General features: G+C 65.8%; 57 protein-coding genes (2 of these 57 only partly in view). 12 read left to right on the forward strand and 45 right to left on the reverse strand.

Going from position 1 to position 55,635, the window contains the following annotated elements; translation table 11 throughout:
* The 5 genes from BV908_RS05270 to BV908_RS05290 form a co-directional block, all read left to right on the forward strand.
* Nucleotides 1–765: the final stretch of a DUF4153 domain-containing protein gene (locus tag BV908_RS05270; protein ID WP_246867444.1), read on the forward strand. 924 nt of this gene lie to the left of the window's left edge; 765 of the gene's 1,689 nt are visible here — the last part of the coding sequence; the start codon falls outside the window, past its left edge; it ends in the stop codon at nt 763–765.
* A gap of 139 nt (nt 766–904) precedes the next feature.
* Nucleotides 905–1,684: a pyridoxine 5'-phosphate synthase gene (locus BV908_RS05275; protein WP_103737430.1), complete on the forward strand. Its 780-nt coding sequence runs from the start codon at nt 905–907 to the stop codon at nt 1,682–1,684.
* 51 nt (nt 1,685–1,735) lie between these two features.
* Nucleotides 1,736–2,128 (forward strand): holo-ACP synthase, encoded by a 393-nt coding sequence (gene acpS / locus BV908_RS05280; protein WP_011806383.1) that lies wholly within the window; start codon nt 1,736–1,738, stop codon nt 2,126–2,128.
* A 67-nt stretch (nt 2,129–2,195) separates the two neighbouring features.
* Nucleotides 2,196–3,287, forward strand: coding sequence for a beta-N-acetylhexosaminidase (gene nagZ, locus BV908_RS05285; RefSeq protein ID WP_103737431.1), 1,092 nt, complete (start codon nt 2,196–2,198; stop codon nt 3,285–3,287).
* 181 nt (nt 3,288–3,468) lie between these two features.
* On the forward strand, nt 3,469–4,521 hold the full coding sequence (locus tag BV908_RS05290) for an ATP-dependent 6-phosphofructokinase (protein ID WP_103737509.1): 1,053 nt from the start codon (nt 3,469–3,471) through the stop codon (nt 4,519–4,521).
* A gap of 90 nt (nt 4,522–4,611) precedes the next feature.
* Here the strand turns inward: BV908_RS05290 and BV908_RS05295 are convergent, their stop codons facing one another.
* The 8 genes from BV908_RS05295 to BV908_RS05330 form a co-directional block, all read right to left on the reverse strand.
* Entirely contained in the window at nt 4,612–6,936 is a 2,325-nt protein-coding gene (locus tag BV908_RS05295; protein WP_103737432.1) for a copper-translocating P-type ATPase, read from the reverse strand.
* Nucleotides 6,937–7,041: 105 nt separating this feature from the next.
* Nucleotides 7,042–7,545, reverse strand: a complete 504-nt coding sequence (locus BV908_RS05300; RefSeq protein WP_103737433.1) for a cytochrome c — start codon at nt 7,543–7,545, stop codon at nt 7,042–7,044.
* Between the two features lie 176 nt (nt 7,546–7,721).
* Nucleotides 7,722–8,000, reverse strand: coding sequence for a DUF2933 domain-containing protein (locus BV908_RS05305; RefSeq protein WP_103737434.1), 279 nt, complete (start codon nt 7,998–8,000; stop codon nt 7,722–7,724).
* 10 nt (nt 8,001–8,010) lie between these two features.
* A complete protein-coding gene (locus BV908_RS05310) occupies nt 8,011–8,481 on the reverse strand; it encodes a hypothetical protein (RefSeq protein ID WP_246867445.1) in 471 nt (156 codons plus the stop codon).
* 41 nt (nt 8,482–8,522) lie between these two features.
* Entirely contained in the window at nt 8,523–8,945 is a 423-nt protein-coding gene (locus BV908_RS05315) for a DUF411 domain-containing protein (RefSeq protein ID WP_246867452.1), read from the reverse strand.
* An 89-nt stretch (nt 8,946–9,034) separates the two neighbouring features.
* Nucleotides 9,035–9,541, reverse strand: a complete 507-nt coding sequence (locus BV908_RS05320; protein ID WP_103737436.1) for a cupredoxin family protein — start codon at nt 9,539–9,541, stop codon at nt 9,035–9,037.
* A 33-nt stretch (nt 9,542–9,574) separates the two neighbouring features.
* Entirely contained in the window at nt 9,575–10,585 is a 1,011-nt protein-coding gene (locus tag BV908_RS05325; RefSeq protein WP_246867446.1) for a copper resistance protein B, read from the reverse strand.
* Nucleotides 10,582–12,399 carry a copper resistance system multicopper oxidase gene (locus BV908_RS05330; protein WP_103737437.1) on the reverse strand — a complete coding sequence of 606 codons (1,818 nt, stop codon included), beginning with the start codon at nt 12,397–12,399 and terminating at the stop codon, nt 10,582–10,584. Before BV908_RS05330 ends, BV908_RS05325 begins: the two co-directional genes overlap by 4 nt.
* Nucleotides 12,400–12,517: 118 nt before the next feature.
* Between BV908_RS05330 and BV908_RS05335 the strand changes: the two genes are divergently transcribed.
* From BV908_RS05335 to BV908_RS05350, 4 genes are all read left to right on the forward strand, one after another.
* Nucleotides 12,518–13,216 carry a heavy metal response regulator transcription factor gene (locus BV908_RS05335; protein WP_103737438.1) on the forward strand — a complete coding sequence of 233 codons (699 nt, stop codon included), beginning with the start codon at nt 12,518–12,520 and terminating at the stop codon, nt 13,214–13,216.
* Entirely contained in the window at nt 13,213–14,619 is a 1,407-nt protein-coding gene (locus BV908_RS05340) for a heavy metal sensor histidine kinase (RefSeq protein WP_255580604.1), read from the forward strand. The genes BV908_RS05335 and BV908_RS05340 overlap by 4 nt, the downstream gene beginning before the upstream one ends.
* 181 nt (nt 14,620–14,800) lie before the next feature.
* On the forward strand, nt 14,801–15,133 hold the full coding sequence (locus tag BV908_RS05345) for an antibiotic biosynthesis monooxygenase (RefSeq protein ID WP_103737440.1): 333 nt from the start codon (nt 14,801–14,803) through the stop codon (nt 15,131–15,133).
* 306 nt (nt 15,134–15,439) lie between these two features.
* Complete coding sequence (locus tag BV908_RS05350; protein WP_103737441.1) at nt 15,440–15,790, forward strand: hypothetical protein; 351 nt, start codon at nt 15,440–15,442, stop codon at nt 15,788–15,790.
* On the opposite strand, the gene BV908_RS05355 is transcribed toward BV908_RS05350, so the two are convergent.
* Entirely contained in the window at nt 15,787–15,969 is a 183-nt protein-coding gene (locus tag BV908_RS05355; protein WP_348639061.1) for a hypothetical protein, read from the reverse strand. The two genes, BV908_RS05350 and BV908_RS05355, sit on opposite strands and share 4 nt — an antisense overlap.
* 195 nt (nt 15,970–16,164) lie before the next feature.
* Between BV908_RS05355 and BV908_RS05360 the strand changes: the two genes are divergently transcribed.
* Complete coding sequence (locus BV908_RS05360; RefSeq protein WP_103737442.1) at nt 16,165–17,535, forward strand: cytochrome P450; 1,371 nt, start codon at nt 16,165–16,167, stop codon at nt 17,533–17,535.
* Here the strand turns inward: BV908_RS05360 and BV908_RS05365 are convergent.
* The 12 genes from BV908_RS05365 to BV908_RS05420 form a co-directional block, all read right to left on the reverse strand.
* Nucleotides 17,503–18,240 carry a hypothetical protein gene (locus tag BV908_RS05365; protein WP_103737443.1) on the reverse strand — a complete coding sequence of 246 codons (738 nt, stop codon included), beginning with the start codon at nt 18,238–18,240 and terminating at the stop codon, nt 17,503–17,505. The two genes, BV908_RS05360 and BV908_RS05365, sit on opposite strands and share 33 nt — an antisense overlap.
* Nucleotides 18,241–18,663: 423 nt before the next feature.
* Nucleotides 18,664–19,365: an ABC transporter ATP-binding protein gene (locus tag BV908_RS05370; RefSeq protein ID WP_103737512.1), complete on the reverse strand. Its 702-nt coding sequence runs from the start codon at nt 19,363–19,365 to the stop codon at nt 18,664–18,666.
* A gap of 11 nt (nt 19,366–19,376) precedes the next feature.
* Nucleotides 19,377–20,144 carry a high-affinity branched-chain amino acid ABC transporter ATP-binding protein LivG gene (gene livG, locus BV908_RS05375; RefSeq protein WP_015913961.1) on the reverse strand — a complete coding sequence of 256 codons (768 nt, stop codon included), beginning with the start codon at nt 20,142–20,144 and terminating at the stop codon, nt 19,377–19,379.
* Nucleotides 20,141–21,382, reverse strand: a complete 1,242-nt coding sequence (locus tag BV908_RS05380; protein ID WP_103737444.1) for a high-affinity branched-chain amino acid ABC transporter permease LivM — start codon at nt 21,380–21,382, stop codon at nt 20,141–20,143. The genes livG and BV908_RS05380 overlap by 4 nt, the downstream gene beginning before the upstream one ends.
* Complete coding sequence (gene livH / locus BV908_RS05385) at nt 21,382–22,308, reverse strand: high-affinity branched-chain amino acid ABC transporter permease LivH (protein WP_011806375.1); 927 nt, start codon at nt 22,306–22,308, stop codon at nt 21,382–21,384. The genes BV908_RS05380 and livH overlap by 1 nt, the downstream gene beginning before the upstream one ends.
* A 101-nt stretch (nt 22,309–22,409) precedes the next feature.
* Nucleotides 22,410–23,531, reverse strand: a complete 1,122-nt coding sequence (locus BV908_RS05390; protein ID WP_011806374.1) for a branched-chain amino acid ABC transporter substrate-binding protein — start codon at nt 23,529–23,531, stop codon at nt 22,410–22,412.
* A gap of 362 nt (nt 23,532–23,893) precedes the next feature.
* Nucleotides 23,894–24,562, reverse strand: a complete 669-nt coding sequence (locus tag BV908_RS05395) for a mechanosensitive ion channel family protein (protein WP_103737445.1) — start codon at nt 24,560–24,562, stop codon at nt 23,894–23,896.
* Nucleotides 24,563–24,601: 39 nt separating this feature from the next.
* Nucleotides 24,602–25,627 (reverse strand): diguanylate cyclase, encoded by a 1,026-nt coding sequence (locus tag BV908_RS05400; protein WP_103737446.1) that lies wholly within the window; start codon nt 25,625–25,627, stop codon nt 24,602–24,604.
* Nucleotides 25,628–25,700: 73 nt separating this feature from the next.
* Nucleotides 25,701–27,248, reverse strand: a complete 1,548-nt coding sequence (gene lysS / locus BV908_RS05405; RefSeq protein WP_011806371.1) for a lysine--tRNA ligase — start codon at nt 27,246–27,248, stop codon at nt 25,701–25,703.
* A 35-nt stretch (nt 27,249–27,283) separates the two neighbouring features.
* The gene (locus BV908_RS05410; protein ID WP_246867447.1) at nt 27,284–28,435 is read right to left on the reverse strand and encodes a hypothetical protein; all 1,152 of its coding nucleotides are present in this window, start codon (nt 28,433–28,435) and stop codon (nt 27,284–27,286) included.
* A complete protein-coding gene (locus BV908_RS05415) occupies nt 28,432–29,304 on the reverse strand; it encodes a glycosyltransferase (protein ID WP_103737447.1) in 873 nt (290 codons plus the stop codon). Before BV908_RS05415 ends, BV908_RS05410 begins: the two co-directional genes overlap by 4 nt.
* A complete protein-coding gene (locus BV908_RS05420) occupies nt 29,298–30,293 on the reverse strand; it encodes a glycosyltransferase family 4 protein (RefSeq protein WP_103737448.1) in 996 nt (331 codons plus the stop codon). The genes BV908_RS05415 and BV908_RS05420 overlap by 7 nt, the downstream gene beginning before the upstream one ends.
* Between BV908_RS05420 and BV908_RS05425 the strand changes: the two genes are divergently transcribed.
* Nucleotides 30,264–31,028: a methyltransferase domain-containing protein gene (locus BV908_RS05425; protein WP_246867448.1), complete on the forward strand. Its 765-nt coding sequence runs from the start codon at nt 30,264–30,266 to the stop codon at nt 31,026–31,028. The two genes, BV908_RS05420 and BV908_RS05425, sit on opposite strands and share 30 nt — an antisense overlap.
* 3 nt (nt 31,029–31,031) lie before the next feature.
* On the opposite strand, the gene BV908_RS05430 is transcribed toward BV908_RS05425, so the two are convergent.
* The 3 genes from BV908_RS05430 to BV908_RS05440 are packed head-to-tail and all read right to left on the reverse strand — an operon-like array spanning nt 31,032 to nt 34,099.
* Complete coding sequence (locus BV908_RS05430; protein WP_047350760.1) at nt 31,032–32,345, reverse strand: exopolysaccharide biosynthesis polyprenyl glycosylphosphotransferase; 1,314 nt, start codon at nt 32,343–32,345, stop codon at nt 31,032–31,034.
* A complete protein-coding gene (locus BV908_RS05435; protein ID WP_103737450.1) occupies nt 32,342–33,445 on the reverse strand; it encodes a glycosyltransferase family 4 protein in 1,104 nt (367 codons plus the stop codon). Before BV908_RS05435 ends, BV908_RS05430 begins: the two co-directional genes overlap by 4 nt.
* Nucleotides 33,446–33,451: 6 nt before the next feature.
* A complete protein-coding gene (locus BV908_RS05440; protein WP_103737451.1) occupies nt 33,452–34,099 on the reverse strand; it encodes an LON peptidase substrate-binding domain-containing protein in 648 nt (215 codons plus the stop codon).
* A gap of 85 nt (nt 34,100–34,184) precedes the next feature.
* On the opposite strand from BV908_RS05440, the gene BV908_RS05445 reads away from it, so the two are divergent.
* The gene (locus BV908_RS05445) at nt 34,185–34,733 is read left to right on the forward strand and encodes a YggT family protein (protein WP_011806363.1); all 549 of its coding nucleotides are present in this window, start codon (nt 34,185–34,187) and stop codon (nt 34,731–34,733) included.
* A gap of 78 nt (nt 34,734–34,811) precedes the next feature.
* On the opposite strand, the gene accD is transcribed toward BV908_RS05445, so the two are convergent.
* The 21 genes from accD to BV908_RS05550 form a co-directional block, all read right to left on the reverse strand.
* On the reverse strand, nt 34,812–35,684 hold the full coding sequence (gene accD / locus BV908_RS05450) for an acetyl-CoA carboxylase, carboxyltransferase subunit beta (RefSeq protein ID WP_088886263.1): 873 nt from the start codon (nt 35,682–35,684) through the stop codon (nt 34,812–34,814).
* Between the two features lie 60 nt (nt 35,685–35,744).
* Nucleotides 35,745–36,554, reverse strand: a complete 810-nt coding sequence (gene trpA / locus BV908_RS05455) for a tryptophan synthase subunit alpha (protein ID WP_088886264.1) — start codon at nt 36,552–36,554, stop codon at nt 35,745–35,747.
* A complete protein-coding gene (gene trpB, locus BV908_RS05460; protein WP_103737452.1) occupies nt 36,551–37,819 on the reverse strand; it encodes a tryptophan synthase subunit beta in 1,269 nt (422 codons plus the stop codon). Before trpB ends, trpA begins: the two co-directional genes overlap by 4 nt.
* A complete protein-coding gene (locus tag BV908_RS05465; protein WP_103737453.1) occupies nt 37,820–38,563 on the reverse strand; it encodes a phosphoribosylanthranilate isomerase in 744 nt (247 codons plus the stop codon).
* A complete protein-coding gene (gene truA, locus BV908_RS05470) occupies nt 38,560–39,384 on the reverse strand; it encodes a tRNA pseudouridine(38-40) synthase TruA (RefSeq protein ID WP_103737454.1) in 825 nt (274 codons plus the stop codon). Before truA ends, BV908_RS05465 begins: the two co-directional genes overlap by 4 nt.
* 70 nt (nt 39,385–39,454) lie before the next feature.
* Nucleotides 39,455–42,112 (reverse strand): FimV/HubP family polar landmark protein, encoded by a 2,658-nt coding sequence (locus BV908_RS05475; protein ID WP_103737455.1) that lies wholly within the window; start codon nt 42,110–42,112, stop codon nt 39,455–39,457.
* Nucleotides 42,113–42,380: 268 nt separating this feature from the next.
* Nucleotides 42,381–43,511, reverse strand: a complete 1,131-nt coding sequence (asd, locus tag BV908_RS05480) for an aspartate-semialdehyde dehydrogenase (RefSeq protein WP_011806356.1) — start codon at nt 43,509–43,511, stop codon at nt 42,381–42,383.
* Between the two features lie 279 nt (nt 43,512–43,790).
* On the reverse strand, nt 43,791–44,561 hold the full coding sequence (locus BV908_RS05485) for an SDR family oxidoreductase (protein ID WP_103737456.1): 771 nt from the start codon (nt 44,559–44,561) through the stop codon (nt 43,791–43,793).
* Nucleotides 44,562–44,724: 163 nt separating this feature from the next.
* Complete coding sequence (gene leuB / locus BV908_RS05490; protein WP_011806354.1) at nt 44,725–45,798, reverse strand: 3-isopropylmalate dehydrogenase; 1,074 nt, start codon at nt 45,796–45,798, stop codon at nt 44,725–44,727.
* Between the two features lie 96 nt (nt 45,799–45,894).
* Nucleotides 45,895–46,545 (reverse strand): 3-isopropylmalate dehydratase small subunit, encoded by a 651-nt coding sequence (gene leuD / locus BV908_RS05495; RefSeq protein ID WP_011806353.1) that lies wholly within the window; start codon nt 46,543–46,545, stop codon nt 45,895–45,897.
* A gap of 41 nt (nt 46,546–46,586) precedes the next feature.
* Entirely contained in the window at nt 46,587–46,994 is a 408-nt protein-coding gene (locus BV908_RS05500; RefSeq protein WP_011806352.1) for a hypothetical protein, read from the reverse strand.
* A 32-nt stretch (nt 46,995–47,026) separates the two neighbouring features.
* The gene (locus BV908_RS05505; protein WP_011806351.1) at nt 47,027–47,149 is read right to left on the reverse strand and encodes an entericidin A/B family lipoprotein; all 123 of its coding nucleotides are present in this window, start codon (nt 47,147–47,149) and stop codon (nt 47,027–47,029) included.
* A 13-nt stretch (nt 47,150–47,162) separates the two neighbouring features.
* Nucleotides 47,163–48,584 (reverse strand): 3-isopropylmalate dehydratase large subunit, encoded by a 1,422-nt coding sequence (gene leuC, locus BV908_RS05510; protein WP_103737457.1) that lies wholly within the window; start codon nt 48,582–48,584, stop codon nt 47,163–47,165.
* A gap of 40 nt (nt 48,585–48,624) precedes the next feature.
* Nucleotides 48,625–49,581 (reverse strand): LysR family transcriptional regulator, encoded by a 957-nt coding sequence (locus BV908_RS05515; RefSeq protein ID WP_103737458.1) that lies wholly within the window; start codon nt 49,579–49,581, stop codon nt 48,625–48,627.
* A gap of 188 nt (nt 49,582–49,769) precedes the next feature.
* A complete protein-coding gene (locus BV908_RS05520; protein ID WP_011806348.1) occupies nt 49,770–51,134 on the reverse strand; it encodes an MBL fold metallo-hydrolase in 1,365 nt (454 codons plus the stop codon).
* 44 nt (nt 51,135–51,178) lie between these two features.
* Complete coding sequence (locus BV908_RS05525; RefSeq protein WP_103737459.1) at nt 51,179–52,339, reverse strand: cytochrome P450; 1,161 nt, start codon at nt 52,337–52,339, stop codon at nt 51,179–51,181.
* Nucleotides 52,340–52,402: 63 nt separating this feature from the next.
* The gene (ubiD, locus tag BV908_RS05530; protein WP_103737460.1) at nt 52,403–53,887 is read right to left on the reverse strand and encodes a 4-hydroxy-3-polyprenylbenzoate decarboxylase; all 1,485 of its coding nucleotides are present in this window, start codon (nt 53,885–53,887) and stop codon (nt 52,403–52,405) included.
* Between the two features lie 56 nt (nt 53,888–53,943).
* Nucleotides 53,944–54,531, reverse strand: a complete 588-nt coding sequence (locus tag BV908_RS05535; protein WP_011806345.1) for a UbiX family flavin prenyltransferase — start codon at nt 54,529–54,531, stop codon at nt 53,944–53,946.
* Complete coding sequence (locus tag BV908_RS05540; RefSeq protein WP_015913934.1) at nt 54,528–54,926, reverse strand: putative zinc-binding protein; 399 nt, start codon at nt 54,924–54,926, stop codon at nt 54,528–54,530. Before BV908_RS05540 ends, BV908_RS05535 begins: the two co-directional genes overlap by 4 nt.
* Nucleotides 54,923–55,441 carry an SCP2 sterol-binding domain-containing protein gene (locus BV908_RS05545; RefSeq protein WP_103737461.1) on the reverse strand — a complete coding sequence of 173 codons (519 nt, stop codon included), beginning with the start codon at nt 55,439–55,441 and terminating at the stop codon, nt 54,923–54,925. The genes BV908_RS05540 and BV908_RS05545 overlap by 4 nt, the downstream gene beginning before the upstream one ends.
* Before the next feature lie 25 nt (nt 55,442–55,466).
* Nucleotides 55,467–55,635, reverse strand: partial view of a U32 family peptidase gene (locus BV908_RS05550; protein ID WP_011806342.1) — the final stretch only. It continues 734 nt past the right edge of the window; only the last 169 of its 903 coding nucleotides appear in the window; the start codon falls outside the window, past its right edge; it ends in the stop codon at nt 55,467–55,469.

Raw genomic sequence — 55,635 nt, forward strand, 5'->3', positions numbered from 1 at the left:
GCCCTGATGGCGGTCTACGCCGTCGGGTATGCGGTGGCCGCACTGCGGGGCGGTGCGCCCTGGATGGCGCTGGCGCGCCGGGTGAACGTGGCGGCGGCCTGGCTGGCCGTTGCGCTGGCTTTGTTGACCTGCACGCCCGTGCTGGACCCGGCGCGCATCGCTGTCGCCAGCCAACTGGCGCGCCTGCAAGCGCAGCGCGTGGACGTGCAAGCCTTCGACTTCCGCTACCTGCGCTGGGACGCGGGCCGGGCCGGTCGCGCGGCGTTGGAGCAGTTGGCGCAGGAGCAGAGCCACCCCCAGGCCGCGCAGATCCGGGAACAGGCCCAGGCGGCCCAGCAGGACACGCACCGGTACGCGCGGGGCCGTGGAACGCCTGTTTGGACCGCCGAGACCCTGCGCGCCCGGTTGCAGCCGTTTCCCGCCGAGGCGGCGCCCGATGCCGCATGGCTTGAATTCCTGCTCACCCAGCTGCGGGGGAACCAGCTGTCGCTGACCTGCACCGAGGCCGCGCCCTGTCCCGTCCTGCGCATCGACCTGGACGGTGACGGGCAGGCGGAGCAGGTGCTGCTCAGCGGCTATGCGAGCCAGGTGTTCGCGCGGGACGGTGCGCGGTGGCGGACGGTGGGGCGTCTGCAGGGCAACCTCCGGCATGTGCAGGGCGCGCGGGCCGGGCAGTGGGTGGAGCAGGGCGTCCAGACCCAGCCACCCCGTTGGCGCGACTTGGTGATCGGCGGCGAGCGCTACTCGGTGCGCGAGACGGACTGAGGTGGCCCGGCGGCGTTGTGCAGGCGCCCCGGCGCGGCCGCAACCCGCGCCGCCGCGCGCCGCGGCCTTGCGCAGCGTCGTCCCCGCCCCCGTCGCAGATTGCTATATTGCCTAGCTTCACGCCACCGCTTCGCATCCCATGACCACCTCCCACGCGCGTACCGCCCTCTCCGTGAACGTCAACAAAGTGGCGCTGGTGCGCAACACGCGCCATCTGGGCATTCCCAGCGTGCTGCGCGCCGCGCAGCTGTGCCTGGAGGCGGGGGCGCAGGGCATCACCGTCCATCCGCGCCCCGACGAGCGGCACATCCGTGCGCACGATGTGTACCAACTGGCCGAGCTGCTCAAGCAATGGCCGCAGGCCGAGTACAACATCGAGGGCAACCCCACGCACAACCTGATGGAGTTCATCCGCCAGGTGCGCCCGCACCAGGCCACCTTCGTGCCCGACAGCCAGGACCAGTTCACCAGCGACCACGGCTGGAGCTTTCCGCAAGATGCCGAGCGCCTGGCGCCCCTGATTGCCGAATGCCGGCAGTTGGGCGTGCGCGTGAGCCTGTTCATGGACCCCGTGCCCGAGCAGATGGCCGCCGCGCGCGCCGTGGGGGCCGACCGCGTGGAGCTGTACACCGAGCCTTACGCCGCCGCCTGGGGCACGCCGCAGCAGGCAGCGCAACTGGAGCGCTACCGTGCTGCCGCCCAGGCCGCGCTGGATGTCGGCCTGGGGGTGAACGCGGGCCACGACCTCAGCCGCGACAACCTGGCGGACTTCCTGGCCCACGTGCCCGGCGTGCTGGAGGTGTCCATCGGCCATGCGCTGATCGCCGATGCGCTGGAGTTGGGCTACGGCGACACGGTGCGCGCCTACCAGCGCTGCATCGCCCAGGGCATGACGGAGCGGGGACTCCTGAAACCATAGCTGCTCCCGCTTGTTGGATAAGCGCTAGAGACCTATTTGACTCATAACCCCATGATCTACGGCATCGGTACCGACATCTGCGACGTGCGCCGCATCCGCGCCAGCCTGGCGCGCCATGGCGATCGCTTCGCCGAAAAGGTGCTGGCCGATGGCGAGCTGGCGACCTGGCGCGCACGCTCGGCACGCTGGCCCGAGCGCGGCGTGCGCTACCTGGCCACGCGCTTTTCTGCCAAGGAGGCGTTCAGCAAGGCCATCGGCTTGGGGCTGCACATGCCCATGACCTGGCGGCACTGCGAGGTGGCCAACCTGCCCAGCGGCCAGCCCACAATCGTGCTGCACGGCGCGCTGCAGGACTGGTTTGCCGCGCGCGGCCTGCGCTGCCACCTGAGCGTGACCGACGAGAGCGACTACGCCGCCAGCTTCTGCGTGGTCGAGAAAGATTGAAGCCAAATCAGCCCGCAGCGCTTGTGTGGCAAGCGCTGGTAGCTATCAAAATGAAAGCATGCAACCCATGACAGAACACGCACCCCTCATCATCGACGTGGCCGGCACGCAGCTCACCGCCACCGATCGCCAGCGCTTGGCCCACCCGCTCGTGGGCGGCGTGATCCTGTTCGCGCGCAACTGGGAGCACCGCGCGCAGTTGCTGGAACTCACCGCCGCCATCAAGGCCGTGCGGGGCGACCTGCTGATCTGCGTGGACCATGAGGGCGGTCGCGTGCAGCGCTTCAAGACCGATGGCTTCACGCACATCCCGCCCATGCGTGCCTTCGGCGAGCTGTGGATGGACGACGGCAAGGGCAGCAAGCACCGCGAAGGCAGCGGCGCCCTGCGCGCCATGGACGCCGCCACGGCGGCGGGCTACGTGCTGGGCAGCGAGCTGCGCGCCTGCGGCGTGGACTTCTCCTTCACGCCGGTGCTCGACCTGGACTACGGCGCCAGCGGCGTCATCGGCGACCGCGCCTTTGCCCGCGACCCGCGCGTGGTCGCCATGCTGGCGCGCGCCCTCATGCAGGGGCTGCTGCAGGCGGGCATGGCCAACTGCGGCAAGCATTTCCCCGGCCACGGCTTCGTGGCGGCCGACTCGCACACCGAAATCCCGGTGGATCGGCGCAGCCTCAAGGCCATCCTGCAAGACGACGCCGCGCCCTACCCGTGGCTGTCCACTGTGCTCACCAGCGTCATGCCCGCGCATGTCATCTACCCCCGGGTGGACGCCCGCCCGGCGGGCTTTTCGGCCAAGTGGCTGCAGGACATCCTGCGCAGCCGCCTGCGCTTTGACGGCGCCATCTTCAGCGACGACCTGAGCATGGAGGGCGCGCGCCGCCTGGACGGCCAGGTCGTCAGCTACACCGACGCCGCCGTGGCCGCCCTCAACGCGGGCTGCGACCTGGTGCTGCTGTGCAACCAGAGCCTGGGCGACGGCGCCGCGGTGGATGAGCTGATCGCCGGCCTGGACGCCACCCAGGCCCAGGGCCGCTGGCAGGCCAGCGCCGCCAGCGAGGCCCGCCGCCTGGCCCTGCTGCCCGAGACCCTGCCCCAGCCCTGGGACGACCTGATGGTGCAGCCCGCCTACATGCACGCGCTGGACCTGCTGCCATGAAGGGCGAGTACATCCCCCTGAGCCGCTGCGCGGCTTCCCCCTTCTCTGGCATTGCTGCGCAATGCGGAAGGGGAACGATGCCCTCGCTGCGGGGCGGCCCTTGCTCGGCATCCCTGGCGTGGGCCGCGCCGGTTTCACGCGCTGCGGGCGGTGCGCGGCGCCGGGGAGGGCGGTCATGACGCTGCGCGTAGGTGTGCTCACCGGCGGCGGCGACTGCCCCGGGCTGAACGCGGTGATCCGCGCCGTCACCAAGTCGCTGATCCGCCAGGGCGGCTGCGAGGTGCTGGGCATCGAAGACGGCTTCGAGGGCCTGATGGGCGCCACGCCGCGCACCCGGCCGCTGGTGTGGGACCAGGTGTCGGGCATCCTGCACATGGGCGGCACCATTTTGGGCACCAGCAACAGCGCCAACCCCTTGAGGGACGCCGCCACGCTGGCCCAGGTGGGGCGCAACGTGCAGGCCCTGGGCCTGCAGGTCGTCGTGGCCATCGGCGGCGACGGCACCATGAGCCTGGCCCACGGGCTGGAGCAGGTGGGCCTGCAGTGCGTGGGCGTGCCCAAGACCATCGACAACGACATCGCCAGCTGCGAGCGCAGCTTTGGCTTCGACACCGCCGTCGCCACGGTGGCGGAGGCGCTGCGCCGCGTGGAGAGCACCGGCAACAGCCACCACCGCGTGATGATCGTCGAGACCATGGGCCGCCACGCGGGCTGGCTGGCGCTGGAGAGCGGCATCGCAGGCGCGGCCGACATCATCCTGCTGCCCGAGATCGACTACGACCTGCAAACCGTCATCGCCCACTGCCAGGAGCGCGAGCAGCGCCAGCGCTACAGCATCATCTGCATAGGCGAGGGCGCCAAGCCGCGCGGCGGCAGCCAGACGGTGCGCGAGCGCATCGCCCACAGCCCCGACCCGGTGCGCCTGGGCGGCGTGGGCCACGTGCTGCGCCAGCAGCTGCAGCCGCACCTGAAAAGCGAGGTGCGCGCCACCGTGCTCGGCCACGTGCAGCGCGGCGGAGACCCCACGCCGTTTGACCGCGTGCTGGCCACCCGCTTCGGCCACCACGCGGCGCAACTGGTGCTGAACGGCGCCCTCGGCCGCATGGTCACCCTGCAGGGCGGCCAGATCGGCAGCGTGCCGATTGCCGACGTGGCCAACACCCAGCGCAAGGTGCCGCTGGATCACGAGCTGATCACCACCGCGCGCGACATCGGCGTGTGCCTGGGGGATTGATTTGCTTCGTTTTCAGGAGCTGCTAGCGCTTTATCTGTAAGGGCGTGAACCTGATTTGGTTTGTGCTCTTGTAAGGCTGCTGCTAACGTCTTATGCCCGCAACCTCAGCGCATTGAAAACCACCGACGCCGAGCTCAGGCTCATCGCCAGCGCTGCGATCATGGGCGACAGCAGCCAGCCGGTGAAGGGGTACAGCAGCCCGGCCGCGATCGGCACGCCGATGCCGTTATAGACAAAGGCGAACATCAGGTTCTGGCGCATGTTGCCCACGGTGTCGATGGAGATGTCGCGCGCCGCGGCGATGCCGCGCAGGTCGCCCTTGACCAGCGTGATCTGGCCGCTGTTCATGGCCACGTCGGTGCCGGTGCCCATGGCAATGCCCACGTCGGCCTTCGCCAGCGCCGGCGCGTCGTTGATGCCGTCGCCGGCCATGGCGACGACGTGTCCCTCCTTCTGCAGCCGCTCCACCAGCGCCAGCTTGTCGGCGGGCTTGACTTCGCCATGCACTTCGTCGATGCGCAGCCTGGCGCCAACCGCCTGGGCCGTGGTCAAGCCGTCGCCTGTGGCCATGACGATGCGCAGGCCGCTGTCGTGCAGCGTCTTGATGGCGTCGGCCGTGGTGGCCTTGATCGGGTCGGTGACGGCCAGGATGCCGGCCAGCCGACCGTCCACGGCAAGATGCATCACGCTGCCACCCTCGCCGCGCAGGCGCTCGGCGTCCGCCTTGATCGCGTCGGTGGCCACGTTCTCCTGCTGCATCAAGGCGGTGTTGCCCAGCGCCAGGCGCTTGCCTTCGACCGTGCCGCGCACGCCGATGCCGCTGCCCGACTCGAAGCCGTCGGCCTTGCTCAACTCCAGCCCCTTGTCCCGCGCGGCGCGGACGATGGCATCGGCCAGCGGGTGTTCGCTGCCCTGGTCCAGGCTGGCGGCCAGGCGCAGCACTTCGTCCGGCGTGTAGCCCGGGGCGGCGACGGCAGTGTCGAAGGCCGGCTTGCCTTCGGTCAGGGTGCCGGTTTTGTCGACGATCAGCGTGTCCACCTCGCGCATCTTCTCGATGGCGCCGGCGTCGCGGAACAGAATCCCCTGCGTGGCCGCGCGGCCGGTGGCCACCATCACGGACATCGGGGTCGCCAGGCCCAGCGCGCACGGGCAGGCGATGATCAGCACCGCCACGGCGTTGATCAGGCCGTACACCCAGCTCGGCTCGGGGCCGAGGAAGCCCCAGGCGAAGAAAGTCGCGATCGCGATCAGCACCACCACGACCACGAACTTGCCCGCCACCACGTCGGCCATGCGCTGCATTGGCGCTTTCGAGCGCTGGGCATTGGCCACCATCTGCACGATCTGCGACAGCATGGTGGCGGCGCCGACTTTCTCCGAGCGCATCACGAGTGCGCCGCTGGTGTTCAGCGTGGCGCCGATCAGGCTGTCGCCGGCGCGCTTGGTCACCGGCACGGGCTCGCCGGTCAGCATGGATTCATCGACGGCGCTGCTGCCCTCGGTCACCACCCCATCGACGGGCACTTTCTCGCCGGGCCGCACGCGCAGCAGGTCGCCGACGTGGACATGGTTCAAAGGCACGTCCTCCTCGCTGCCGTCGGCATTGATGCGGCGCGCCGTCTTGGGCGCCAGGCCGAGCAGCGCCTTGATCGCCGCCGAAGTCTGCGAGCGCGCTTTCAGCTCGATGATCTGACCCATCATGGTCAGCGAGATGATGACGACGGCCGCCTCGAAATAGACGGCGACGCGGCCGTGGGCGACAAACGAGTCCGGAAACACCCCCGGCGCCAGCGTGGCGACCACGCTGTAGACAAAGGCGGCGCCGGTGCCCAGGCCGATCAGCGTCCACATGTTGGGGCTGCGGTTGACGATGGACTGCCAGCAGCGCGCGAAGAAGGGCGCACCCGCCCACAGCACCACCGGCAGCGACAGCACCAGTTCGACCCAGGTCTGGGTTCGCATGTCGAACCAGCCGAGCTTGTGGCCGAACATGGCCAGGATGGTGACGATGACGGTGAGCGGCAGCGTCCACCAGAAGCGGCGCTGGAAATCGATGAGTTCGCTGTTGTCCTCCTCGTCCAGCGGAATCACCGGCTCCAGTGTCATGCCGCAGATCGGGCAGTTGCCGGGATGGTCCTGCCGGATCTCGGGATGCATCGGACAGGTGTAGATGGTGCCCGCCGGGGCCTCCTGAGGCGGCGGAGCCGCGGATGCCGGGGCCTGCGCGCCCGCCGCATGGCCGTGGTGATCGTGGCCCGAAACCGGCTGCCCCTCGGGAACCAGGTTCATGTGGCAGATCGGGCAGTTGCCGGGATGATCCTGCCGCACCTCGGGGTGCATGGGGCAGGTGTAGATGGTGCCAGCCGGGGCCTGTTCGCCCGCAGCACGATCGTGGTGATGCAGATGGTCGTTCATGCCAGTTCCTTCGTCGATTTACCTCGATTCTTGACCTTGCCATCATGGAAAGGTCAAGTCCCTCTTACCCCTCTTACTTCTCTCGTCCGCCCTACGTCCGGATGGCTATTGGCGCAAGGACTTGCTGTACTGGACATTGATGTCATCGTGACGCTGCCGCACCTCGGGCGGCCATTGCGACTTGATCCATGACAGCACGGCCACGATCTCATCGTCGCTCAATACGCCATCGTATATGGGCATGGCCGTGCGGTAGTCGGGCTGATTGATCAGCCGGGCCAGTCCCTGCTGGGTGATGGCGAACAGCTGCTCGTCGGGATGGTGCCAGGTGTGGCCGCTCGCGTCGTGCGGCGGAGCCGGCAAAAGGCCATCGGGACCGCGGTCGCGCCAGTCGGGCTGGCCCTCGCCCTTGGCGCCATGGCAGGCCGCACATTGCTGTGCGTAGATGCGGGCGCCGACGCGCAGCACCTGGGGATCATCCGGGCGCAGGCTGTGCAGAGGCAGTGCCGCCTGCCGGGTGCTGGCGCGCAGGGAGAAGTAACCCGCCCCCGCGACCAGCAGCAAGGCCAGCAATCCTGCGGCTCCCAGGGCCAGCGGTTTCAACGTCATGGCAAGCACCCTGTTCTCATTTTTGCGGCCTGGTTCTGGTTATCGGATGCATTGCTCAAGGCTGCGTCGTGCCTTCTCACTGAGAAAGACAACGCGGCACACGGCATGCATGCTCCCAAACGCCATCAGGACTCCCGGATGCCATGCGACGATCCTGTGTGCGCCATGGTCTGGTCTCAGCTCTTGTCCGAGTTTTGCCCAGCACCGTGGCCGGGCGCGCCGACGCCACCGCCGTGCCCGCCATGGCCACCATGGCCCTTGTGCATGAAGACATGCATCAGCGGGCAGGCCAGCAGCAGGGCATAGGGCCACCATTGCTCCAGGTGGGCGCGGTGCTCAGTCCATAAAAAATACCCGGCGACGGCGCCGAGCACGAGCAGGCCCAGGGCATGGCGCGAGCGCCAGAACCCGCCGGGCTGCCCACCCTGCGGATGGGATGCATGGTCATGGGTCATGATCGACTCCTCACTTTGCGGCGGGCCTGGAAGGGGCGGAGGCGGGCGGCATGGGCATTCGATCCATCATCATCTGCATCATCGACTCCATCATGTCCATGCGCTTCTCCATCCATTGGTTGTGGCGCTGCATGTCGGGCATGCTTGCCGGTGCGCCTTCAGCCATCTGGCCGCGCATCATGCCTATCATCTGCATGCCGCCCTGCATGGTCTTCATGTGTTCATCCATCAGCGCCTGCCGGGCCTCCGGCGTCTTCGCCTCGATCATCTTCTGGTGCATGTCTCGCATGGCTTGCATTTGCGCATCCATGTTCTGCATGGTTTCGGCGTTGGGCGGATAGGGCGTCATGCCAGGTGATGGCGCAGCGGCGGCGGCCTGTCCGGGATGGTGAGCGCCGTGGTCGCTGCCCATGGGTGCCTGTGCCTGGGCGCTGGCCAGCGTTGCAAGCGCCAGCAGCAGACCGGCGGAAAACTTGGTCATGGAAGTCATCATCAGCTCCTTCGGATAAAGCATCAAACCGTTCACGTGTGACTCTGGAACACGCGGCTGCTGCCGTCGCGCAGCACCAGCAGCGTGTCGTATCTGTCTCGGCGGCCACCGTAGGCGGCGCCGTCCATTCCCGGCGAGCCGACGGGCATCCCTGGGGCGGCCAGCCCGAGCGCCTGCGGCTTTTCGCGCAGCAGGCGCTGCACGTCGGCGGCTGGAACGTGGCCTTCCACGACGTAGCCGCCCACCAGTGCCGTGTGACACGACCCATACTTGGTAGCAAGGCCAAGGCGGGCGCGCACGGCGTTGTTGCCGGTGTCGTGGACCGTGGCCTTGAAGCCGTTCTGTTCCATGTGGGTGATCCAGTCGCCACAGCAGCCGCAGTTGGCGTCCTTCCAGACTTCGAGTGCCACGCCGGCACGACGCGCCTGAGCGTGGAGCGAACCGGCGACCAGCATGCCCAGGCCTGCTGCGGCCCATTGGCCCAGCTGGCGACGGCGCAAAGCGAAGGTGGTCATGTCATTTCTCCTGTGCTGTGCCCTGGCGTTCAAGGCGTCACCTTGACCTGGCCGACCATGCCTGCTTCGAGGTGCCCCGGCACGGTGCAGGCGAAGTCCACCGTGCCAGCCTGGGTGAACTGCCAAACCATGCCGCCGCGCTGGCCTGGCTTCAGGAAGACCTGGTTCGGCTCCTTGTGCACCATGCCGGGGTTGGCCTGCATTTCCTTGGCGTGCGCCTTCAGCTCGTCCAGCTGGCCGAGCACCATTTCATGATTGACCTGTCCGTTGTTGCGCACGAAGAAGCGGATCGTCTCGCCAGCCTTCACGTCGATGGCGGCGGGCGTGAACCGCATGTCGTCGCCGAGCACCACCTCGACCGTGCGGGTGACTTTCTTCGGATCACCCGGCTGGCCGGACATGGTGGCGTGCTCCTCGGCCGTCATGTTGCCGTGCGAGGCCGGCATGGCGTGGCCGTGGCCGTGGTTGTCGGCAGCCAGCGCGGCCACAGGAAATGCCGCCGCCAACAGCAGCGAAGTCAATGCATGTTTGTTCATCAGGTACTCCTTCGTGAGTCGTTCAAGAGATGTTCAGAACCAGAAACTGAGGCCGGCCACCCAGCGGGTCTGGCTGACGCGGCCGCCCTCGGCACGGGCGAAGTCGCCGGTGCGGCCGAATGACTTTTGCCATTCGACTCCGACGTAGGGCGTGATCTGGCGTGTGATGTCATAGCGCAGGCGCATGCCGACAGTCGCCGTGCTCAAGCCTTTTCCACGGCCGTTTTCCCGGTCGTTCTTGCCGTAGAAGGTCCATTCGGTTCGCGGTTGCAGGGCCAGTTTCTGGGTGAGGCGCCAGTCGTATTCGCCTTCCAGCCGCAAGGCCGTGCGCCCGCCATTGCCCAGGTAGGCAGTGGCGCCCAGTTCAAACCAGTACGGCGCCAGGCCCTGGATGCCGACGGCCAGCCATTGGCGGTTTTTGCCTTCGCCCTTGTCGAAGCGCACACCCAGCTGGGTGTCCCAGTAGGGGGCGACGGCATGGCCCCACAGCAGTTCGGTGCGCGAGTCGTGGAGCTTGCCCTTGGCGACTTCGCCTTCCGCCTTGACGACCAGGTGATCGAAATCGCGCCCGAAGCGGCCCTGCAGGTCGTAGGCGGTGAAATTGCCCCCGTGGCGTGTCCAGGCGCGCTCCAGGCGATTGACGCGCAGATTGCCGAAAGCGTGCTGATCCGCCAGTTCGAGGCGCGTCACGCCGTCTGGCACATGCAGGCCTTGACCGCGCTCGAAGCCTTCGGAGTAGGCGTTGGGGTCGCGCGCGTCCGCAGGAGGGCTGCCACCCTGCATCTGCATGCTGCCGTGATCCATGGGCGCGGTGTCCGCGCCGGGCATGGCTGGTGCGTCGGGCATCTTTTGCGTTGCCGAAGGGGCGGTAGCCGATCCGGGCGCGCTGGGGTGGCCACCGTGCATGTCGTGCATACCGCTTGGTGGGTGCCCCTGCGCCCACGCGGCCGAGCCGCCGGCGAGCAACAGGAGTGCCAGGGCCAGCGAGGTGGTTTGTGCCATGGGTGTGCGATCCGTCAATGATTTGGTTTCGAGGGCGTTCATGCGACCACCACCTCCCGGAACATGCCCATGTCCATGTGGAACATCAGGTGGCAATGCCAGACCCATCGGCCCAGGGCGTCGGCGGTGACCAGAAAGCTCACCCGCTGCGCCGGTTGGACGGGAATGGTGTGCAGGCGCGCCAGAAATTCACCTTCCGGCGATTCCAGCTCGCTCCACATCCCGTGCAGGTGCATGGGGTGCGTCATCATGGTGTCGTTGTGCAGGATGACGCGCAGCCGCTCGCCGTAGCGGAAGTGCAGCGGTTTGCTGTCGGCGAATGCCAGGCCGTCGAGCGACCAGGTGTAGCGCTCCATGTTGCCGGTCAGGTGCAGTTCCATCTCGCGCTCGGCGCCGCGTGCATCGAGCGGGCCACCGATCGTCTTGAGATCGGCCAGGTTCAGCACCCGCCGCCCGTTGTTGCGCAGGCCGACGCCGGGGTCGTCGAGGTTGGTGCGCGGCATGTCCACGCGCATGTCGGTGCCGGGGCCCCACTCGGTGCGCGCGTGGCGTACCGTGGTGCCGGGCTTTTGCAGCGGGCTGGGCGCCATGGAATGTGCCATGCCGGGCATGCTCCCGTGGTTCATTCCGGCCATGTCGCCGTGGCTCATTCCAGCCATCGAGCCATGGCCCATCGCGGCCATGTCGTGGCCGCCGCCGTGGCTCATGCCGCCCATCATGTCGGCCATGGTCAGCCATTGCACCGGGTCCAGCGCGGGGACGGGCGCGCTCAAGCCCTGGCGAACGGCAAGCGTGCCGCGCGCGAAGCCGGTGCGATCCATGGATTGCGCGTAGATGGTGTAGGCGTCGTCCTTGGGCTGCACCAGCACATCGCAGGTCTGGCCGGGGCCGAAGCGAAACTCATCGACGGTCGCGGGCTCCACGTCCTGGCCGTCCATCTGCACCACGGTGAGCTTGAGTCCGGGGATGCGCAAGTCGTAGAAGGTGTTGCCGGAGCCGTTGATGCAGCGCAGGCGCACGCGCTCGCCGGGCTTGAACAAGGCCGTCCAGTTGGCGCCCGGCGCACTGCCATTGACCAGGTAGCTGAGCACGGTTGAAGACAGGTCGCCCAGGTCGGTCGGGCTCATGCGCATGGCGTTCCACATGTCGCGATCCTGGAGCGTGGCGCTCAGCCCGCGCGCCCGCACGTCGCGCAGGAAGTCGCGCATCGCCGGGCGGTTCTGGTTGAACACGTCGCCCTGGGCCTTGAGCATGTTCAAGGCGTGCATCGGGTCGCTGCCAGTCCAGTCCGAGAGCAGCACCACATGCTCGCGGTCGGCGCGGATGGTCTCGCCGCCGCGCGGCTCCACGATCAGCGCGCCATAGATGCCGGTCAGCTCCTGCATGCCGCTGTGGGAGTGGTACCAGTAGGTGCCGCTTTGCTCCAGCTTGAACTGGTAGGTGAAGGTCTCGCCCGGCGCGATGCCGGCAAAGCTGATGCCCGGCACGCCGTCCATCTGGAACGGCAGGATGATGCCGTGCCAGTGGATCGAGGCTGCTTCGCGCAAGCGATTGGTGACCCGGATCGTCACCGTCTCGCCCTCGCGCATGCGCAGCGTGGGGCCGGGCAGGCTGCCGTTGATGGTGGTGGCAATGCCGGTCCGGCCATCGAAGTTGACGGAGGTTTCCGCCAGCGTCAGATCAAACTGGGGGCCGCGCAACTCGGGCGGCGTGCCGGTGCGCGCGGCGGGGAGATCGCTTTGCGCCCACGACGCGGCGGGGGCCAGGGCACCCAACGTGCCGTACATGGCCAGAATCTGTGCGAACCGGCGCCGCGTCGGGTGCGGAAGGTTGGGAAAGAGTGTGGGGTGAGGCATGGCAGCCAGTTTCTGACCCAGCCGCCGACACCAGGATGACGCGCCGATTACATTTTTATCATCTACGCCGGCGTCGTACAGATGAAGGCACACTCGGTCTCACACTCGGCCCTGAACCATGAAAATCCTGATCGTCGAGGACGAAACCAAGACCGGCGACTATCTGCGCCAAGGCCTGTGCGAGGCAGGCTACAACGTGGAACTCGCACGCAATGGTCCCGATGGCCTGCACCTGGCCTTGACGGGTGACCATGACTTGATCGTGCTCGACGTCATGCTCCCCGGCCTCGACGGCTGGCAGGTCTTGGGTGCGCTGCGCCAGTCGGGCAGAAAGGGCACACCGGTGCTCTTTCTCACGGCACGCGACACGGTGGAGGATCGCGTCAAGGGGCTGGAACTCGGCGCTGACGATTACCTGGTCAAGCCATTCGCCTTTGCCGAATTGCTGGCGCGGGTGCGCACCTTGCTGCGGCGCGCCGCAATGAACACGACGGAGGGCGAAGCGGCCACCCTGCAGGCCGCCGACCTCACGTTGGATTTGCTGCGCCGACGTGCGACACGCAGCGGTCAGCGCATCGAACTGACGGGCAAGGAGTTCGCGCTGCTGGAGTTGTTGCTGCGCCGCCGTGGCGAGGTGCTGCCGCGTTCGCTGATCGCTTCCCAAGTCTGGGACATGAACTTCGACAGCGACTCCAACGTGGTCGAAGTCGCCATGCGGCGCCTGCGCGCCAAAGTGGACGATGCGTTTCAGCCCAAGCTGATCCGGACCGTGCGCGGCATGGGCTACGTTCTGGACGACGAGGCGCCCGCTTGGTGATAGGGGGCCGCGCCTCTCTCGGCACCCGGCTGACCCTTCTGGTGGCGGGCCTGGCCAGCCTTGCGCTGGGGGTACTCGGCGGCGTGACGATGTGGGCGCTCGACGCGCATTTCGAGGCGCAGGACCGCGGCACGCTGCACAGCCATTTGCAGCAGGCACGTACGTTGATCGCGCAGGCAGACTCCGCCGCGGCGATGACGGCGCTGCCCGCCCGGCTTGACTCATCCTTTGCCAGCCATCATGACCTTGCAGTGCGCGTGCAGGCCCCTGACGGGTCGGTTTGGTTCGAGCAGAACGCCAGTGCCATGCCGGCCACGCTCATGCAACAGGTCGGTGTGACGCACCCGGTTCCAATAATCACCTGGCGTGAAGGCGAGCATGCGTGGCGCGGAAGCGCCATGCTGATGACCTCGGCGCTGGACGGCGCTTCGCCGCTCACCGTGGCCATGGCGCTCGACATTCATCATCACGAAGCCTTCATCGCCAACTTTCGGCGCGCGCTGATTGGATACGTCCTGCTGACGGGTCTGGGCTGCGCGCTGCTGGCGTGGTGGGCGGTGCGACGGGCCCTGAAACCGTTGCACCTCATGGGCAGGAAAGCGGCACGCATCGGATCGGGCGACCTCGACGAACGCATGCCCGTCGAAGCCGTGCCTGCGGAGCTGGCGGAGCTGGCGAGTGCGCTTAACGCCATGCTGGAGCGGCTTCAAGAATCGTTTGAGCGCCTGACCCGCTTTTCCTCCGACATTGCGCATGAGCTGCGTACCCCTTTGTCGAACTTGCTGACGCAGACCCAGGTCACCCTTGGCCAGGCGCGTACGAGCGCGGAGTACCGCGAAGTCCTGGCATCCAATGCCGAGGAGTTGGAACGCCTGGCACGCACGGTGGCCGATATGTTGCTGTTGGCCAAAGCGCAGCACGGTCATTTGCTGCCCTCGCGCGAACCTGTCGTGTTGGCCGATGAAGTACACGCGCTGTTCGACTTCTACGAAGCGCTGGCGGAAGACCGTGGCGTTGCACTGCGCCTGCAAGGCGCGGCCACGGTGCCGGGTGACCGCCTGATGCTGCGCAGAGCGATGAACAACTTGCTTTCCAACGCTCTGCGCTATACCCCGCGCGGTGAGGCGATCGATGTGCGGATCGAGCGGCATGGAGATCGAGTCAGCGTTGCCGTACGAAACGCGGGTACGCCCATCCCGCCGGCAGTGCTGTCAAGGCTGTTCGAGCGCTTTTACCGAGCCGAATCCGATCGCAGCCACGAAATCGGCGCCAGCGAGGGGGCCGGCCTGGGTCTGGCGATCGCACAAGCCATCGTTCAGGCGCACGGGGGCAGCGTCAGAGCCTTCAGCGAACACGATGGGAATGTTTTTGAGATAGTGCTGCCGGCACGGGCGAGCCCATAGTGGGCGGTTCGGCCGCATGGTCCCGCTGCAGCATGAGCCGATCACCGCGGTGCGACATCGGCATGTGCCTGGGGGAGTAGGGGTGGTTTGTCCGGGTGCTGCATATTCAATAGCTGTCAGCGCTTTACCCATAAGCGTTAGAGTCCAATTTTCCTGATATTTTCTCTGGGGCCGTGCCACCATGTATTCGTCCACCTTCATCTTTTCCACCAAGCAGTTCGACGATGCCTTTCATCGGCTTGATCAGGAGATTGCCGCGCTGGCGAAGTCCATCCCCGGATACCTGGGCGAGGAAGCCTGGGAGAACCCCACAACCGGCCTTATTTCCAATGTCTATTACTGGGAGTCGCTGGAAGCGCTGCAGCAACTGGTGCAGCACCCCAAACACCTGCAGGCCAAACAGGCGCAAGCCAATTGGCTGGAGGGTTATCAGGTGGTTATCTCGCAGGTGTTGCGGATTTATGGGGATTCAAGGCTTGATGATCGGCTGCCTGTCACCCGTTGCGGCGGGTGAATGCGCAGTCGGTCTAGCAGCTTGGATTGGTGGGTACGCTCAGGGCATAACGTTGCAGCGCTTTGTCTTATCCGACTACATCTCGTAAGATCACTGTCGTTTAATTCTTATTTGGAATATGCAGAAGACCATGAATCCCACAGAGTGCGCTGTGGCTTTTGTTGACCTATTCGTTCCGGAAGCAATTTTTATGGGTAATCCCCTCCCTGTCGTACCTAATTTTCTGATCAAGCGGACGACCTATGACTGGCTATGCCAGTCTCTATCCGCTGTTTGGTGTCAACGTTATGCTCAATAGAAAGTCATATGAATCTGTCCCAAAAATCAGATGCTGAAATCCTGTCGATTGCCAATCCAATCATGGATAACTTGATGGATGCGTCGACGGAAGTTGATTACGAGAGGCACATTCAGGATTTCACGGATCGCCTGAAAGGGGTTCTGTCAGAAGAACGTCTGGTGTGGATTTGCCAAGAGTATCAAAGCACCAAGGGGTTTTTCACCAATCGAGATTTCGTGGCGATTTTCCGGCGGCCTGAATCGGTGGCTATCGTCTGGAGGCAAGGGTTCAGCAAAATTCCAGGTGAGTTTGTGGCGGAGATGGTTCTGGTTGAACAGGGCGGAAGGTATCTTGTTGACCATGTGATGGTTTTTTAAGCCGAGGCAACTGTTCGTTGTGGTTTTTGTTTGCGGTGGGTGAGGCATTCATCCACGCCAGCTGCGGCCAGCACGGTGGTGAGCAGCGGGCCGCGCAGGGTGTGGCGCTTTTCATCGTGTTCCAGCGTGGGTTGGATGGTGACGGCGGCCATGCGCTGCGGGGCGGCGGCATCCAGCACATGGGCGTTGGTAAACTGGATGCCAGTGCTTGCCCATCATCTGGTCGATGACTGGGTTGATGACCGGGGCAAGCTGCAGGTGCAGAACGCAAAGTCGAAATCTATCCCGGGTTACCGAAGGCTGGCATGATGGGCTCGGAAACTTCCGATTCATTGGTTTTGCCAATAGTGTTTAATTTTCCGGATTGACCGTCGATGATGTTGAGCTTTTTTCGTATCCTCGGGAACGTGGCGTTGCGTTCGGTGTTAGTGTGCCGGGCCATGGCCCGCTGGATGCCGAGTCCAATGCGTTTTCTTGGGTGGAAGGCATTTGAACGGCAACTGCTGGTGTACCAGGTTCCGGCAGGAAGTATCGCGCTTGCGAACGATCTGTCGGTCGCCAAGTGTGTGCTCGTGGACAAGGATGGGAATTTCCCGAAGAGCACGCACCTGGAGGCGATGCTCCAGCCCTTGATCGGGAAGGGGGTTTTCGGCCAGCCGGGTGGGGGTGAGGTTCGCACGCGTCGCAGAACTTATTTGAAGACCCTCACCAGGGTTACGGACGCCGAGGTCGCGCAGGCCGCAGCGGTGCTGACTAAACGCTACATTGCAGATTGGGATGCTGCGGGAGGGGTCATACCAGTGCCGCGCGAGATGTCGCGCTTGACCATTGATATTGTGACCACGGTGATCTTCGGGGATTGTTTCTCAGTCGCCGAGAGCCTGCGATTTGTGGATCTTTTCTTCGAATACCACAAGCGCTGCAACCCTTCGGTGGTCTTCTGCACTGCGGGCGGTGCTGCGCAGGAATCGCGCTTCCTGGAAAACGTTCAGCTCAGCACGATTGGCCATGAAATGCGCGAGATCATGCGCCATCGCTTCGTCATGCCTTTGCTGGGAGTCTCGGGGGAGGGGGGGCTGCCGGGATTGCATTTACCGCCATTTGTGGCGGCCTTGATGGAAGAAGCGGGCGATGTGCCCCGGGAAAAACTGGCCGAACTTTTGCTCGATGAGGTGTCGGTGATGATTCTCGCCGGGCATGAGACTTCCGCATCGGTGTTGAGCTGGTTGTTATGGGAGATCGCGGGCGATGTTTCGCTGGTGGATGGCCTGCGCGCGGTTGAGACCGACGGGGAGGCTTATGCTAGGGCGGTAGAGAACCTAATCCATGAGGGGCTGCGGCTGTATCCGCCAATTGCCTTCTACTTCAGGGATATCAAGGAGAGCGTTGAATTTCGTGGAAAACAATTGCCCGGAGGAAGTTCGATTGCCATCTCCCCTTGGACTATTCAGCGCCACAAGGAGAACTGGGAAACTGCTGCCCAGTTTTGCCCTGCTCGTTGGCTCGGTATAGGGGAGAAAGGGGAGCATGCCAAGCTGCGCTTCCAGCCATTTGGCTATGGCGCGCGATTTTGCCCCGGCAAGTCTTTTGCCGAAGCAGAACTCAAGGTCATCCTATCGGAGTTACTGGCCCACCACCATGTCGAGCGCGTGAGCAAGCGAGTGCCCAAGCCACTGGGCAACCTGACTTCGCGGCCAGACTATGATTTCCGCTTACGGTTTTCCCCTCGTGCCGGATTGCGATGAAGAGGTCATGTCCCTGATTTCGGCGTAGTCGGGCGAACTCTCGCAGGCCTGCTTGTCCTGAAGCGCGGGCGCATGCTGGCCATTGAGTGCCAAGGCGAGCATTCCCTGGAACAGGGTACGCATTTTCTCGCCACCGCTGTGCTCGGAATCCTTGAAATGCTGCCCGCGAAACGCATTGAGCATGCCGAAGTGGCCCCAGCTTTCCCCGAAGTCCTCGGCATAAATGAAGAAAACCTTCTCCGACTCGATGAATGACCTGGGCAGGCTCCGGATATCGGGCCTGAGAAACGAGTATTCGCTGGAAAGCAGGACGAACACGTAGCCAAGCTCCGACTCATTGACGTCGATCAGAGTTCCAATGTCCGATATTGAGAACGGGTCGAAGAGCAGCGCATGATAATGAAGCGGAACGCCTCTGAATTGGGCCGCCTGCTTGATGGCGTCTAAGCTGCCGCGCAGAATGTCGGGGCGCCCGCCCATGCTGTAGTGAATACCTATGAACTCCGTGCCTGGGCCTGTGATGGCATGCTGGTAGATGGGTGTCAAATCGCGATCCGGCAGTTCCAGCATTTTTCCGGCGAAGCGATACTCGGTCAGGATGGTGCCGGCTTCAACGGCAAGACTGCGATCCCAGTGCAGACCGAACAGAAGCAGGCCGGGATGGACGAAAAGCGTGTTGCGGCGGTTGACGGAGTTATCGGCCAAGGGGGCAATCGCTGCATGGCAGCGGACGGTCGTTCTGGGTAGGTTCCGAACCATCCTGATTTCGTCGGAAGTTTCTCCGGGGAGTAAGCGTGATTGTTCTATCCTCCCTGTCGAGCAGGCGGACAGCGAGAGTGAGAAAAAAAGTAATACAGCCAGTTTGCAGTGGGTTAGGTAGTGCGAATGCATGACTGGTTCACTCTGGCATATTCAGCCCTGATCATTAATTTTGATCTGTTGATTTCGACGCAATCCTGCCCCTCCGATTTCTGTTCAATTTTGACCCCATCTATCTGTTGGAGTGTAGTCGTGCCATGTGGCTGTGGATAAGTTTACTTCCCGTTAATGTCATGCTGAACAGCCTCGCGAATCCAGGGGCGGTTCGGAGCGGCTTGATTCAGGCGGTGAAAATGACCGCGCCGCCGGTCAAGCCCCCAGATACGCCTTGCGCACGTCCGCATTGGTCAGCAGCGCGGCGCCTGTGTCTTCCAGCACCACGCGGCCGTTTTCCAGCACGTAGCCGCGGTCGGCAATCTGCAGGGCGCGGTTGGCGTTCTGTTCCACCAGGAACACGGTGACGCCCTGGGCGCGGATGGCCTGGATGATCTCGAAGATCTGCGCAATGATCAGCGGCGCCAGGCCCAGCGTGGGCTCGTCCAGCAGCAGCAGGCGGGGCTTGCTCATCAGCGCGCGGCCGATGGCCAGCATCTGCTGCTCGCCACCCGACATGGTGCCGGCACGCTGCGCTGCGCGGTCCTTCAGGCGCGGAAACAGCTTGAACACGTGTTCCATGCCCTCCTCAATGGCAGCGCCGTCCTGGAAGAAGCCACCCATCTTCAGGTTCTCGACCACGGTCAGGTTCGAGAAGATGCGGCGTCCCTCGGGCGAGACGGCGATGCCCTTGCGCATGATGAGGTGCGTGGGTTGCTGGGTGATGTCCTCGCCCTCGAAGCGCACGGTGCCACCGCTGGCGCGCGGCGTGCCGCACAGGGTCATGAGCAGCGAGGTCTTGCCCGCGCCATTGGAGCCGATCAGCGAGACGATTTCGCCCTGGTTCACGTGCAGGCTCACGCCATTCACGGCGCAGATCGCGCCGTAGTGCGTGGACAGGTTTTCTACTTGCAGCATGGGCTGGGCCATCACGCTTCCCCCAGATAGGCCTTGATGACCCGTTCGTCGTTGCGGATGGCGTCGGGCGTGCCCATGGCGATGGGCTTGCCGTATTCCATGACCAGGATGCGCTCGGAAACGCCCATCACCAGCCCCATGTCGTGCTCGATGAGCAGCACCGTCACGCCGTACTGGCGGCGCAGTTGATCGATCAGCGCCTGCAGGTCCTTCTTCTCCTGCGGATTCAGGCCCGCGGCGGGCTCGTCCAGCATGAGCAGGCGCGGCTTGGTGATCATGCAGCGCGCGATCTCCAGGCGGCGCTGGTGCCCGTAGGCCAGGTTGCCGGCCTCGCGGTTCACGAACTCGCGCAGGCCCATGACGTCCAGCCAGTGCATGGCTTGATCGATCTTCTCGGCCTCGCTCCGGCGGTAGCGTGCGGTATTGAACAGGCCGGCCAGCAGCGGTGCCTGCGACTGGTGGTGCTGGGCCACCAGCAGGTTCTCCAGCACCGTCATGCCCTTGAACAGGCGCACGTTCTGGAACGTGCGCACCACGCCCTGACGCGCGACCTGGTGGCTGGTGTAGCCCGCGATGGCCTGGCCCTGCAGCGCGATCTGGCCGCTGCTGGGCTGGTAGAAGCCGCTGATGCAATTGAACACCGTGGTCTTGCCCGCACCGTTGGGGCCGATGATGGCAAACACCTCCTGCGGTTTCACGTCGAAGGCCACATGGTCCACCGCCAGCAGGCCGCCGAAGCGCATGCACAGGTCCTTGACCTCAAGCAGGGGGGCGCTCATGCGGGCACCTCCACATGGTGGCGTTTCATGGGCAGCAGGCCCTGCGGGCGCCACACCATCATCAGGATCATGACCAGGCCGAAGATCAGCATGCGGTACTCGGAGAATTCGCGTGCCAGTTCGGGCAACACGGTGAGGATGATGGCCGCCACGATCACGCCCAGCTGCGAGCCCATGCCGCCCAGCACCACGATGGCCAGGATCAGCGCAGACTCGATGAAGGTGAACGACTCGGGGTTCACGATGCCCTGGCGCGCCGCGAAGAACGCGCCGCCGAAGCCCGCGAACATGGCGCCCAGCGTGAAGGCCGAGAGCTTGATCTTCATGGGGTTCAGGCCCAGCGACCGGCAGGCGATCTCGTCCTCGCGCAGTGCCTCCCAGGCGCGGCCGATGGGCATGCGGATCAGGCGGTTGCTGATGAACAGCGTGACCACCGCGAGCAGCAGCGCCATCAGGTACAGGGCGATCACCATGTGCAGCGAGTTGAACTCCATCCCGAAGAACTGGTGGAAGGTGGTGCCGCCCTCCACGGTGGGCGAGCGTGTCATCTCCAGGCCCAGCACGGACGGCTTGGGGATGCTGGAGATGCCGTCCGGTCCGCCCGTCCAGTCGGTCAGGTTGACCAGCAGCAGCCGGATGATTTCGCCAAAGCCCAGCGTCACGATGGCCAGATAGTCACCCCGCAGGCGCAGCACTGGAAAGCCCAGCACGAAGCCGAACAGCGCCGCCGCCGCGCCGGCCAGGGGAAGGGCTTCCCAGAAGCTCCAGCCGGCCCAGTGGAACAGCAGCGCATAGGTGTATGCACCCACGGCATAGAAGCCCACGAAGCCCAGGTCCAACAGGCCGGCGAAGCCCACCACGATGTTCAGGCCGAGGCCCAGCATCACGTAGATCATGGCCAGCGTGGCGATGTCCACGGCGTTGCGGCCGGCGAAGAACGGCCACGATGCCGCGATCATCAGCGCCACGAAGATCAGCACCTTGCGCTGGCCCGGCGCCGCCTGAGGCAGGCTGGGCAGCGACAGCTTGGGCAGCCGCGTACCCAGCAGCGGGCGCAGCAGTTGCACCACGAACACGGCGAGGCACCCCCACAGCAGCGTGCGCCACTCGGGCACGATGATGGTGCGCGTGCCTGCGCGCTCCAGGTGCAGCGTGAAGATGGGCAGTACCACGATGGCCGCCAGAAAGGTGGCGATCAGCGCGTTCTTGAGATGGGAAGAAAAACCGGTGGCGTGCATCAGACTTTCTCCACTTCAGGCTTGCCCAGCAGGCCCGTGGGGCGCACCAGCAGGATGAGCACCAGCAGGCCGAAGGCCACGATGTCCTTGTACTCCGACGAGATGTAGGCGGCGGCGAAGGTCTCGGCCACGCCCAGGATCACCCCGCCCAGCATGGCGCCGGGAATGGAGCCGATGCCCCCGAGGACGGCCGCCGTGAACGCCTTGATGCCGGCGATGAACCCGATGAAGGGGTTGAGCTTGCCCACGGCGAGTGCGATCAGCACGCCGCCCACGGCCGCCAGCATGGCGCCCAGGATGAAGGTGAACGAGATCACGCGGTTGGTGTCGATGCCCAGCAGGTTGGCCATGTGCATGTCCTGCGAGCAGGCGCGCGAGGCGCGGCCCATGCGCGAGTGCTGGATGTACAGCGTGAGCGCAATCATCAGCACCACCGCCACGGCGATGATGAGGATGCGCGAGTAGGGCACGTAGACCTCGAAGCCGCCTTCACTGCCAAAGCGCAGCGCGCCGGGGATCAGCGAGGGCACGGCCATGTCGCGCGCGCCCTGGCCCAGCGCCACCCAGTTCTGCAGGAAGATGGACATGCCGATGGCCGAGATCAGCGCCACCAGGCGCGGGCTGCTGCGCAGCGGCTTGTAGGCCACCTGCTCCACCACGAAGCCGTAGACGCCCGTGATGGCCACCGCTACCACCAGCATCAGGGCGATGATCGCCCACACCGGCAGGCCACTCTGCACGCCGACGGCCGACAGCGTGACCAGGCCGATGTAGGCGCCGATCATGTAGATGTCGCCATGGGCGAAGTTGATCATTCCGATGATGCCGTAGACCATCGTGTAGCCGATCGCGATCAGCGCGTAGATGGCGCCCAGCGAAAGACCATTGAACAGCTGTTGTACCAGCTGGGGTATGAGATCAGACATGCATGCCACCCCTCAACAGGAAAAGGCCCCTCCAGGGGCCGAATGCAATGGACCAAGGGTGCGTGGCTTGCGCAACGCACCCTTGGGACGGGGAGGTGGGTTTACTTGGCGGCCAGGCTCTTGCTGCCGTCCTTGTGCCACTGGAAGACCTGGAAGTCGAAGCTGTTCAGGTCGCCCTGCTTGTTCCAGGACACGGGGCCCAGCACCGTTTCGATGGTGCTCTTGTGCAGGTGGTCGGCCACCTTGGCAGGGTTGTCACCCACGGCCTTGATGCTGTCCAGCAGTGCCTGGGTGGCGGCGAACGAGGTCAGCTGGAAGGCGCCGGACGCATTGCGCTTCTTGTCCTTGAAGGCGGCCACGACGGCAGCGTTCTTGGGGTTGGCAGCGAAGTCGGCCGGCAGCGTCACCAGCATGCCTTCCACGGCGTTACCGGCAATGGCGTTCACCTCAGGGTTGCCCACGCCCTCGGGGCCCATCATGCGCACCTTCAGGCCTTGCTCGCCGGCCTGGCGCAGCAGCAGGCCCATCTCGGGGTGGTAGCCGCCGTAGTACACGAAGTCCACGCCAGCGCTCTTGAGCTTGGTGATGACGGCGGAGTAGTCGCTGTCGCCGGCGTTGATGCCTTCGAACAGCGCCACGGTGATGCCGGCCTTCTTCAGGTCGTCACGCACGGAGGAGGCGATGCCCTGGCCATAGGACTGCTTGTCGTGCAGCACGGCGACCTTCTTGGGCTTGGCCTTTTCGGCGATGAACTTGGCAGCGGCAGGGCCTTGTTGGTCGTCACGGCCGATGGTGCGGAAGATGAAGTGGTAGTTCTTGCCGTCGGTGAGCGCCGGGGAGGTGGCCGACGGGGTGATGACGACCACGCCCTCGTTGTTGTAGATGGGAGCGGCAGCGATGGAGGCACCCGAGCACACCGGGCCGATCACGTAGCCGATCTTGGCATTCACCACACGGTTGGCGGCCACGGGGCCTTGCTTGGGTTCGCAGGCATCGTCGATGGAGACCAACTCGATCTTCTTGCCGCCCACGCCGCCAGCGGCGTTGGCCATCTCGACGGCCGTTGTCACGCCTTCCTTGACCATGTCACCGTACTGCGTCAGCGGGCCAGTGGTGGGCATCACCATGGCGATCTTGACTTGCGCATGCGCGGTGGAGAACAAAGCGGCACCGGCCAGACCCAGTGCGGCAACGACGGTGTGCATGCGGAACGGAATGCTCATAGGACTCTTTCAACTTTGGGTAAAGCGGTCTGAAAAATCAACAGGCCCCGGTGGGAGCCTGAGACGTAGGCCGCAAAGATTAACGGGATGTGTGGCGTTGGCAACAGGGTAACCGGGGGTGGCCCTGCCGGAAGGTTTTTGCTAGGGCTGTTGCCGAAAGACGGGCAGCGTTGTCCGCGGGGCTTACGGCGGACTGACATGCGCGGGGGCGATAGGGTTTTGCCCGTCACCCGGGGCGCAGTGACCGCGCTGTGCGGCCGTGGGGTGCCCGAATATATGTCAAAAAGGCCTGCAGCGCCCGCCCATCAAGCGCAGACAGCTATATTTTGATGAGCATCAACCCCGTCGAGGTACTTGGGCCATCAAGGAAAGCTCGCCGGCTTGGGCGCGGGCGTGCTGGCGGGCTCGCGAGCGGTGGCGGCGCAGGCGGCGGAATCCGGAGCAGGATGTAGCCGTGACTCCGGCACCGGCGTGCCGGCACGCCAGCGGCGCACCACGCGCTGGAAGATCAGTGTGTTGGGAATCTGCAGCAGCGTGCCAGGCTCGGGGGCGGTGGCGTCCTCCAGCGTGGTGTAAAGCAAGTTGATGTCCATCACGCGGCCCAGGGCGCCGGGCTTGTCGGCGGTGTCCAGCAGTTCGATGTGGTCTCCCACGCGGAACGGGCCGACGGTGAAGATCAGAAAGGCGCAAAACAGATTGGACAGCACGCTCCATGCCGCGAAGAACGCCACCGCGCCCACTGTGGCGAAGCCGGTGAAGGCCGTCCACAGCACGGCCGCTGACACCCCCAGGCGCTCCAGTACCAGCAGGCCGGCGCTGCCCAGGATGAGCCAGCGCACCACGGCGTTGATGGGTATGAGCAGTTCGTGCGGGAACTGGTAGTGGTCGCTGGCCCGCATGATGATGCGCAGCAGCAGGCGCTGCAGCAGCAGCGCGGCCAGGACGATGAGCACAATCTGCACACCGGGCACGATGATGTCGAGCCAGTCGTGCATCCAGAGGGGGAGGGCGGTTTTCAGTCGCGGCAGCATGTCGGGGGAACGAACGGGTGGGCCAACGTCGGATGCGGCTCAGATCTGCCGCTGCTCGATGGTGTCCATCTGCATCTCGAAGCTGAAGAAGCGGTCCCGGCCCTGGGCCTTGGCGGCGTACAGGGCCTCGTCGGCGCGCATGAGCATGGTCTCGGCGCTGGTACCGTCGTCGGGCACGCACGTGGTAATGCCACCCGACAGCGTGAGCGTTTCGCCGTTGGGCGAGCCCGGATGGGCGATGGCGCGGGCCTTCAACAGCTTGCCCAGCGCGCGCGCGAACGTCATGGCGCCCGAGCGCGGCGTGTTGGGCAGGATGAGTGCAAATTCTTCGCCGCCATAGCGCGAGGCCACGTCGCGCGGGCGCATGCAGACGTCGTGCAGCACGCGGCCGACCTCCTTCAGGCAGGCATCGCCCTGCACATGGCCCAGGGTGTCGTTGTATCTCTTGAAATGGTCCAGGTCGCACAGCATCAGCGTGAGCGGCACTCCGTCGCGCCGCGCGGCGAGGATCTCGCTGTGCAGGATGCGGTCGAAGCCGCGGCGGTTGACCAGCCCCGTGAGCGGGTCCATCTCCACCATCTCGTTGAGGTGCTGGTTGGCCACGTGCAGCTCTTCGGTCAGTTCCACGAGGCGCCTGCGCATGTCGCGCAGCCGGCGCATGGCGCGCAGCTTGGCGGCCAGAACGATCGGCTTGACGGGCTTGACGAGATAGTCGTCTCCGCCGGCTTCGATGCCGCGCCACACATCCAGGTCGCCATCCAGCCCCGAGAGGAAGATGATGGGCGTCCAGCCGCCGGGTTCTGCCTCGCGCATGCGCTGGGCCACCCAGTAGCCGTCGTTGCCGCCAGGCAGGTGTATGTCCAGCAGCACCAGGTCGGGACGCCGCAGCTTGAACAGCTGTAGCGCCGCGTCGGCCGAGGCGGCCTCCAGTACTTCCGACACCCCCACATGGCGCAGCTCGCCTGCCAGTGTGGCGCGCACGGACGCCTGGTCCTCCACCAGCAGCACGCTGAAGGGCTCAAGCAGGAACTGCGGAAATGCGTTGGCGCTGGCAGGAGGGCTCATGAGGTGGCGCAGTGGAGGCCGCTGGTGCGGCGGGATGTCAGCGTGGCCACGTGCGGCCACGCATGCCCACGGGTCAGTGCTCGCGCCGCAGGGCCGGGAACAGGATCACGTCACGGATGCTCGGGCTGTCGGTGAGCAGCATCATCAGCCGGTCGATGCCGATGCCGCAACCACCTGTGGGCGGCATGCCGTATTCCAGCGCACGTACGAAGTCGTGGTCGAAGAACATGGCCTCGTCATCGCCCGCGTCCTTGGCAGCCACCTGCGCATGAAAGCGGGCGGCCTGGTCTTCGGCGTCGTTCAGCTCCGAGAAGCCATTGCCGAACTCGCGGCCGGTGATGTAGAGCTCGAAGCGCTCCGTCACCTCGGGGCGCAGGTCGTTGGCGCGCGCCAGAGGGCTGATCTCGGTCGGGTGCTCCATGATGAAGGTCGGCTGCCAGAGCTTGTCCTCCACCTCTTCCTCGAAGTAGAGCACCTGCAGGCTGGCGAGGGTCCGGGTGGACAGGCGGTCCTTCTCCTCGGTCATGCCCAGTTTCTTGAGCGCGCTGATGAGCCAGGCGGCATCGTCCACATGTGCGCCGGCCTCGGTGTGCTGGTAGATGGCCTCGCGGATCGTGAGGCGCTGGAAGGGCTGGGCCAGATCCACCGCGCGGCCACCGTAGGTGAGCTGCAGCGTGCCCGTGGCCTTGAGTGCGGCATCGCGCACCAGCGCCTCGGTGAAATCCATCAGATCGCGGTAGTTCCAGTAGGCCGCATAAAACTCCATCATCGTGAACTCGGGGTTGTGGCGCACCGAGATGCCTTCGTTGCGGAAGTTGCGGTTGATCTCGAACACGCGCTCGAAGCCGCCGACGATCAGGCGCTTGAGGTACAGCTCGGGCGCGATGCGCAGGAACATCTCCTGCTCCAACGCATTGTGGTGGGTGACGAAGGGCTTGGCGTTGGCGCCGCCGGGAATGGGGTGCAGCATGGGCGTTTCCACCTCCAGGAAGCCGTGCTCCATCATGAAAGAGCGGATGCTGCCCACAGCCTTGCTGCGCGCGACGAAGCGGCGGCGCGCGGCCTCGTCGGTCATCAGGTCCACGTAGCGCTGGCGGTACTTGACCTCCTGGTCGGCCACACCGTGGAACTTGTCGGGCATGGGGCGCAGGCTCTTGGTGAGCAGGCGCAGGCGCGACACCTTGACCGATAGCTCGCCGGTCTTGGTCTTCATCAGCGTGCCTTCGGCACCCAGGATGTCGCCGAGGTCCCAGCGCTTGAAGTCGGAATAGGCTTCCTCGCCAATGGCGTCGCGTGTCACGTAGAGCTGGATGCGCCCGCCGGTGTCACCCAGCGATCCATCCTGCAGGGTCGCGAAGCTGGCCTTACCCATGACGCGCTTGAGCATCATGCGGCCGGCCACGCTCACCGTGATCGCCTGCGCTTCGAGCGCTTCTCCATCCAATGTGCCGTACTGCTGCTGCAGCACTGCGGCATGGTGCTGGGGCTTGTAGTCGTTGGGAAATGCCACGCCTTGACCCTGGGCCTGGTTCTCGCGCAGAGCCTTGAGCTTTTCACGGCGTTCGGCGATGAGTTGGTTTTCGTCCTGGGGGGCTGGTGCAGGAGTGGCTTCAGTGGACATGGCGGAGTGCTGGCTGGAACTTGGGCAGAAACCCTCTATTTTGCCATCCAGGCCGACAGCATCAGCAGCCCAGCGGTGCAAAGGCCGGCGAGCCACCACAGGTGCACCTGCGGCGTCCAACCCATGGGGGCGAGCAGCACCATTATCTGCATGATATTGAAACCTATGGTCAGCAATGAGTAGCGGCGCGCCAGTCCCTGCTGGAAGGGCCGATGGCTCAGTGCCGCGAAGATGCATGCGCTACCCTGCCACAGCATGATGGGCAGGATATAGGGCAGCAGGCCCTGCCATGTAGGCGCCAGCAGCGTGGTCTGCAGTACGGCGGCGCTCCCCAGACCGATCAGCCCTGTGACCAGGGCAGCTCCCATTCCTACGCCCAGCGACTTCAAGCGTGAGGGTCGCGCTTGTGCCAGCAGCACTTGTGACCATGCCGCGTGCACGATGGCGGGCATTAAGCCGAACAGCCGTAGCAGCACTGCCAGATAGCTGGCGTCCGCCGTGCCATGCTGCCGCTGCCAGGCCAACACCAGAGCTACGCCGGCCACGGCATCCATTACCGCGTGCGCCATGCGCAAGAGAGCGCTCCGGCCGTCGGATTGCCTTGCTGCGGATTGAGGTGGACGGTCAGTGCGGCTACCGTGAAGCAACCAGAGCGCCCCCACTGCATAGCCGCACGCCGCCGCGGCCAGTAGGCCGGTGGCGTTGTCAGCGTTCCCACGCACACCCAGCCCGGCGGCCAGCGCCAGCGCCAGCAAGGGGGGGACTACGCGTACGCAGGCGGCGGACATCGGTGATGCCGTGCGCAATACCCAGGGCTGGGCCAGGTACCAGCCCATTTGCAACAGCGCTAGCAGCCCGGCCCAGGCCACCACGGTGGCCAAAGGGAGGACGGGACTCGACCACCATAGGGCTGTGGCCACCAGGGGCAGCAGCAGTATCCAGCGCAGCAGGCTGGCGCGCAGAGCAGCACGTAGCGCCCGCTGTGGGGGCAGGTGTGCGTCGGCAAGGAACTGAAGTGGGCTTTGTGCCAGTGCCAGCGTGACCCAGAAAAACGCCACTTGTGCTACGACGGCGAAGTGGCCTGCCGCCGTGGGCGTGAAGAAGTGGAGCATGGCCGCACCCATGAGCGCTTGTGCGATCAGCGCGATCAGGCTGGCTCCGGCCATCAGCAGCGAGGTGTGGTTCACGGGCACAGCCCCAGGCGGCGCCAGAGTGCCAGTCGTTCAAGTACGCGCGGCCATGCCAGTGTGGATACATCAGGCACCACGCAGCCAGCGATGTCTGGTATGGGCAGGTAGGCAAAGCGCGCTCCGTGCCGCGCTTCAAAGGCCCGCACCCAGTCGTAGTCGGTGCTGACCACTGGCAAACCTGCCGCGCAGTATTCGATGAGTTTGGTGGACGTCTGTTGGCTGTACGGCAATTGGTCAGGAACCAGGTTCAGTCCGTAGCGCGCGCGGCGCAGCAGGGTGGATACCTGACCGTGCGGAACGCGACCCGTGACGTGCCCCAAGGTGTGCAGTGTTTTACGCAGATCGACAGGCGGCTCGCCAATCAGCAGAGTGCGCTGGCCTGCCTGTTGTAGTGCGGTCAAGAGTGGCACAAACTGCCGCAGGCGTTGCATGTCCCCCAGATAGACTCCGTCGAACTCGGGCGCAGCCCGTCTCGCACACGTGGCAAGAAAGGACGGCTCCACGCCCATGTCACGGAACTCGTACGGCACGCCGTCGGAAAATCCCAGCCGATCGCGCACCCAGGTATTCTGGAAAAGGCGGTACTGCGGCACGGGCTGCAGGGCGCGCTTGGCCCGGTCCTTGACCTTAGGCCAGGGCGGTACTGAAGCCGATGCGTATTCATGGATGTGAAAGGCATGGCTGAGCCGCCGCGCCGCGTCGTGCGGCACGCGGCCGCACATCCACCAGCAGATGACCGCATCTGCAGGCACGCTCGCAGGGCGGGAATGCACCTGCGCGCTGTGCCCCAGCGCCGCAAGGAAGTCGCCATATGCCGCCAGTTCGGGCAGGTAAGCGCTGCCGGGGTGAATGAAGTGGATCAGCACGCCGCCTCCTGCAGCACGCGTTGCCAGTTATGCGAAAAGCGCTCAGGACTGTAGCGGCGCAGCACCTGGGCCATGTCGTGCGCCAGCTGTTCGGGTGGCATGGCGCACACGGTTTGCACGGCGCGAGCGAGCGCAGCCGCGCTGCAGTCGTGGGCCAGCGCATAGGGCATGTCTGGCCCCAACATTTCGCGCAGCGCGGGGATAGGCAGGCCTACGCAGGGCCTGCCAGCGGCCAGCGATTCCAGCGCTGCCATGGGGCAGCCTTCGTAGAGCGATGCGAGCACGGTAACTTGCCATGGGGCGTACACCGAGGCCTGTACGAGGTGAAAAGGGCGCAACTCCAGCCGGCCGACTTGCTGCAGGTCAGCACCGGCTGCACACAGCGCCGGTTGTGAAGGGCCATCGCCTACCATGCAAAGCCGATAAGTAGTCGGCAGCAAGCGCAGCATCTGCACCAGCAATTCGGGCTGCTTCTCCGGCGCAAGCCTGCCCACGAAACCCAGGTATTGCGGTGACGCGCCCATTGGCGCGGGCTGCCAATCAGGATGGGCGTTAGGAATCACCTCCAGGCGTTGCCCTGCCGCTGCACCGCCCGTGAATTCAAGGAACGAGTCGCGTGTGTGGGCTGAGACGAACACCACCCAGCGTAGTCGGCGATACAGCCAGCGCAGCCAGGCGCGTTTGGCAGCACTGGCATGGGCGTGCTCCAGCACCTCCTGCGTGGGGCCGTGAAGCCATGCCACCACGGGCCGGCGCAGCAGCATGCCCAGCAGCCAGGCTGCATAGGACGGCAGAAAGCCGTTCGTGGCTACGATGATGTCGGCCCGCCAAACGGCACGCAGTAGCGCTCCGATGTGCGTATTGCGCAGGGCCAAGGCGACCGGTATCTGGCCTGCGCACCGCAGTGCATTCGCCAGCGTCTGTGTGGCGGTGTGAATACCGCCAACGGCCATGTCTTCTTGCAACAACAGGATGTAGCGCGTGTGCATTCTGGTGGAGGGCGCGCCAATAATCGCACGATGCCACACATTGAAACCTATTTGCTGGGCGAGGCTTTCAGCGACGATTTGCCTTTCAGGCCGGGGATTATCGGACATGCCCAGCCACGCGGTGATTTGCTGGCCGGCTGGGTCGCGCAGCAGTGCGTGCTGCATGTGGGCTTTGCCGACCATGCACCACTGATTGCACGTCGCGCCTCCGACGGCAGTTGGTTGCACGCGCTTCTCAGCCGCAACGCACGGATTTGCCATGGTATCGACATCAACGCCACCGCTGTGGACACGGCGCGCAGCCTGGGTTTTGACCACGTGCAGCAGCTCGACGTGTTCGCTCCCGAGGCCCCGCAGGTGCTGGCCCGGTGTGCGCCCGACATGGTGCTGGTGCCTGATGTAATTGAACATCTGCCTGACCCCGCCGCGTTCCTGCGTCGGCTGGCGCAGTGCCTGCCAGAGGCGGAGTTCGTCGTCAGTGTGCCCAATGCGTTGTCCCTGCGCAATGCGCTTCACGGCGTGTGCGGGGTGGAGCATGTCAACACCGACCATCGGGCGTGGTTTTCACCCTTCACACTACTGAAGGTGCTGGCGGATGCAGGGCTAGTGGGCGCCGAACTGCACAGCTGCCAGGTGGCGGCGCCGGGGACGATGAAGGGGCGCCTGTTGCATCGGCTGGCAGTGCGCAGGCCGTTGTGGGCGGATGTGCTGGTTGCGCGAGTGAAGGCACGTTGACAACTAGCGCGCTCCGAAACCTGTGAGCACCGTGCGCACCGTCTTGTAGGCAATGAGCAGATCCAGAGCCATGGAGCAGTGCGTCACGTAATACAGGTCATAGCTCAGCTTGATAGCGGTCTGCTCGGCGCTATCGGTATAGCCATGCTGCACCTGCGCCCAGCCCGTGAGACCGGGGCGCATCAAGTGGCGGTAGGGGTAGGCGGGCATGGCTGCGGCAAAGTGGTGCGCGAACTCTGCCTGCTCGGGACGGGGGCCGATGAGGCTCATTTCTCCGCGCAGTACGTTCCAGAGCTGGGGTAGTTCATCGAGCCGCGTGCGGCGGATGAAGCGGCCAACTGACGTGATACGGTCGTCCTGCTGTTTGGCGAACTGAACGATGTGGCTGGCAGGCTCGTGACGCATGCTGCGCAGCTTCCATATGCGGAAGCTGCGTCCGTGGCGACCCATGCGCTGCTGCGAGTACAACATGGGGCCGGGTGAATCTAACTTCACTGCCAGCCCCGTGGCCATACACAGCGGAACCCATAGCGGCATCGTGATGAGGGTCAGGCCCAAGTCCAGCATGCGCTTGGCGATGTCGTAAGCAGGGTAATTGGTCAGTTGCCATAGATCTTGCTCGCCCAGCGTCCCGGTGATTTTGCGGCCCGACAGCATTTCCGCTGCCGCTTCTGCGCTGTAGAGAGGGATGCGCTGGAGTTTGAGCTCGCTGATCCATTGTTGGCGTTGCGGGTCGGGATCAGCCAGCCGGTCTAGCACCACACCGTCCACGGCTACGCGCTGTTTTCGCGCTGGTAGTCCGGCCACCCAGCTGGTCAGGCGCAGTCGGTCATCGCCTTGCTCCTGCGGGCGCAGCATTTGGCGCAGGACGTAGGGTAAGTCGGCATCCACGTAGGCCAGGTGCAGCGTACGACGGGTCCCCCACAGCGCATGCCCGCACAGCAGCCAAGCCAAGGCCAGCATGTAGGCCATCAATACGGCGCCGCGCGAATAGGGCGCTTGCAGCAGTGCAAAGCCCAACGGGGTGAGCAGAAAGGCCACCGTGATCACCACCAGCAAAAAGCCACCCTGCTCCCGCGGCGGTAGATGGGCACCCTGGTGCAGCCAGCGTGTTGCCAACAGGTAGGACACCGCACACCACAGCACGGTGGCGGGGAACAGCGGTGTGACCCAGCCTGCGTGTTGCATCTTGTGCGCTATGGCGTAACCCAGCGCTTGAGGCAACAGGCCGAGCAGGCTCCACCACAACAGCGCGCCATCACGCCGTGCCGGGTCGGGTTCGGCGCAGGGTCGGGAGGTGACAACAGGCTGGGTCATGCACGGACTTGGGTGTAGATGGCGAGTATGGCCGACGCCATGCGTTCCGGGGCATGATGTTCTTCGTAATGGCGGCGGGCCATTCGGCCCATTTGCTCGCGCAGCGCGGGGCTGCGGATTAGGCGCTCCATGGCTTGAGCGATGGCCTCCACGTCATTGGACACCAGGAATCCGTATTGTTCGGAGGGGAGCAATTCCGCCATCCCAGGCAGTCGACTGACCACGACGGGCAGCCCCGCCCGCATGGCTTCGATCACGGAGATGGGAAGACCTTCGTGGTCAGACAGCAACACGAAAAGGTGGTGATGCGCGAGGCGCTGGGGCACATCATCCACGTCGCCCACGAAACTCACTTGAAATAAGCCCAACCCGGATGCCAGCGCCTGCAAGGCCGTGCGATCCGGGCCATCGCCAATGATGCTAGCCGCTACCTCATGCCCCAGGCCATCGCGCAGCCGGACCAGGGCATGCAGGAGCAGGTCGGGGCGCTTGGGTGCGGCCAGCCGGGCTACCATGGCGACGCGCACGGGTTCCAGCCCAGGCTGAGCGCGTTGGCTATTGTTTTCTATGGCATTGGGTACGACGGTCAGCCGGTTAGCGCGAATCGGCAAACCTCGGGCAAGTTGTCGCTCGTGCTGCGATACACACACCATGTGCTCCGTCCAACGCGCCAGCAACCATTCACAGCACCACGCCACTGCGCGGCGTACCCGGGGTACTTCGGGTTTGAAAGCGAAGCCATGCACTGTGTAGATCACGGGCTTGCGGCACAGTCTGCCCGCCAGGCGTGCGACTACGCCCGATACGGCGCTGTGCGCGTGCAAGATGTCGGGTTCGTGCTCGCGGATCAGGGCGCGCAGTTGCAGTACCGAACGGAACAGATGCCAGGGCGCCAGCGAATTGCGCAGACTTGGCAGGCGGTAAATCGGCAGTCCCAGCGTGTGTAGGTCGCTTTCGAGCGGCGTGGGACCCGTGCCGCCAATGACAGCGCTGAAATGGATGCGGGAGGCCAGAGCCTGGCACAAGGTGCGCACATGGGTCTGGGCACCTCCTCGTTCGCCCTTGGTGATCACTTGCATCACCTTCAGTTTGGCCTGCATGCAACGCTAGCCAGAAATGCCGGTACGTTCCAGGATGTCACTCACCAGCTCCAGCCGCACCAGCGGATTGTCCAGTTGCATGAGCTGCTGCTTGAGTTCCAACGGAATGGGCAATAACTCGCACCAGCGATTGGCAAGCCAACCGCAGTCTTGGAGATCTGTGCGTGAGGGCTGTGCGTGTGCGGCTGGTCCCCCGGCTGCTCCTGCCGCCTGCTCGCGCAATGACGACAACACCTGCGTCAGTGTGCTAGCTGCACGCTGCAAGTCTGGGGGAACTTGGACCGGCGTGTCGCAAGGGATCTGTTCCACATTGGCGGTCCACAGCCCGTGGGGCAGCAGTTGTTGGCGCAGGACACGAAAGCGGGCGATCCCCCGGCAACGTACGTGCATCAGCCCCGCTTGCAGTTCTTCTAAATGCTCGATCATGGCCAATGTGCCGACGCTGTACAGGGTATCCGGCAGGGCTCCCGCCTGGCGCACCTCATGGCCGCGGGCCAGGGCCACGACGCCGAAGGGGGCACCCGTGCGGTGGCATTTGCGCACCATGTCCAGGTAACGCACCTCGAACACACGCAGCGGTAGAACACCACCGGGAAACAGCACGGTGGTGAGCGGAAACAGGGGCAGGGAGGTCAGCGTGAGGGGATCGGACATGGCGGCGTGCGTAGCGTCGCTATCATCCCACGTTGAACCCGTGTGCGGCGCACCGCAACGGGGTCGACCTATTTGCTAATCGGCCATGCTGTTTCAAATTCTGTCTTTTCTCCTCGACGTTGCCAGCGGCCTGCTTACCGGGGCTTGCCTGTTGCGGCTGTACATGCAGCTGCAGCGGGTGTCGTTTGCCAATCCCGTGGGCCGTCTCGTGTTTGCCCTGAGCGACTGGCTGGTGCTGCCACTGCGCAAGCTCGTTCCGTCGGCGGGGCGGTGGGATCTGTCCTGCCTTGCGGCGGCGGTGCTGCTGCAACTGGTCCAGTATCTGCTGCTGTGGCTTCTGGTGGGCGGGGGGATAGGACTGGCCTGGCTGCCGTGGATGGCGCTTTTTGGCCTGGCGCGCGTGGCCGTGTCGGGACTGATGGGCTTGCTGATCGTTTATGCCGTGCTCTCGTGGGTGCAGACGCGATCGCCCATCAGCGATGTGATCACCCGCCTGTGCGAGCCGTTGTTGCACCCCGTGCGCCGTGTTCTACCGCTACTGGGCGGGGTGGACCTGTCGCCGCTGGTGGTGCTGGTGTTGCTGCAGGTCGTGATGATCGTGCTGGGGCATCTGCAGGCCAGCGTCATGATGTAGCGACACTGTTCTCAATAAAAATAGCTGCTAGCGCCCGTCCAGCAAGCGCTAACAGCTATTGTTTTTGATGTCCGTGGTTCAGGCTACCGCGTCGGCCGGCAGGCGCTGCAGCATGGACAGGCATTGCGCCACGGTCTGGCGCAGTTCGCGGCGGTCGCAGATGAAGTCCACAGCGCCCTTGGTCTGCAGGAACTCCGCGCGCTGGAAACCCTCGGGCAATGTGACGCGCACGGTGGATTCGATCACGCGCGGGCCGGCAAAGCCGATCAGTGCCTTGGGCTCGGCGATCACGATATCCCCCACGAAGGCGAAGCCGGCCGACACGCCACCCATGGTAGGGTCGGTCAGCACGCTGATGTAGGGCAGGCCTTTCTTGGCCAAACGGGTGAGGGCCGCATTGGTCTTGGCCATCTGCATCAGGCTGAGCAGGCCTTCCTGCATGCGTGCGCCGCCCGTGGCGGTGAAGCAGATGAAGGGCACCTTCTGCTCGATGGCGGTTTCCACGCCGCGGACGAAGCGCTCGCCTACCACGGAACCCATGGAGCCGCCCATGAAATCGAATTCGAAGCAGGCCACCACGACGTTGATGCTCTTGACCGCGCCGCCCATCACGATGAGCGCGTCGGTCTCGCCGGTGTTCTCCAAGGCCTCCTTCAGGCGTTCGGGATACTTGCGGCTGTCCTTGAACTTGAGAGCGTCGACCGGCAGCACTTCCTGGCCGATCTCATAGCGTCCCTCGCCGTCCAGGAAGGCGTTGAGCCGCGCACGGGCACCGATGCGGTGGTGGTGGCCGCACTGGGGACAGACGTTTTCGTTGTGCTCCAGATCAGTCTTGTAGAGCACGTTCTCGCAGCTCGGGCACTTGATCCACAGGCCCTCGGGCATCTGGCGACGCTCGGTAGGGTCGGTCTGCTGGATTTTGGAGGGCAGGAGTTTTTCGAGCCAGGACATAGGTTTCCTCTGTTCAGATCGCGGCTGCGCGCGGGCCGTGGCCGGCGCGCAGGGCCGTCATTATGCGTCCAGCGCCTTGCGCACCCCGCGCAGAAAATCCACGGTGATACCGACCACTTTCTCATGGGGCTGGTCTTCGATGAGCTGGATGATGCGGCTGCCGATGACCACCGCATCGGCCACGCGGCCGATGGCCTGCGCGGTGGCAGCATCGCGAATGCCAAAGCCCACGCCGACGGGGACCTTCACATGCTCGCGGATGCGCGGCAGCATGGCCTCGACGGCGGCCGTGTCCAGCGCGCCGGAGCCGGTCACGCCCTTGAGCGAGACGTAGTAGACGTAGCCGCTGGCTACGCGAGCCACCTGCTGCATGCGTTCCGCCGTGGAGGTAGGCGCCAGCAGGAAGATCAGGTCGATGCCGTGGCCGCGCAGGTCGGCGGCGAACTGCTCGCACTCCTCGGGCGGGTAGTCCACGATCAGCACACCGTCCACGCCGGCTTCGCCCGCGTCGCGGGCGAAGGCGCCCTTGCCGTGGCGTTGCTCGTAGCGCTCCACCGGATTCGCGTAGCCCATCAGCACCACGGGCGTGGTGCTGTTGCGCAGGCGGAAGCTGCGCACCATCTCCAGCACCTGGGCCAGGCCCACGCCCAGTGCCAGGGCCTTCTCGCCCGCCTTCTGGATGACGGGGCCGTCGGCCATCGGGTCGGAAAAGGGCACGCCCAGTTCGATCACATCGGCGCCGGCCTCGACCATGCCGTGCATCAGGGCCGGTGTGATGTCGACGAAGGGAAAGCCTGCTGTGACGTAGGGGATGAGCGCCTTGCGGCCCTTGGACTGCAGCTCTGCAAAAGTGTCAGCGATGCGGCTCATGCGGCGGGTCCTCCCTTGACGGTCAACCCGCGCATGGAGGGACGGTCGTAGAAGTCCACGCCAGACAGGTCGGCCACGGTGCCGATGTCCTTGTCGCCGCGGCCGGACAGGTTCACGAGGATGGATTGCTGGGGCGTCATGGTCTTGGCGAGCTTGAGCGCGTAGGCCACGGCGTGGCTGGATTCCAGGGCCGGGATGATGCCCTCGGTGCGGCACAGGTAGTGAAAGGCTTCCAAAGCTTCCGTATCGGTGATGCCCACGTACTCGGCTCGCTTGATTTCCTGCAGCCAGGCGTGCTCGGGGCCCACTCCAGGGTAGTCCAGGCCGGCGCTGATGCTGTGCGTCTCCGTGATCTGGCCATTCTCATCTTGCAGGATGAAGGTGCGGTTGCCGTGCAGCACGCCACTGGAGCCGCGCTGCAGGCTGGCGGAATGCTTGCCGCTGTCCAGGCCTTCGCCTGCGGCTTCCACGCCGAACAGGCGGGTTTTCTCGAACGGGATGTAGGGGTGGAAGATGCCCATGGCATTGCTGCCACCGCCCACGCAGGCCACGACGGCGTCGGGTTGCTCGGCGGCGATCTTCTGTTCGGCCAGCATGATGGGCATCTGCGTGAGGCATTCCTTGCCGATCACGCTCTGGAAGTCACGCACCATCATGGGATAGGGGTGGGGGCCTGCCACGGTGCCGATGATGTAGAAGGTGTTGTCCACGTTGGCCACCCAGTCCCGCATGGCCTCGTTGAGCGCATCTTTCAGCGTCTTGCTGCCCGACTCGACGGGCACCACGGTGGCGCCCAGCAGCTTCATGCGGTAGACGTTGGGGCTTTGGCGCTTGACGTCCTCGGCGCCCATGTACACCACACACTCCAGGCCATAGCGCGCGCAGATGGTGGCGGTGGCCACGCCGTGCTGGCCGGCGCCGGTCTCGGCAATGATGCGCGGCTTGCCCATGCGCTTGGCGAGCATGGCCTGGCCGATCACGTTGTTGATCTTGTGTGCGCCGGTGTGGTTCAGGTCTTCGCGCTTGAGGTAGATCTGCGCGCCGCCCATCTCGCGGCTGGTGCGCGCCGCGTGGTAAACCGGTGAGGGGCGGCCCACGAAGTGCGCAAGCTCATAGTGGAATTCCTTGAGGAACTCCGGGTCGTTCTGGTAGCGCGCATAGGCTTCGCGCAGTTCGTTGATGGCGTGCGTCAGCGTCTCAGAGACGAAGCTGCCGCCATAGGGGCCAAAATGGCCCGAAGCATCGGGTTGGGTATATGCAGGCATTTACAAATAAGGAACTGGTGCCGCATCGGCCGCGCGTACGGCGGCGATGAAGCGGTCGATCTTGCCGGCGTCCTTGATCCCCTTCAGGGGCAGACCATCGGGGCCCGTGGCCTCCACGCCGGAACTGACATCAACGGCCAGCGCCCGGCAACGCGGGCGCACTTGCCGTATGCCATCGGTCACGTTTGCAGGCGTGAGTCCACCAGACAAAACGAGATGACAGTCGACGTTTGTTGGAAGGAGTGACCAATTGAATGCCTTGCCACCGCCGCCATAGCCCTCGACATGGGCGTCGAGCAGGATGGCGCGGGCGTGAGAGTGATCGTGGGCGTATTTTACGAGGTCGAACCGTGCCGCACCTTCGCCCAGGGGAATGCGCGCGGCGCGCAGGAAGGGAATGCGGCCCCCGTCGCTGGAGCGCAGGCAGTCCTCGGGCGTTTCGTCACCATGGAATTGTGCTGTAGCGCCCGGTACATCAGTGCAGGCAGCTATCACATCAGTAGCACGGGCATTCACGAACAACAGCACTGGCGTGACAAAGGGCGGCAGCCGCCGGGCCAGTTGCGCTGCGCGCTCTGGGGTGACGGCGCGCGGGCTCGCGGGATAGAGCACGAAGCCGACGGCGTCGGCACCGCTAGCGACGGCCGCGTCCACGTCCTGCTCGCGCGTGAGGCCGCAGATCTTGATGCGTGTGCGCGCGGTGGAGTGGACGGGGGTGCTCAGTGCTGCGGTCGGGCTGCTCATGGCAACCAATCATACGCAGCCGTGCGCGTCGGCAGGCCCCATTCCGCGCCGTATACCGGGCCCTGGAAGTACAGGCCATCGGGCGAAAAGGTAGGAGCAGCCGCGTCGCGCGACCGCGCCTCCAGCACCGTGCGCATCCATTCGGGCGGATACAGCCCCTGGCCGATGGCGACGATGCAGCCCATGATGTTGCGGATCATGTGGTGCAGGAACGCATTGCCTTCGAATTCAAAGCGCCAGTAGCAGGGGACACACCCGTGGGTGCCGGTGGACTCGCCCGCTGGCGGAGCCCGGCGTGTGATGTCGATGCGGTGCAATGTCTTCACCGGTGACTTGGCCTGGCAGGCCGAGGCGCGAAATGACGTGAAGTCATGCTCGCCCAGCAAATGCTGCACGGCCCTGTGCATGGCCTGCTCATCAAGGGCATGAAAGACCCAACCCACGCGCCCGGCATCGACGCTGGGGCGTACGGGCGATTGCAGCAATACGTAGGCGTAGCGTCGGGCCACGGCGCAGGCGCGGGAATGAAAGGCATCGGGAACGGGTTGCGCCCACTGCACGGCGATATCCGCCGGCAGGAAGGTGTTGGTACCGCGGACCCATGAAAACGGCGCACGCTGCAGTTCCGTATCGAAGTGCACCACCTGCATCAGCCCGTGCACGCCGGCGTCAGTACGCCCGGCACAGATCGTGTGCACCTCCTGCGTGGCAAAGCGGCCAAGGGCCGCTTCCAGACGGTCTTGCACCGTGTTGCCAGAGGGCTGACTCTGCCAGCCGTTGTACGCCTGGCCGTTGTAACTGACGCCCAGGGCCATCCTCATCGGATGCTCCTTTCGGAGGGCAATGGCACGTCAGCGCGGCACTGGCCGCGTGCCCACCGCCGCATGGACATCAGCCCAGTTCGGCGAGCAGTCGCTGGGCGCGGGCCTTCAGCTCACCAGACGATTCGGCGATGACCTCTTCCACCAGGGCCCGCGCGCCTTCGCTGTCGCCAATGGTGTTGAACTCTTCCGCCAGTGCGAGCTTGGTGGCCAGAGGGTCGTCCGGCAGCGCGTCGGCAGCGGAGGACGCTGCCTTGGCGGCGACCGAGGGTGCAACAGGAGCGGCCGCCGTGGGGGTGTCAAGGTCCAGCGACAGATCGCCGAGGTCGAACTCCAGGGATTCCGAGGTGGCGGCCTTCGCGTCGCGGCTGGTCAGGGGGGCGACGCCGGAGTCCATCAGGGACAAGTCATCGTCCAGGTTCAACGGAAGAGGCTCGCTTTGCACGTCGGGCTCTGTCGTCGCCTGCGGCGTCACCGCTGGCTCGTCCCAGGAGGCCTGGGGTAGTTCCAGGTCGCCCAGATCAAGGGACGGGACGGGCGCCTGGGCGGCCGGCACTATCGGCGCGGCTGCGGCGGTGTTGTTGGCTGCGGCCATGGCAAACGTGCTTGGCGCCGGGGCCGGGGCCGACGGTGCTTCGTGCAGATCGAGATCCAGATCCAGATCGAGGTCTGGCAGCACAGAGTCCGGTCCGCCCGTGGGTGCGGCGGGAGCAGTTGCTGCGCCCAGCGTGCTTGCAAAGGCCGCGGTCGATGCAGCGGCCGCTGTGGCGCTGGCGGCAACGGCAGGACGGCCACCGGGCTGGTACAGCGGATTTTCGGGGTCGAGCGTACGGCCCAGGTCGGACACGCGGGTCCAGTCGGGCCCCTGACCGTTGGTGAGCCTGAACACGTCGTTGGCGACGGACTCCAGCGCCTTGCGGTCCTGGCGCTTGGCATAAATCTCGGCCAGTTTGGCGGGGATGGAGACGCGCTCTGGATGGTGGCGCAGGGCCTCCTTGAGAATTTCCTCCGCCTGCAGGTCACGGCCGTAGGCGAGGTAGACGTCGGCTTCCGCCACCGGATCCACATCGCCACCGGCATCCAGTTGGCTGGGCGAATAGGTCATGGACGAGGAGCCGGTCGTGAGTTCGCTGTTGGCCGTGTCCACACGCTGGCCGCCACTGGCGCCGAAGAAAGAATCCGGCTGCAGGCTGCTTTCCGAGAACGAACTGTCCAGGGCACCCTGGTTGCGGCGGCTTTGGACCACGCGGTAGCCGCCATAGCCCAGCAACGCAAGTACGAGCGCCAGTGCGCCTCCTGCCAGCAGTGGGTCCTCCGTGAGGGCATCCAGGAAGCTGGGCTCTTCGTAGGGAACGGGCTGGGGGGCTGGACGCGGGGCCACGGCGGCGGGAGCGGGTGCTGCGGCAGAGGCCTGAGATGCTGCTTCGGCGGGAACAGCCGCCTCGGCGGCAGAGGCCTCGGGCGCTGGTGCGGCAGCTTCTGCCGTGGCGGTGCTCATGTCGGCGCTTGCAGCCGCGGTAGCGGGCGCGGGCAGCCCCCCGGCGGCGGGTACTGCCACCGCCGGCTGGCTGGCAGGGGCGGAAGGCGCCGTGGCTCCTGGCGCAACTGCGCCAGCGCCGGCTGGCGCGGAGGCGCCGCTGAGCTGGTTCAGGTCCGAGATGTTCTTGGACAGCTCCGCCATGCGGGCGCTGTTCTGTTCGGCCTGCTTGTCGCGGGCCATCTGCTCCTCGGTCTTCTGGGCCTGAACGCTGCCTTTGGAGAGAGTGAGCTTATCGGGGCCGGCAGCGGCGGGCTTGCTCTCGTCCACCTGGGTCTGCACAGTGCCGCGCGCGGAGCGCTCTGCGGCCGCAACCTCGGCCTTGGGAGCTGTCGCAGCCATGCGGCGGCGGAATTCATTGAAATCGCGGCTTTGCGCGGCGACGATCTTGCGAGCTTCGGTGGCGTCCGTGGCTTGCGCCTCCGTTTCGCTAGGCATCTGCAGCACTGCGCCGGAACGCAGACGATTCACATTGCTGTTGACGAACGCGTCCGGATTGGCGCGCATCATTGCTACCAGCATCTGGTCCAGCGAGACGCCAGCGGGGCGATGGGCTTCCGCGATGCGGCCGGCCGTATCCCCGGGGCGCACGCGAATCTCGTCAACGCCAGCGGACGCGGGTGGCTCTGCGGGGGTGGGACGGCCGGCAACGGCGGGTGCGGGAGGGGCTGCTGGGCGTGCGACAGGCGCGGGCGCCGCGGTGGTGGCGGGGGTGCGCGGCGCAGTTGCCGCGGCACGGGGTGACGTTACCTGAGGTGCGGCGGTCACCGCCGCCTGCGGGCGGCTCGCCGGTGGGTCGAACAGCATCGTGTAGCTACGCACGATATGACCGGAACTCCAGGTCGCATCGATAACCAAATCCACGAAGGGATCGTTGACCGGGCGGGTACTGCTCAAGCGCAGCACCATGGAGCCATTCGTGCGGCGGTGCAGTTGCACTTGCACGCTGTGCGCAGCGGGGGAATATTCCATGCCCTGGCTGCGGAAAACTTCAGGACTGGCGGTACTCACGCGCAGCGATTCGGCCTCGGCAGCAGTGATCTGGGGCAGTTCGACTTCCGCACGCAGGGGCTCGCCAAGCGCCGACTGGACATTCACGCGGCCCAGGGCGAGAGCACTTGCATCGGTGGTGTAAAGACCAGCCGAGAGGATGGCCGCGGTGGCCAGGACAGAAAATTTCCAGCGATGCATGTGTGCGACGAATGAAGAGATGGATGGTGCCGAGGGGGCGGTATTTTTCTGGTCGTGATCGAGCCGCCCAGGCGCGTGAAAATATGTAAAAAGCACCATAGCATCAATGTTTTGCACTGACAAGCTGAGGTGTCGCGCCACGTTTTATACGGTGCGGGAAGAGGCCGGGACGGCCTTATTCCTGTTGGTAATGGACAACGATCGGTAACGGGCCGTATCAATCTATGACCTCGAAAAAACGCCACCCGAAGGTGGCGTTGAATCTGCGTCAGGCGTCTAGCAGGATGCGCAGCATGCGGCGCAGCGGCTCGGCGGCGCCCCACAGCAACTGGTCGCCGATGGTGAACGCGCCCACATACTCCGGACCCATGGCCAGCTTGCGGATGCGGCCGACGGGAATGGTCATGGTGCCGGTGACGGCCACGGGAGTCAGGTCCTTCAGCGTCGCCTCACGCGTATTGGGAACCACCTTCACCCACTCGTTGTCGGCAGCGATCATGGCTTCGATGTCGGCTACGGGCACATCCTTCTTGAGCTTGAAGGTCAGTGCTTGGCTGTGGCAGCGCATGGCGCCTACGCGCACGCAGAAACCGTCCACCGGCACTGCGGCGGTGTTGAAGCCTTCCCCCTGGCCCAGGATCTTGTTGGTCTCGGCCATGCCCTTCCACTCTTCCTTGGACATGCCGTTGCCCAGGTCCTTGTCGATCCACGGGATGAGTGAGCCGCCCAGCGGCACGCCGAAATTGGCCGTCTCCGCGCCCGACAGGCTGCGCTGCTTGGCGATGACCTTGCGGTCGATTTCCAGAATGGCGCTCTTGGGATCGTCGAGCAGGGCCTTCACCTCGGCATTCAGCGTGCCGTACTGCGTCAGCAGTTCGCGCATGTGCTGCGCGCCGCCGCCGCTGGCCGCCTGGTAGGTCTGGGTGCTCATCCACTCGACGAGCCCGGCCTTGTACAGCGCACCCACGCCCATCAGCATGCAGGACACGGTGCAGTTGCCGCCAATCCAATCCTTGCCGCCGTTCGCCAGTGCGTTCTTGATGACGGGCATGTTCACCGGGTCGAGCACGATGACCGCGTTCTTTTCCATGCGCAGGGCAGAGGCGGCGTCGATCCAGTGGCCGTTCCAGCCGGCCGCGCGCAGCTTGGGGTACACCTCGTTGGTGTAGTCGCCGCCCTGTGCGGTGAGGATGATGTCGCAGCGCTTGAGCTGTTCGATGTCGAACGCGTCCTGCAGCGTGGTCTCGTTCTTGGCCTGGGCGGGCGCCTTGCCGCCTGCGTTCGAGGTGGAGAAGAACAGGGGCTCGATCAGATCGAAGTCCTTTTCCTGCGCCATGCGGTCCATCAGGACCGAGCCGACCATGCCGCGCCAGCCGACCAAACCTACCAACTTGCTCATTTCATCGCCCTTTCAAAGTAAAAAACAGTACGCACGCGACCGGTGGCTGCTTTCTTCCGCCCCCGGCTCGTCTAGGCCAGGGAGGGCGCACGACGATGCCGGAGCTGGATCAGCCCGTAATGGTCGTGGTTTTGGTGATTGCGCGCGCAGCCTTGCGTGCCTTGGCGGCAGAGGCGGTGTTCAGGGCGAACGGGCGGGCGGCAAACATAGCTGGGCATTGTAGCGGAACCCATGCGGGCCATGGCTGGACATGCCGCCGCCATCGCCGCTGCGCTGCGGTCAGCCCCGCTGGATGGACACCCCGCCATCCACCAGCATGGCTGTCCCGGTGACGAACGATGCCGCGTCGGACGCCAGGTACAACGCGGCCTGGGCAATTTCCCGGGGCTGCGCCAGGCGCTTGAGTGCATGCAGTTGGGCGACCAGGGCCAGCGCCTCGGGTGTTCCGTTCATCGCGCGCGCCATGGGGGTGAGGGTACCGCCGGGCAGCAAGGCATTCACACGGATGGCCTTCGCTCCGAACTCCGTGGCCAGTGCCTGGGTCAGGCCGATCAGGCCGGCCTTGCTCGCGGCATACGCGGCCGTGCCCGCAAATGCGGCGGTATACCCCACGAAGGTGGAGGTGAGGATGATCGAGCCACCTCCGCGCGCCAGCATTGCGGGAATCTGGTGCTTGGCGCCCAGGAAGGCACTGGTGAGGTTGGTCTCCAGGGTGTCGCGCCAATCGCTCGACTGCACGTCCGGCGTGGGTTGCAGCGGCCCCATGGTGCCCGCATTGTTGAAGGCGATATCGAGGCCGCCAAAACGCTCCACGGCAGTGGCGACGAGCGCTTGTGCGTAGGCCTCGTCGCGCACGTCGCCGGCCACTGCCGCAGCCGACCCTCCCTGCTGAGTGATGGCAGCGACGAGTTGGTCAAGCTCCGCTTGGCGCCGTGCGCCCACGACGACGGCCGCGCCGACCTCCGCGAAAAGCAGGGCCGCTGCGCGGCCGATGCCGGAACTGGCGCCGGTGACGATGGCGACGCGATGGGAGAGGGACGGTTGGGACATGGGACGCTCCTTCGGGTTGGGTGAAGGAAGAGTCTCCCGGCCCGTGGGCGATGCGTCTGGCCGGATCCGGACTTGCGATGCCGCTTGTGCCGCTGGTGCTGCTTGCGCGCCACGAAAAAGCGGCCCCGAAGGGCCGCTGTCGCGTTGTGCGGGAGGCCGCTCGTCAGGCAGCGAGGGCCTTCACCACGGCATCGCCCATCTGTGCCGTGCCCACCTTGGTGGTGCCGTCGCTGTAGATGTCAGGCGTGCGCAGGCCTTGGGCCAGCACCTGCTGCACCGCGGCTTCGATGCGGCGCGCGGCTTCTTCCTGGTTCAGGCTGAAGCGCAGCATCATGGCAGCGCTGAGGATGGTGGCCAGGGGGTTGGCCACGCCCTTGCCGGCGATATCGGGGGCGCTGCCGTGGCTGGGCTCGTACAGGCCTTGCTTCTTGTCGTTCAGGCTGGCCGAGGGCAGCATGCCGATGGAGCCGGTGAGCATGGAGGCTTCGTCGGAGAGGATGTCGCCGAACATGTTGCCGGTGACGATCACGTCGAACGCCTTGGGCGCTTTCACCAGCTGCATGGCCGCGTTGTCCACGTACATGTGCTGCAGCTCCACGTCGGGATAGTCCTTGTGCACCTCGGTCACGACGTCCTTCCAGAACTGGAAGGTTTCCAGCACGTTGGCCTTGTCCACGCTGGTCACCTTCTTGTTGCGCTTGCGCGCGGCCTCGAACGCGACGCGGGCGATGCGCTCGATCTCGGGCTTGCTGTAGCGCATGGTGTCGAATGCTTCCTCGGCGCCGGGGAAGTGGCCGTCGGCGGCGGTGCGACGCCCGCGCGGCTGGCCGAAGTAGATGTCGCCGGTCAGCTCGCGGATGATGAGGATGTCCAGGCCGGCCACCAGCTCGGGCTTGAGGCTGGACGCATGCGTGAGCTGCTCGTAGCAGATCGCGGGACGGAAGTTGGCGAACAGGCCCAGGTGCTTGCGCAGGCCCAGGATGGCCTGCTCGGGGCGCAGCGGGCGCGCCAACGTGTCGTACTTCCAGTCGCCCACGGCGCCGAACAGGATGGCGTCGGCACTCTTGGCGAGATTCAACGTGGACTCCGGCAGCGGGTGGCCCGCGGCCTCGTAAGCGGCGCCGCCCACGGGTGCCGTCTCCATCTCCAGCTTCAGGTCCAGGGCTTCGAGCACCTTGACGGCCTCGGCGACGATCTCGGGGCCAATGCCGTCACCCGGCAGAACTGCGATTTTCATGGTCATTCACTTCTGTTTTGATAGCTGTCAGCGCTTGATGGATAAGCGCCAGAGGCTGTTTTTGCTTGTAATCAATCGGTCAGGGCCGGTGGTGGGTCACGCGGCCATGGTGTGGCTCAGCCACGGCTTGCTGGCCAGGCGTGCGGCTTCGAACGCGCGGATCTTGTCGGCATGGCGCAGCGTCAGGCCGATGTCGTCAAACCCGTTGAGCAAGCAGTACTTGCGAAACGGCACCACGTCGAAGGGGATCTCCTCGCCCTGGGGACGCACCACCACCTGGCGCTCCAGGTCCACGGTGAGTTGGTAGCCGGGGAAGGCGGCCGCTTCGTTGAACAGCTGGTCCACCGTGGCTTCGGGCAGCACGATGGGCAGCAGGCCGTTCTTGAAGCAGTTGTTGAAGAAGATGTCGGCAAAGCTCGGCGCGATGATGGCGCGAAAACCGTATTGGTCCAGCGCCCAGGGCGCGTGCTCGCGGCTGGAGCCGCAGCCGAAGTTCTTGCGCGCCAGCAGGATGCTCGCGCCCTGGTAGCGCGGCTGGTTCAGCACGAAGTCGGGGTTGGGCTTGCGCTGGGATTCGGGCACGCCCGGCTCTCCCTTGTCGAGGTAGCGCCACTCGTCGAACAGGTTGGGGCCGAAGCCCGTCTTCTTGATCGACTTGAGGAACTGCTTGGGGATGATGGCGTCGGTATCGACGTTCTCGCGGTCCATGGGGGCGACGAGGCCCTTGTGGAGGGTGAATTTCTGCATGGTGGTGTGTCCGGAAAGAAGTGGCGTTGGGGCCCGCGGGCTTACTGGCCGTTGGTCCAGGTGCCGGCCTTGATCTGTGCGCTGGAGGTTTCGCAGGCCTTGCGCTTGTCCTGCAGCGCATCGGCGGTCAGGTTGTAGTAGTAGGCATCCACGGGCTGACCCATCAGCCCCTTGCAGGCGCCGCTGGCCGGGCGCGGGCACTGCGGCAGGTAGCTCACCTTGCCGGGCTTGCCGCCCAGTTGGGCGGACATCTGCGCCAGGCCGCCGCAGCTGCCCTTGATCTGGTCGTCGGGCACGCCGGCGGCGAATTCCATGCAGTCCTTGACCTGCGTGGTCTTGCCACTGAAGGTGATGCTGCCTTCGATGACGCAGGCGCGGTTGGCGGCCCACGACAGGGCGGGGCTGGCCAGCAGCAGCGTGGTGGCGAGGCAGGCGAGGGCTTTCTTCATGCGGAGCTCCTGGGATGGCGGTGTGGAGGGGCCTACTTGGCGGCGCGTTCGATGGCGCTGCCGGCGCGCTGCACGTCCTGGCCCATGCCCTTGACGGTGTTGCAGCCGGCCAGCACGAAGGCCAGCGCGAGCAGGGCGGCGAGAGACTTGTTCATGGTGGGAGGCTCCTTAAGCGAACTGGCGGATGTCCACGAAGTGGCCATGGATGGCGGCGGCCGCGGCCATGGCGGGGCTCACGAGGTGCGTGCGCCCGCCCGCGCCCTGGCGGCCTTCGAAGTTGCGGTTGGACGTGGAAGCGCAGCGCTCGCCGGGCTCCAGGCGGTCGGCATTCATGGCCAGGCACATGGAGCAACCGGGCTCGCGCCATTCAAAGCCCGCGGCCTTGAAAATCGCATCCAGCCCCTCGCGTTCGGCCTGTTCCTTCACCAGGCCCGAGCCAGGTACCACCATGGCCAGCTTGATGTTCTTGGCGACCTTCTGGCCGAGCTTCTTCACCACGGCGGCGGCTTCGCGCATATCCTCGATGCGGCTGTTGGTGCACGAGCCGATGAACACCTTGTCCACGAAGATGTCATCCATCGGCTTGCCGGGCTGCAGACCCATGTAGGTCAGCGCACGTTCGATGGCGCCGCGCTTGGACGGGTCCTTCTCATTGTCCGGGTCGGGCACCACGGCGTCGATGCCCAGCACCATCTCGGGGCTGGTGCCCCAGGTGACCTGCGGCACGATCTCGGCGGCGTTCAACTCCACCACCGCGTCGAACTTGGCGTCCGCGTCCGAGTGCAGCGTCTTCCAGTACGCCACGGCCTGGTCCCACTCCACGCCCGTGGGTGCGAGCGGGCGGCCCTTCACGTAGTTGATCGTCTTGTCGTCCACCGCCACCAGGCCCGCGCGCGCGCCGGCTTCGATGGCCATGTTGCACACGGTCATGCGGCCTTCCATGCTCAGGTCGCGGATGGCTTCACCGGCAAATTCAATCGTGTAACCCGTGCCGCCGGCGGTGCCGATCCTGCCGATGATGGCCAGCACGATGTCCTTGGCCGTGATGCCAGGGGCGACCTTGCCATTCACTTGGACCAGCATGTTCTTGGCCTTCTTGGCCAGCAGGGTCTGCGTGGCCATCACGTGCTCCACCTCGCTGGTGCCGATGCCGTGGGCCAGCGCGCCGAACGCGCCGTGGGTGCTGGTGTGGCTGTCGCCGCAGACCACGGTCATGCCCGGGAGGGTGGCGCCGTTCTCGGGGCCGATCACGTGCACGATGCCCTGGCGCTTGGACAGGAACGGGAAGAACGCCGCCGCACCGGACTCCTGGATGTTCTTGTCCAGCGTGACGATCTGCTCCTTGCTGATCGGGTCGGCAATGCCGTCGTAGCCGCGCTCCCAACCGGTGGTGGGGGTGTTGTGGTCGGCCGTGGCCACGATGGAGCTCACGCGCCAGACCTTGCGGCCCGCCTCGCGCAGACCCTCGAAGGCCTGCGGGCTGGTCACCTCATGCACCAGGTGGCGGTCGATGTAGAGCACGGCGGTGCCGTCCTCTTCCGTGTGGACGACGTGCTCGTCGAAGATCTTGTCGTACAGGGTGCGTCCCATGGCAGTCTCGTTTCTTGGGTTCAGTGGGGTGGTGAGAATTCTAGGTGGGGGTGTCGCCGTCCTCGGCGGGCGTCGCGGCAGGCGCGGGCGCCAGGTGTTCGACCAGCAGCCGTGCCGTGACGGGCAGGGCCTCGAAGTCGCGCGCCACCAGGCGCAGCGCGCGCCGGGCCCAGGGTTCGTCCAGCGGCACGGCCGCCAGTTGCCCCACGCCGCGCATCAGCGAAAACGCCCGGTCGGGCAGCAGGCCCACGCCCAGGCCGTTGTCGATCATGCGGCACATCGCGTCCAGGCTGGTGACCTGGATGCGCTGGCGCAGCGGGCGCGCGGCCTGCGCGGCGGCCTGGCGCATGGCCAGGCTGATGCTGCTGCCCGCGTGCAGCCCGACGATGTCCCAGTCCAGCACTTCCTCAAAGCGGATCGATGCGTGGGTCGACAGGGCGTGCGTCTGGGGCACGACCAGCACCAGCCGGTCGCTGCGGTAGGGGCGGCTTTGCAGGCCTTCGTGGGCGGCCGTGGCGGGCACGTTGCAGATCCCCAGATCCGCCGCGCCTTCGTGCACGGCCTGCAGCACGTCGGGCGAGAGGTGCTCCTGCAGATCGATCTTGATCTGGCTGTGTGCCTGGGCAAACGCGCCCAGGTCCTCGGGCAGGAACTGCACGATGGCCGAGATGTTGGCGTGCATGCGCACATGGCCGCGCACGCCGTCGGCGTACTCGGAAAGCTCACCCTGCATGCGCTCCAGCCCGAACAGCACGTTGCGCGCGTGGTGCAGCAGGCTTTCGCCGGCGGGGGTCAGCGTCACGCCGCGGCTGTGGCGGTACAGCAGGGCCGTGTCGACCGCAGCCTCCAGGTCGGACAGGCGCTTGCTCACCGCCGAGGCGGCGATGAACTCCCGCTCGGCCGCGCGGCCGATGCTGCCCAGTTCGCAGACGGCCACGAACAGTTGCAGCGAGGTGAGGTCAATGCGGCGCGCAAAGCTGCGCTCTGAGCTTTTCATCGGGGGGGGTGGAGCGACTTCTCGTTTGACGAGGTGAGTCCCCTATTTTCCCCTGTATATCTGCCGGTTGTCATCGCGATACGCGATGGCTCACATGCCGCTGGATGGGGTGTAGCGGCGGATTTGCTATGAAAAATATAGCCTCCAGCGCTCATCAGATAAGCGCTGGAGGCTGTTTTGGCTCTTGTTTAGAGCGTCACGCTGTCGCCATGCTCGGGAACCTCCACGGGGCAGCCCAACGCGTGGTCGATGCGCTGGCGCAGCATGTCGGCCGCAGCCATCTCCCCGTGCACCACATACACCTGCCGGGGTGTGGAGGGCATGGAGCGCAGCCAGGCCACCAATTGGTCGCCATCGGCGTGGGCCGAGGCCGTTGCCAATTGCACCACCTCGGCGCGGATGGCCACGTCGCGCCCGTGGATGCGGATGGTTTTTTCGCCCGCGGCGATGCGGGCGCCGCGCGTGCCGCCCGCCTGGTGCCCGGTGAGGATGATCATGTTGCGATGGTCGCCCGCGTGCAGCGCCAAATGGTGCAGCACGCGCCCGCCGGTGGCCATGCCGCTGGCCGACAGGATCACGCGCGGCCCGTGCAGGCGGGCCAGCGCCTTGGATTCGTCAACGCTGTGCACCAGCGTCGTGCCGCGCGCCATGGCGTGCAGTTCGGATCGGTTGATCCGGGTCTCGCTCAGGTGGTTCTGGAACAGCTCCGTGGCGCTCACGGCCATGGGGCTGTCCAGGTACACGCGCAGTCCGGAAGGCACTTCGCCGCGGGCCTTCAACTGGGCGATGGCGTACATCACCGTCTGCGCGCGCCCCACGGCGAATACCGGCACCACCGCCACGCCGCCACGCGCGGCCAAGCGTGCCAGCGCGGGCCCCAGCTCGTCCAGCACCGTGCCGGGCGGGTGGCTGCGGTCGCCGTAGGTGGACTCGATGAGCACGGTGTCAGCCGCGGGCGGCGCGTCGGGCGCATGCATCAGCAGGTCGTCCGGGCGGCCCAGGTCGCCAGAGAACAGGATGCGCCTCCCTCCCACCTCCAGCAGCACGCTGGCCGCACCCAGGATGTGGCCTGCGTTCTGGAAGGTGGCGCGCCAGCCGCGGATGGGCTCGAAGGTCTGGTGCGTGGGCTGCACTTGCAGCAGCGACAGGCAGTGCTGCGCGTCCAGGCGCGTGTACAGCGGCAGGGCGGGTTCGTGCTTGCTGAGCTTGTGCCGGTTGAGGAAAGCCGCGTCTTCTTCCTGCAGATGGCCGCTGTCGGGCAGCAGGATGGCGCATAGATCGCGCGTGCCGGCCGTGCAGAACACCGGCCCGCCAAAGCCGTCCTTGGCCAGCAGCGGCAGGTAGCCCGAGTGGTCCAGGTGGGCATGGGTGAGCAGCACGGCGTCAATGTCCTGCGGTGCCACCGGCAGCGGGTTCCAGTTGCGCAGGCGCAGCGGCTTGTAGCCCTGGAACAGGCCGCAGTCCACGAGCAGCGCCTGGCCGCCGTGGCGTACGAGGTATTTGGAGCCGGTGACGGTGCCGGCCCCGCCGAGGAAAGTGATGCTGACGGACATGGAATGGCTTTGTGAAGTGACGACCGTCAGCGTAGCAGACGGCGCTACGCGGGTGTTTGATGCAAACGCACCCGCAACGTGGCGTAGCCGGCGTCCGGGGCTGTGGCCCGCGTAGGCGCATGGCCTGCGGGCAGTGCGATGGCGCTGGTGCGCGCCAGCAACTCCTCCATCAGCACCCGCAGTTCCAGCCGCGCCAACGGCGCGCCGGGGCAGACGTGGATGCCTGCGCCATACAGCAGGTTGAGCGCGGGATCGCGGTCCATGCGGAACTCATCCGGGTCGCCGAACACGCGCGGGTCGCGGTTGGCGGCGATCCAGTGGATGGACAGGCGCTCGCCCATCGGCACGGGGCAGCCGCCCAGCGTCACGTCGCGGGTGGTGATGCGGCGGTTGGCCACGAGCGGGCCGTCGATGCGCAGCACCTCGTCGATGGCCGTGGGCAAGAGGCCGGGCTGCGTGCGCAGGCGTTGCTGCCAGTCGGGGTGGCTCGCCAGCCAGTGCAGCAGGATGCCGATGGAGGCGGCAATCGTGCCGACCTCGCCCACCGTCCAGTTGCGCAGCACGCTGGCAAGCTCGCGCAGGTCCAGCAGGCGGCCCTCCACACGGGTGTGCATCAGTTCGCTGGTGATGTCCTGCGTGGGCGGCGCCTCCAGGCGGGCCTGGCGCACGCGCCCGACCAGGTCTTCGAACTCCTGCGCAACGGCCGAGGTCTGCGTGCGGTCGCCCGAGCGGGTGGCGGCCTGGCTGCGGCGCAGCCAGCCGAGCAGCTCGTCTTGCAGCAGCGTGGGCCAGCCGAGGAACGCGGACTGCACGCGCACCGCGAAGGGCAGGGCGAACTCGTGGGTGATCTCCAGCTCGCCGCCCAGGGCCAGGGCCTCCTGCACCGTGGCGGCCGACAGCGCGCGGCACACGGGCTCGAAGTGCGCCATGCGCTCGGGGGCGAAGAACGGGTCGAGCGCGAGGCGGTACTGCGTGTGCAGGGGCTGGTCGTAGCCGTTGGGCACGGCCGGGTGGGCCGACACCGCACTGCTGAAGGTGGCATGGTCGCCGAGCACCTGCATGACCTCGGCGTGGCGCAGCACGGACCAGTGCTGCGCGTCGCTGTGCGCCAGCGGGCAGCGCTCGCGCAGCTGGTCGTAGGCGGCGCGCTGGTCGCGCAGGACTTCGGGGGCTTGCGGGTCCCAGCGGGGCGGTGTCGTGGTCATGGCAGTCTCCTTGGAAGGCTTCCTGCGGCTTCGCCCACCCGGCGAGGCGATCGCAGTCGGGTTCTACAGTCCCAGCGCGTCGGCCAGCGCGTTCATGCGCTGGCTCACGCCGACATCCATGGCCATGGGGCGGCCCCATTCGCGCTGGGTCTCCCCGGGCCATTTGTTGGTGGCGTCCAGTCCCATCTTGCTGCCCAGGCCTGCCACGGGCGAGGCGAAGTCCAGGTAGTCGATGGGCGTGTGCTCGATCAACAGGGTGTCGCGCGCCGGGTCCATGCGTGTGGTCAGGGCCCAGATGACTTCCTTCCAGTCGCGCGCGTCCACGTCCTCGTCCACCACCACGATGAACTTGGTGTAGAGGAACTGGCGCAGGTGGCTCCACACGCCCATCATCACGCGCCGTGCATGGCCCGCATAGGCCTTGCGGATGCGCACTACCGCCATGCGATAGCTGCAGGCCTCGGGCGGCAGGTAGAAGTCGATGATCTCCGGGAAGGCGCGCTGCAGCAGCGGCACGAACAGCTCGTTCAGCGCCAGGCCCAGCATGGCCGGCTCGTCGGGCGGCTTGCCGGTGTAGGTGCTGTGGTACAGGGCGTCCTGGCGCTGCGTGATGCGCTCGACGGTGAACACGGGGAACTCGGCGCACTCGTTGTAGTAGCCGGTGTGGTCGCCGTAGGGGCCTTCCAGCGCGTGCTGCCAGCCGCTCTTGTGGTTGGCATCGGGATGGATGTGGCCTTCCAGCACGATCTCGGCGCTGGCCGGTACCGACAGCGGCACGCCCAAAGCGGGCGCCACCTCGGTGCGCGCGCCGCGCAGCAGGCCGGCGAACTGGTATTCCGACAGCGTGTCGGGCACGGGCGTGACGGCGCCCAGGATGGTGGCCGGGTCGGCCCCGATGGCCACGGCCACCGGGTAGGGCTGGCCGGGGTTGAGCCGGCAGTGGTCGGCAAAGTCCAGCGCACCGCCGCGGTGCGACAGCCAGCGCATGATGAGCTGGTTTTTGCCCAGCAGCTGCTGGCGGTATATCCCTAAGTTCTGGCGTGCCTTGCGCGGCCCGCGCGTGATGGTGAGGCCCCAGGTGACCAATGGCGCCACGTCGCCAGGCCAGCAGTGCTGGATGGGCAGGCGGGTCAGGTCGACGTCGCTGCCCTCCCACACCACCTCCTGGCAGGGCGGGCGGCGCACGGTGGCCGGGGCCATGCTCCACAGCGTCTTGAGCAGGTCGCGCTTGCCCCACAGGTCCTTCATGCCGCGCGGCGGCTCGGGCTCCTTGAGCTGTGCCAGCACCTCGCCGAAGGCGCGGATCTCCGGCAGCCCCGCCACGCCCAGTGCGCGGGCCACGCGCCCGGGCGTGCCGAACAGGTTGGCGAGCACCGGCATGGCATGGCCCGTGGGGTGCTCGAACAGCAATGCGGGGCCGCCCGCGCGCAGTACGCGATCGGCCAGCGCGGTCATTTCCAGGTGAGGGGATACGGGCTCGGCAATGCGGCGCAATTCGCCCGCGGCCTCCAGCTGGGCCATGAAGTCGCGCAGGTCGCGGTAATGCATTCTTTGAATGAAATCAGGCTCCAGCGCTTATCCAACAAGCGCTAGCAGCTATTGTTTCAGGAGTCCAACGGCAGACCCTGCCATTGCGGCGCCAGGGCGTGCTCCAGCCCCAGCAGGTCCAGCACGCGGGCCACGCTGTGGTCCACGATCTCGCCCACGCTGGTGGGGCGCTGGTAGAACGCGGGCATGGGCGGGCACACGATGCCGCCCATCTCGGTCACCGTCGCCATGTTGCGCAGGTGCACCAGGTGCAGAGGGGATTCGCGCACCATCAGCACCAGGCGGCGCCGCTCCTTGAGCACCACGTCGGCCGCGCGCGTGAGCAGATTGTCCGCCAGGCCGTGGGCCACGGCCGCCAGCGTGCGCATGGAGCAGGGCGCCACCACCATGCCGTGCGCGGCGAACGAGCCGCTGGCAATGCTCGCGCCCACGTTGGCGAGGTCGTGCACCACGTCCGCCAGCGCCTCGACGCTGGCGCGGTCCATGTCCAGCTCGTGGCGCAGGTTGCGCCAGCCGGCGTCGGAGACGACCAGGTGCGATTCCACGTTGGGCATGTCCTGCAGCGCCTGCAGCAGGCGTGCGCCATACACGGCGCCGCTGGCGCCCGAGATGCCCACGATCACGCGGCGGGGCGGCTGGCTCATGCGGCGGCCTTGGAGCGCAGGGGGTGGTCGTGCAGGTCGGCCTGGATGCGCGCCAGCACCTGGGCGGCCTCGGCCGGGTCGAAGTCCTGGTGGTTGCGCTTCTTCACGCCGTACTCATGCAACTGGAAGTGGCGTGCCGGCGTAATGCCGTGGCGCGCCAGGCTGCTTTTCACGCACACCAGGGGGCAGCCGTCGAGCGCGATGATGGGACGGCCCGAGCGCGCCAGCTTGACCAGCTTGGGCACGTCGCCCCCCACGCCAGCGATGCACGACATCTCCGCCACGCCCTCACGGTCCAGCCGCACGGCGACATGGTTGGCCAGCTGCGCGGCGCTGGAGCAGCCGGAGCAGGAATAGACCAGCGGGTGGACATCGCAAGGGGCAGGTTCCGTCACGAACGACCTCCAAAGAAGGGCGCAAGAGGCGGCAATTGTTGCGCAAGCTGCGGGGCCCAGCGCGAGAGCACGGCGCGCGGCGCCCAGTGGCGCGGGTCGAGCACGGGCAGGTCGATGGCGTCCAGCGCGTTCTTGACCACCAGGCCCAGCTCGGTGTCGCCCTCCATCACCAGGCGGCGGTTGAAGAACAGCGTGTCCGGGTCCTGGCGGCGTTGCGCCAGCAGCACGAAGTCCTGCGCATTGGCGCTGATCGCGAGGTCCGGGTTGGCCTGCGGCGCGCTGGGCGCAAAGCGCTGGCCGTTCCAGGTGAAGTCGAAGGCCACGCGCGCGTCGCGCACGCGGATGGACAGGCGCTTGTCCTTGAGCAGGTCCTTCACGTCCTGCGGCAGGTGGCGCGACAGGGCCAGGTTGATGGCCGTAACCAGCAGGACCGAGCCCGGATAGGCGGGCAGACGCGAGAGCACGGCGCCCACGGGGCGCGGCAGGGTGAACGGTGCGGGTGGGGTAGCGGTCATGGCTTGAAGGAGTAAGTGCGGTGGCTCAGGATGTCACGGCGGGCTGCACCAGATCCAGCCCGGGCTTGCCGTGCCAGTAACCGTTGCAGGGGGCCTCGGGCATCAGGGGGCGCATGCGGTCAAGGGCACCTGCATCGGGTTGGGGCGCCTTGCGGGCCGCGTCGAAGGCGGCGATGACCTCTGCCATGTGCTGC

It is taken from the genome of Diaphorobacter sp. LR2014-1 (assembly GCF_002916785.1).
GTDB classification, from domain to species: Bacteria; Pseudomonadota; Gammaproteobacteria; order Burkholderiales; family Burkholderiaceae_C; genus Diaphorobacter; species Diaphorobacter nitroreducens.

Bases quoted from the DNA above. Each gene is read 5' to 3' on its own strand.
- BV908_RS05275 (WP_103737430.1), top strand. From the start codon at position 905: ATGACCACCTCCCACGCGCGTACCGCCCTCTCCGTGAACGTCAACAAA.
- acpS (WP_011806383.1), top strand. From the start codon at position 1,736: ATGATCTACGGCATCGGTACCGACATCTGCGACGTGCGCCGCATCCGC.
- nagZ (WP_103737431.1), top strand. From the start codon at position 2,196: ATGACAGAACACGCACCCCTCATCATCGACGTGGCCGGCACGCAGCTC.
- BV908_RS05295 (WP_103737432.1), bottom strand. From the start codon at position 6,936: ATGAACGACCATCTGCATCACCACGATCGTGCTGCGGGCGAACAGGCC.
- BV908_RS05300 (WP_103737433.1), bottom strand. From the start codon at position 7,545: ATGACGTTGAAACCGCTGGCCCTGGGAGCCGCAGGATTGCTGGCCTTG.
- BV908_RS05305 (WP_103737434.1), bottom strand. From the start codon at position 8,000: ATGACCCATGACCATGCATCCCATCCGCAGGGTGGGCAGCCCGGCGGG.
- BV908_RS05310 (WP_246867445.1), bottom strand. From the start codon at position 8,481: ATGACCAAGTTTTCCGCCGGTCTGCTGCTGGCGCTTGCAACGCTGGCC.
- BV908_RS05315 (WP_246867452.1), bottom strand. From the start codon at position 8,945: ATGCTGGTCGCCGGTTCGCTCCACGCTCAGGCGCGTCGTGCCGGCGTG.
- BV908_RS05320 (WP_103737436.1), bottom strand. From the start codon at position 9,541: ATGAACAAACATGCATTGACTTCGCTGCTGTTGGCGGCGGCATTTCCT.
- BV908_RS05325 (WP_246867446.1), bottom strand. From the start codon at position 10,585: ATGAACGCCCTCGAAACCAAATCATTGACGGATCGCACACCCATGGCA.
- BV908_RS05330 (WP_103737437.1), bottom strand. From the start codon at position 12,399: ATGCCTCACCCCACACTCTTTCCCAACCTTCCGCACCCGACGCGGCGC.
- BV908_RS05335 (WP_103737438.1), top strand. From the start codon at position 12,518: ATGAAAATCCTGATCGTCGAGGACGAAACCAAGACCGGCGACTATCTG.
- BV908_RS05345 (WP_103737440.1), top strand. From the start codon at position 14,801: ATGTATTCGTCCACCTTCATCTTTTCCACCAAGCAGTTCGACGATGCC.
- BV908_RS05350 (WP_103737441.1), top strand. From the start codon at position 15,440: ATGAATCTGTCCCAAAAATCAGATGCTGAAATCCTGTCGATTGCCAAT.
- BV908_RS05360 (WP_103737442.1), top strand. From the start codon at position 16,165: ATGATGTTGAGCTTTTTTCGTATCCTCGGGAACGTGGCGTTGCGTTCG.
- BV908_RS05370 (WP_103737512.1), bottom strand. From the start codon at position 19,365: ATGCTGCAAGTAGAAAACCTGTCCACGCACTACGGCGCGATCTGCGCC.
- livG (WP_015913961.1), bottom strand. From the start codon at position 20,144: ATGAGCGCCCCCCTGCTTGAGGTCAAGGACCTGTGCATGCGCTTCGGC.
- BV908_RS05380 (WP_103737444.1), bottom strand. From the start codon at position 21,382: ATGCACGCCACCGGTTTTTCTTCCCATCTCAAGAACGCGCTGATCGCC.
- livH (WP_011806375.1), bottom strand. From the start codon at position 22,308: ATGTCTGATCTCATACCCCAGCTGGTACAACAGCTGTTCAATGGTCTT.
- BV908_RS05390 (WP_011806374.1), bottom strand. From the start codon at position 23,531: ATGAGCATTCCGTTCCGCATGCACACCGTCGTTGCCGCACTGGGTCTG.
- BV908_RS05395 (WP_103737445.1), bottom strand. From the start codon at position 24,562: ATGCTGCCGCGACTGAAAACCGCCCTCCCCCTCTGGATGCACGACTGG.
- BV908_RS05400 (WP_103737446.1), bottom strand. From the start codon at position 25,627: ATGAGCCCTCCTGCCAGCGCCAACGCATTTCCGCAGTTCCTGCTTGAG.
- lysS (WP_011806371.1), bottom strand. From the start codon at position 27,248: ATGTCCACTGAAGCCACTCCTGCACCAGCCCCCCAGGACGAAAACCAA.
- BV908_RS05420 (WP_103737448.1), bottom strand. From the start codon at position 30,293: ATGCACACGCGCTACATCCTGTTGTTGCAAGAAGACATGGCCGTTGGC.
- BV908_RS05430 (WP_047350760.1), bottom strand. From the start codon at position 32,345: ATGACCCAGCCTGTTGTCACCTCCCGACCCTGCGCCGAACCCGACCCG.
- BV908_RS05435 (WP_103737450.1), bottom strand. From the start codon at position 33,445: ATGCAGGCCAAACTGAAGGTGATGCAAGTGATCACCAAGGGCGAACGA.
- BV908_RS05440 (WP_103737451.1), bottom strand. From the start codon at position 34,099: ATGTCCGATCCCCTCACGCTGACCTCCCTGCCCCTGTTTCCGCTCACC.
- BV908_RS05445 (WP_011806363.1), top strand. From the start codon at position 34,185: ATGCTGTTTCAAATTCTGTCTTTTCTCCTCGACGTTGCCAGCGGCCTG.
- accD (WP_088886263.1), bottom strand. From the start codon at position 35,684: ATGTCCTGGCTCGAAAAACTCCTGCCCTCCAAAATCCAGCAGACCGAC.
- trpA (WP_088886264.1), bottom strand. From the start codon at position 36,554: ATGAGCCGCATCGCTGACACTTTTGCAGAGCTGCAGTCCAAGGGCCGC.
- trpB (WP_103737452.1), bottom strand. From the start codon at position 37,819: ATGCCTGCATATACCCAACCCGATGCTTCGGGCCATTTTGGCCCCTAT.
- BV908_RS05465 (WP_103737453.1), bottom strand. From the start codon at position 38,563: ATGAGCAGCCCGACCGCAGCACTGAGCACCCCCGTCCACTCCACCGCG.
- truA (WP_103737454.1), bottom strand. From the start codon at position 39,384: ATGAGGATGGCCCTGGGCGTCAGTTACAACGGCCAGGCGTACAACGGC.
- BV908_RS05475 (WP_103737455.1), bottom strand. From the start codon at position 42,112: ATGCATCGCTGGAAATTTTCTGTCCTGGCCACCGCGGCCATCCTCTCG.
- asd (WP_011806356.1), bottom strand. From the start codon at position 43,511: ATGAGCAAGTTGGTAGGTTTGGTCGGCTGGCGCGGCATGGTCGGCTCG.
- BV908_RS05485 (WP_103737456.1), bottom strand. From the start codon at position 44,561: ATGTCCCAACCGTCCCTCTCCCATCGCGTCGCCATCGTCACCGGCGCC.
- leuB (WP_011806354.1), bottom strand. From the start codon at position 45,798: ATGAAAATCGCAGTTCTGCCGGGTGACGGCATTGGCCCCGAGATCGTC.
- leuD (WP_011806353.1), bottom strand. From the start codon at position 46,545: ATGCAGAAATTCACCCTCCACAAGGGCCTCGTCGCCCCCATGGACCGC.
- BV908_RS05500 (WP_011806352.1), bottom strand. From the start codon at position 46,994: ATGAAGAAAGCCCTCGCCTGCCTCGCCACCACGCTGCTGCTGGCCAGC.
- BV908_RS05505 (WP_011806351.1), bottom strand. From the start codon at position 47,149: ATGAACAAGTCTCTCGCCGCCCTGCTCGCGCTGGCCTTCGTGCTGGCC.
- leuC (WP_103737457.1), bottom strand. From the start codon at position 48,584: ATGGGACGCACCCTGTACGACAAGATCTTCGACGAGCACGTCGTCCAC.
- BV908_RS05515 (WP_103737458.1), bottom strand. From the start codon at position 49,581: ATGAAAAGCTCAGAGCGCAGCTTTGCGCGCCGCATTGACCTCACCTCG.
- BV908_RS05520 (WP_011806348.1), bottom strand. From the start codon at position 51,134: ATGTCCGTCAGCATCACTTTCCTCGGCGGGGCCGGCACCGTCACCGGC.
- BV908_RS05525 (WP_103737459.1), bottom strand. From the start codon at position 52,339: ATGACCACGACACCGCCCCGCTGGGACCCGCAAGCCCCCGAAGTCCTG.
- ubiD (WP_103737460.1), bottom strand. From the start codon at position 53,887: ATGCATTACCGCGACCTGCGCGACTTCATGGCCCAGCTGGAGGCCGCG.
- BV908_RS05535 (WP_011806345.1), bottom strand. From the start codon at position 54,531: ATGAGCCAGCCGCCCCGCCGCGTGATCGTGGGCATCTCGGGCGCCAGC.
- BV908_RS05545 (WP_103737461.1), bottom strand. From the start codon at position 55,441: ATGACCGCTACCCCACCCGCACCGTTCACCCTGCCGCGCCCCGTGGGC.